The following is a 57019-nucleotide window of genomic DNA, read 5'->3' on the forward strand; positions in this document are numbered from 1 at the left end:
CTTGAATCAGATTTAGTTGCCGACCTTCTCGGGCAGGATGCTTTCCACTTCGGAATGCACGCGGGCAATGATGTGCGCGGCCACCAGACCGTCACCCACACGCTCGCAGGAATCGGCACCGGCACGCACGGCCGCGTTCACCGCACCCGTCTCGCCCCGAACCAGAACCGTCACGTAACCGCCGCCCACGAACTGACGGCCGATCAGACGCACCTCGGAGGCCTTGGTCATCGCGTCCGCCGCTTCAATCGCCGGAACCAGACCACGGGTCTCGATCATGCCCAGGGCCACACCAAAGTTTTCACTCGCCATTGCTATTTTCTCCCGGAGTTACGGTTACTTCGAAAAATTCGACGCTCAAGCGGCCCTGCGTCCGCCATCCGAGCGCCCGGTATCGGTCTGGTCCTGCCCAGCCTTGTCCTTCCCGGACGACGACGTGTCATCACTGCCGTCGTCCCAGTAGTCGATGATCCCGCCGATTGTCAGATCGGTCAGAATCGAATGGTCATCGAGCGCGAGGCGCGCCGCCGAACCGCTGATCGTGAACACCCAGTTGCCCGGGTACGCGCCCACCGGATCGACCGCGACCGCGCGACCGCCCTTCGCATCCACCAGCACGCGCAGGGACGCCGTTTTCAGGCCATCGACCCGACGGGTCACCGTCAGCTCGTCCTCCACGCGCATGATGTCCATGTCTTACTGCTCCTCCCAGTGATCGATGATCCCGACGATCGTCGCGTCACTGGGATAGGACTTGTCACCGGCCGCTTCGCGCGCCGCCGACGAGCCCACCACGATCACCCAGTCACCCGGAACGCAACCGACGGCGTCCACCGCCACGGTACGCGGCCCGCCGACCTTTTCCTGCACCACGAGCAGCGGCCGATGCCCCAGGTCGCGAATGCGGTTGGTCGATACCAGCGTTTTTTCTACCTTGCAGATTTTCATCTCGTTCCCGTTGGCCTCAGGCCTCCAGCGGCTCCAGTTGCGAACCACTGCGCTTGTCCCGAATCACCATGTGGCAGCCGATCAGCCCCTTTTCGGACAAATCGCGGTAGCGCTTCATGATCTCGTCGCGTACCCGCCGGCAGCGGGCCTCCACCCGCTCGCGCGAGCCGGGCACCTTGCGGTCGTAGCGGAAGTGCACCACTACCGGCACCGGCAGCCCGCGTTCCACGTTCAGTTTGCGGAACACCTTGTTCACGCCGACGTCCATGCTTTCGGCGCCTTCTTCCATGGTGTCCAGATGGGCGATGTATGCGAAGTTGCGCACCTGCATCTCTTCCACTTCCTGGCCCACAATGATCATCCGTTCGCGATGCCCCACGTCGGCGTAATGGCCACCGTGATACCGCGCCACGTAATCGAGCTGCGACAGGTTGTTCATCAGCAGCCGCGAAATAAACCTCAGCATGCCCTCGTGCGGCGCCCCGTTTCCGGTGCCCCACCCCTGCTGGTGGACCGTGTCCTGAATCGCGCGATACACCGCCAGGGAGGCATCTTGTTCGTTCATGCCCTGCGTTTCTCGATACAGCGCGGCACTGTCCACAAACCGATACAGACTCATGCGCGTCTCGCCATCGGGCACATGGACCTTGATGGCGTCGGTGTCAGTGTCCACCCCGATCAGCAGGGTATCGACCGAAGCACCGCAACAATAGGTGTTCTCCACCGCCTGCCGGAACGCCCGGAGCTGGCGCAGGGCCGCATCCGCCGCCTCCCGTTCACAGGAAGCGTGGGCCGTACAGCCCTGATGGTTCGGGTCCGCACTGCTGTAGTGATACGCCGCCACCTTCAGGTACCGGCTCGGCACATCCGCGGTCGTCGGCCTTCCTTCACGAAAACGCAGAAGCTCGCGTTTCGTCCAGTGCCGAACGTCCTCTTCGATATCGAACAGGGCACCCGCGTAGCTCTTCACGCGGACCGCCATATCCGGCAGACGCAGAATGAAGCGCCGCAGACCCAGCAACCGTCCGTCCGAGCAAGGCGAGATATCCACTTCGTGGAAGTCGCAATCGAGGAACCACGCGATCGCCGATTCCGCCTCGGCCGCCAGATCATCCCGGCCCGACCAGTATTCGTTCACCAGCCGGTCGAACAGCCGAAAACTGCCTTCCAGGTACAGACGCCGGGTGTCCAGATGGTTGATCCACGCATCCTCAAGCACCTGTTCGGGAAGCCGGATACCGAGTTGTCGTTCCGCGAGGGACTGTGCCCGTTCCGAAAAACCCTTCTCATGCTGCAGCGAATGGATTTCGCGCAGGACCGGCACCAACTCCGAGAAGCGGTCACGAAAACCCTGTTCGAAGGCATGCAGCCGTTCGTTGCCCCGCTCGTCCGCCAGCGGATGCCCCGGCCGCACACCACCCCCCGTATCCACGGGGGCGTAACGGCCGACTTCACCCAGTGCCGGGGCCACCGACGAATCCGGCCCGACCGCCGGCGTGTGGTCGCTCCGCGGTGCCGAGGCACCCGGGCGACCGGTCACGCTCCCCCGCGGGCGCAGCGGACTCGTCTTGCGGCGACGACGTACGACCATGAGGTCCGTTCTCCCCGGATCAGCCGCGAGCGCCGCCGGACAGGGTCACCAACGACCCCGCATCGGTGCTGCCCGATGAGCCCGTGATCCGGCTCGGCGGTACTTCCTTGCGCTCCAGCTCGCGGTTACCCCAGGCACTGCTGCCCTCGCCCCGCGGATTGCCGCGCATGCTGACATTGCGGCGCGTGGAAAAACCTTCCGTGCCGGTCACCGAATCGCCGCGCTGCCAGTCATCACCGGTGATCGCCACGCCACCCCCGGCACCGTTAACGGTTACGCGTTCGGCACCCTGGCGTTCTTCTACCGCCGCCTGGGCCGCCTCGATCTCGGACCTCGCTGCCTTGGCCTGTGCCATGGCCATGGGGGCACCGGCGCGAGCGTGCGCCTGTCCATAACGGAAATCCTCGGTGCCGGACACCAGGCCCATCGCCTTGTTCACCGAACCGGTAATCGAACCGCTTGAACCATAAGCAGTCCCTGTCACGCGCCTTTCACGAGCTTCCCGGGCCGGCGACGGAACGCTGAAGTCACGCCCCGGCACTTCCGCGGCGGGCGTCGCCGCCTGGATGGCCGTGGCCGGATTACTGTCGAATCCCTCCGGACGCAAGCGAGGATGCAGGTCCCCGGCGACATTCGGGCAGGCCGATGCAAATTCATCCGCACCGACATAGGCCGAGCCGGAGATATCCTGGCAAGCGCCTCGTTCGGTACCCGTGACCCGCTCGTCATGGCCCGGCTGACTTCCGGAGATCGCGTGGCCCGGGGTGGAATGCCGTTCGGCGACCCGCACCTGGGCGGAACGGGATTCCTCGGGCGAACAGTACTGCTGGTACTGGTCCGGGCTGACATAGGACGTCCCGCTGATCGGCATGCAGGCGCCGTATTCATCGCCGGTCACCCGGGACGAGGGACCCATCGCCGGTCCCGACACCCCCTGCTGATTCCAGGTCCGGCTTGTCGTGACCTTTTCCGGCCCGGCTTCGGGCGTCGCACCGCACAGCGTTTCGTAATGATCGGATCCCACGTATTCCGTCCCGGTAATGGGCTTGCAGCCCCCGTATTCGTCACCGGTGACACGGCTGGACGAGTCCAACCGTGTCCCCGACACTTCGCCGCCGTGCAGGGTGTGCATCACGCCTACCTTGTGGACACCCCCGGCGGCCGGCTTGTCGCACAGCTCCTCGAAATCCGCCCGGTTATAGTACGGCGTACCCGTCAGCGACGCGCAGGAACCGGTCTCGTCGCCGGTAACCCGAGGGCTTCGATCCACCGACACCCCCGTAACCGAACGACCGTGCGCGGAGTGCATCTCGCTGACGCGCGAAGCCGCCGGTTCCCCGCGGGTCCCGCAACGCTGAAAATCCTCGCTGCCCAGATACTCCGTACCCGTCACGGGCTTGCAGTCCCCGTGTTCAACACCCGTCACTGAAGAGGAGCGCCCGACGTCGGTGCCGGTCAGTTCACGACCCCGCAGGGTGTGCATCACACCGGCCCGGGCCGGCGCTCCGTCAGGCTTTCCCGTGCAGGGAACCTCACTGTCGCGGGTATTCAGATACTCGGTCCCGGTCACGCTGCGGCAGGAACCCGACTCATCACCCGTTACCTTCGGACTGCGACCGACCGTTGTGCCGGAGACATCCTCGCCGCGACCGGTGTGCATCACGCCGGTGCGCAGAGTACCGGGGGCCGGACGGGTGCCGCAGAAGCCCTCGTACTGTTCCGTACTGAGATACTCGGTGCCGGTGATCGCCTCGCAACTGCCGCGCTCGTCGCCGGTGACGTGGCGGGACCGCCCCACCTCGGTTCCACTGACTTCCTGCCCGTGGCTCGTATGCGAATGGCCGACCTTGGGCGAATGGGCCTCGGGGAGGGTCCCGCAGTAGCGATCGAAATGTTCCGCGCCCAAGTATTCGGTCCCGGTCACGTCGTAGCAGCTGCCGGCTTCGCCACCGGTCACGGCATAAGTGCTCTCGACCTGGGTGCCGCTCACGTGCCCGCCGGAAAGGGTGGTCCCTTCCTCCACCTTGGCCGGCGCATCATCCTGCCCGGCCTGCCGCGGACGGCCGCAGGGCCGGCCCGGCTCGGACGAACCGCGGCCAATGCTGCACAGTTCCTGGCGCCGCTGACGCGCGATCTCCCGGGTGGTCATGCCCTTGCGCTGGGCCGCCTTCCACGAGCCCTCGCGCGGCAGATCGGAAGGCCGTTTGGTACCGGCCTGATAACGCCGGCGCAGCGCCTTCTTGCCCTGGCTCGCCATCGCGTCCCGACGCGCCATGCAGATGGCCCGCACGTCGGAGATCATCGGCTTGATCTCGCGATCGTTCTCGTCCTGACGCTGCTCCACCTGCTCGCACAGGCGGTCCAGCCCCTGCTCAAGCGCCTCTTCCGCACGTTCGGCGGATTCATCGGCCACCGGGGATTCCGGCTGCCGCGCGGCCTCCCGCGGCGGACGCGTCGGGCGCGGCGGTTCCGGGTCGCGTTCACGGCCACGCAGGCGATCCTCGCGCCGCGGTTCGGTCGCCATCGCCTTCTTGCCGTTCTGCGCCAGCGCCTGACGGCGCAGGCGGCAGATCTCGCGGCCGCTCATATTCTCGCAGTCAACGTCCTGGCTCTGGGCAAGGACTTCGAGCTGACGCGAGCGTTCGGAGCCGGCCCGGGCAAATCCGCCCGAACCGCGCGTGTTGCCCCGCCCCAGGGCCTTTTTGCCCTGACGTGCCATCTTCTGCCGACGCTCGAGCGCGGCCTGGCGCCCGTTGGAGGCACCCTGGTGGGCGCCCGGTGGCGGCGCGTCGGACCCATCGGTCTGCCGCTCCGCCCGCGGCTCGGTGAACCGGGGCTCGGGCTGCGCGGGCGCGTCGGATTCACGCGCCGATTCCGGAGCCGAGGGAGCCGGCTCGGGCGCAGGCGCCGCGGGCGCGGGGTTCTGACGAACCACCTGGGACCGCGAGACGCCCTGGTTCGAGCCCTTCACGGCGGCCTTGCCATTGCGGGACATGGCCTTGCGCCGTTCGCGGGCCAGCTCGCGACCGGAGAGGCCTGCAGACGCGGATGTCGGATTACTCATGGCACTTCCTTACAGTTGGCGACGGCAACAGTAAAACCCTGTATGGAATGGCCGGGCCGGCGACAGCCGACCCGGCCGCAGCCGGATCAACGGCCGCGATCGACCACGAAGGCCATGCCCAGGCTCTGGGCGTAGTTATCGTACGCGACGAAGCGCACCATCATGCCGGGGTTGCTGCGACGGCACTCTTCGATCTCCTGCAGCACGGCTTCCACCGACTGCTCACCGAAGAAGGGCAGCTTCCACATGTACCAGTAGGGGGACATGGCGTGCTCCTTCTCGGAGTACTCCACGGAGGGGTTCCAGCCCTGCGCGAGGCAGTATTCGATCTGCTTGCGCACCTGGTCGGCGTTCATCTCCGGCAGGTAGGAGAAGGTTTCGTACTTCTGCACCGGCTTGAAGTTCTGAATATCGGACATGTCGGTCATCCTGTGTCTGGTTCGTTCAGGGTGCGGACGGCGCCGCCAGCGGCCGTCCGCACTCGGGCGATCACTTGTGCTGGGAATCGAGCTTGTCGACGGTGTCGAACTCGAACTTGATCTCCTTCCAGGTTTCCATCGCAATCTTCAGCTCGGGGCTGTGCTGCGCGGCCTGGGTGAGGATCTCCTTGCCTTCGCGCTCGACGTCGCGGCCTTCGTTACGCGCCTGGACGCAGGCTTCCAGCGCCACGCGGTTGGCCGTCGCACCCGGGGCGTTGCCCCACGGATGGCCCAGCGTACCGCCGCCGAACTGCAGCACGGAGTCGTCGCCGAAGATGGTGACCAGCGACGGCATGTGCCAGACGTGGATACCACCGGAGGCCACGGCGAACACGCCCGGCAGGGAGCCCCAGTCCTGATCAAAGAAGATACCGCGGGAGCGATCTTCCGGGACGAAGGATTCGCGCAGCATGTCGATCCAGCCGAGGGTCGCGGCACGGTCGCCTTCCAGCTTCCCGACCACGGTACCGGTGTGCAGGTGATCACCGCCGGACAGGCGCAGGATCTTCGCCAGCACGCGGAAGTGGATACCGTGCTTCGGATGACGGTCGAGCACGGCGTGCATCGCACGGTGGATGTGCAGCAGCATGCCGTTGTCGCGGCACCAGTTGGCCAGACCGGTGTTGGCGCAGAAACCGCCGGTGATGTAGTCGTGCATGATGATCGGCGCGCCGATCTCCTTGGCGAACTCGGCACGCTTGTACATCTCTTCCGGGGTCGGCGCGGTCACGTTCAGGTAGTGACCCTTGCGCTCGCCGGTTTCGGCTTCGGCCTTCTCGGTCGCTTCCTGGACGAACTCGAAACGCTCGCGCCAGCGCATGAACGGCTGCGAGTTGATGTTTTCGTCGTCCTTGGTGAAGTCGAGGCCGCCACGCAGGCACTCGTACACGGCACGGCCGTAGTTCTTGGCCGACAGACCCAGCTTGGGCTTGATGGTGCAACCCAGCAGCGGCCGGCCGTACTTGTTCAGCTTGTCACGCTCGACCTGGATGCCGGCGGGCGGGCCACCGCAGGTCTTCACGTAGGCGATCGGGAAGCGCACGTCTTCCAGACGCAGGGCACGGATGGCCTTGAAACCGAACACGTTGCCCACCAGGGAGGTGAACACGTTGACCATCGAACCTTCTTCGAACAGGTCGATCGGATAGGCGATGAACGCGTAGAAGGACTCGTCGTCACCCGGCACGTCCTCGATGGAGTAGGCGCGGCCCTTGTAGTAGTCCATGTCGGTGAGGAGGTCGGTCCACACCGTGGTCCAGGTCCCGGTGGAGGACTCGGCGGCCACGGCGGCTGCGGCTTCTTCGCGGTCGATGCCCGGCTGCGGGGTGATCTTGAAACATGCCAGGAGGTCGGTATCCAGCGGCATGTATTCCGGCATCCAGTAGGTTTCGCGGTAATCCTTGACACCCGCGGAGTACTTCTTGGCGGCCATGTGGCTTTCTCCTACGCGTTGGTTAATCGTGACGGTCGCCTAGGTTAGGAAGGTTAACCACTAATAACAAATAAATAATCTAGATACGACCGATTGACGTTCATCTATGGTTTCCCGGGAGCCGTCGTTTACAGGTTCCCGGAGATGGGGGGCACGCGACCTTTCCCGCACGCTCCCGCTGATGAGCCGCCCGCGATTCTAGCCGAAAACCCCGGACGGTGCATGCCAATGACGACCCGGTTTCCCTGAACCCGGCCGGCAGGCAGGCACACGCAGGACGCCGGCCTCGGCGGCGGCGAGGAAAAGAAACGGGGTAACACGAAGCGGAGCCGCCCGGGACGCCGGGCGACTCCGGGGAAGGGCAGAGGAGGATCAGGTGCCGCGCAGCAGCCGCACCATGGCGTCAGCGACCGCACGCGCCGACTGTGGGTTCTGTCCGGTCACCAGGCGGCCATCGACCACCACGTGTTCCGCCCAGTCGTCGGCCGTGTCGACCTCGCCTCCCTGAGCCTGCAACCGGTCCTGCAGCATGAACGGCACCGTCGCCTCCAGCCCCACGCCCTTTTCTTCGCTGTTGGTGAACGCGGCGACCCGACGGCCGGAAACCGCCGGGGTCCCGTCCTGCAGCATCGCGCCGACCAGGCATGCAGGGCCATGGCAGACCGCACCCAGCACCTTGTCATTCGCCAGGAATTCACCCACCAGTCGCTGGACATGCGGATTGTCCGGCAGGTCGAACATCGTGCCGTGACCGCCCGGGAAGAAGACAGCCGCATACTGGTCGTGCCGGACCGACTCGCTCAGGGGGATGGTGTCGTCCAGGGCCTGCTGGGCCGAGGCGGACGCGGGATCCGGATGGGCGGCGTCCAGGCTCCGCGGGTCCAGCGGAACCGGGCCACCGCGGGGACTGACCACCTTGATTTCGTACCCGGCCTCGCGGAACCGCTGATAGGGTACCGCGAATTCGTCAAACCACAGTCCGGTCGCTTGCCCCGGGGCGAGCTCGTCGTGGCTGGTGGTCACGATGAGAATGGTCTGCATCATGATGCCGCCTCCTTTCCGTGCTTGTTGCCGGTGGACAGCCGGCGGGGCGACCACGTTCCCGCGGAAGGCTCAGCCGGTTCCGTCCTCATGGTCCGGCAGGGTGATGTTGAGCTCCAGGACCTCGCAGTCCCCCTCGCGATCAACGTTCATCTGCACCGCGTCGTCGTCCACCTCGACGTACTTGCGGATCACCTGCAGCAGCTCCTGCTGCATTGCGGGGAGATAATCCGGCCCGGAGCGTGCGGCGCGCTCGCGCGCTACGATGATCTGCAACCGCTCCTTCGCGACGTTGGCACTTTTCTGCCGTGGCTGCCGAAAATAGTCGAAGATGCCCATGGACTCAGCCTCCGAACAAGCGGCCGAAGAAGCCCCGCTTCGGCACGTCCACGAAACGCAGCGGACGGTCCTCGCCCAGGAAGCGGCCGACGGCGTCGTCGTACGCCTGCCCGGCGTCCGACTCCGCGTCGAGGATGACCGGCTGCCCCGCGTTGGAGGCATTCAGCACCGCCTGGGATTCCGGAATCACGCCCAGCAGGTCGATCGCCAGGATCTCCCCCACGTCCTCGATGCTGAGCATCTCGCCGCGCTCCACCCGCTCGGGGGAATAACGGGTCAGCAGCAGGCGCCCGGGCATCGGATCGCCGCCCTGTTCCACCTTGCGGGTCTTGGAGGCGAGAATCCCCAGGATCCGGTCCGAGTCACGCACGCTGGACACCTCGGGATTGGTGACCACCACCGCCTCGTCGGCGTGATAGGCAGCCATCAGGGCACCCCGCTCGATGCCGGCCGGGCTGTCGCAGATGATGTAATCGAACTCTTCCGCCATCTCGCCGAGCACGCGCTCTACGCCATCCTCGGTCAGCGCTTCCTTGTCGCGAGTCTGCGATGCGGGAAGGATGTGCAGATTCTCGACCCGCTTGTCGCGGATCAGCGCCTGTTTCAGGTTCGCGTCACCGTTGATCACGTTGACGAAGTCATAAACCACGCGCCGCTCGCAGCCCATGATCAGGTCGAGATTGCGCAGACCGACATCGAAATCGATCACTGCGGTCCTGTGGCCCCGCTGGGCCAGGCCGGTCGCGATCGCGGCCGAGGTCGTGGTCTTGCCCACGCCCCCCTTGCCGGAAGTCACCACTACGATACGTGCCATGTTGGCTGCGTCTCCTTGAGAATCGAGGGAAGCGGAATCCGCTCAGGACTCCGTGATGTTGAGGCTTTCGCCCGCCAGTGTCACCAGCCGGTTGTCGCCGCGCTCGGCTTCCGTGATGTCTTCGGCAATCCGGTAGTGTCCACCGATCGACAGCAGCTCGGCCTCCAGGCGGCGACAGAAGATCCGCGCGCTCACCAGCCCGCGCACGCCGGCCAGGGCGCGGCCTCGCAATGGGCCCAGTACGGTGATGTGGCCGTCCGCCAGCAGCTCCGCACCGGCGGAGACCGGAGCCGTCACCAGCAGATCCCCGCCGCGTGCGTAGACCTGCTGCCCCGAGCGCACCGGCTGATCCACCACGCGTGTCGCGCTGTGCACCGCCACCGGCGCCACCGGCGCCCCCGACGCCGCGGAATCGCGTTCCTCCGGGGCCCCCGCGGATGGATCCTCCCGCCGCGCACGGCCCTCGCTCAGGGCCACCTCGCCGGAACCGCCGCGGCCACCCATGGCCAGACGCGGCGGCAGTCCGGCGGCATCCGCCGCTTCAAGCGCCTGCGCCGCCTCGCCGTCCTGCAGCCCGATCAGGCGAAAGCCCGCGGCCCGCACCTGCTGCACAACCGCGCGCAGTGCGGCATCCCCGGCATCCGCCACCGGCTGCAGATCCAGCACAATGGGCATGTCGCGCATCAGATCGGGCGCCTCGTCGCGTCGCGCGGCGAGCATGTTGCCCAGGTTGTGCGGCTCGGCGTCGTGCACCCGCAGCACCGAGACCAGCAGCATGCGGCCCTTGAGTTCCATGGCCTGGACGGAGCTGGGGGAAGCGCTCATGCTCGGTTCCACGTTCGGAGGATGGTCGGATCGGCGTCGCCCCGGACGGGGCGGAATCGCGCATTTATAGCGTGCCGGCCCCGGGTCCGGCAAGCCGGTGCGCCGTTCACCGCCGGCGCGGGCGCCCCGGGATCAGCGCCGGGGTCCGTGCAACGTAGTCGGCATAACCCGGGCGGGTCTCGTGCAGGTGTGATTCGAGGAGCGTTACTCCGGATACCCGCAGGATCAGAACGATCATCAGAACCGCCGACGGGATACCCCACCAGCCGCCGGCCGCCAGCGCCAGCAGGCCATAGCCCACCCACACCACGATTTCGCCGAAGTAGTTGGGATGCCGGCTGTAGCGCCACAGCCCCCGGTCCATGACCTCGCCGCGCCGCTGCGGATCGGCGCGGAAGCGGGCCATCTGCAGATCGGCCGCGGTCTCGAAGACGAAACCGAAGGCCCACACCGCGAGACCCGCCGCCAGCAGCAGCGGCTGCATCGACTGCGCACTGACCCCCGCCAGAACCGGGAGGCCGATCACCGCCACCAGCGCACCCTGCAGACCGAAGATCGTAACCAGGCTGCGGCGCGCGAAGGCCGCATCGCTCAGCTCTCCGCGCATCGCGGTGTACCGCGCGTCCTCGCCATGGCCCCAGTTGCGCCAGGTGATGTAGGCCGACAGGCGCAGACCCCACAGGACCACCGGCACCAGCGTCCACAGTCCCGCTGCCGGGAACCCGGCCATCCCCCACCACAGGACGCCGACGACGATGAAGCCGATACCCCAGAAACGATCCACCAGGCTGGCGTCGCGGCGACGCATCGCCGCGCCCCAGACCAGGGTCATCAGACCCAGCGCCGCCAGCAGCCCCCAAAGAAAAGCGACCGAAAGGCTCATTGCACGGCCTCCCGCAGCGGGCGTTCCAGCAGGGTATGCGAGACGAACCACTCACCCCCGCCGTCCCGGGCGAACAGCTCGTCGCAGGCCATGTAGAACATCCGCCAGCGCTGGAAGACCCGCGCCGCCTCCGCCGCATCCTGCGTGCGGGAGAACAGTGACAGCAGCCGCTCGCGGGCGGCATCCTGGCGTTCCAGCCAGGCGTTCAGGCTGCGCGCGTAATGTTCGCCGCCCACCCGCCACTGGCGACGCACCCGCAGGTCGTCCTGGAACTGATAGACGAGATCCTCGGACGGCATCAGCCCGTCGCGAAAGAAGTGCCGGGCCATCCAGTCCGCGTCACCGTCGGTCTCGAAGAAATAGGCACGGTCGCGATGCGCGAACACGTGCATGAAAAAGCGCCCGCCCGGACGCAGCCAGTCATGGATCCGGCGGAACAGCTCCGGCCAGTTGCGCATGTGTTCGAACATCTCCACCGACACCACCCGGTCGAAGCCGGTCTGCGCGGGCCGGAAGTCGTTCATGTCGGCGGTCACCACCTCCAGGTTGGTCAGGCCGAGGGCATCGCGCCGGTGCTCGATCGCCGCGCGCTGGGTCGCCGAATTGGACACCGCCAGGATCGAGGCCCGCGGGAACTGTTCCGCCATCCACAGCGAGAGCGAACCCCATCCGCAGCCCAGTTCCAGGATCCGCTGGCCATCCGCCAGCTCGGCGCGCTCGGTGGTCAGCTGCAGCATCGCCGCCTCGGCCCCGGCCAGATCCTCGACCCCCTCCGGCCACCAGCCGGAGGAATACTTCATCCACGGCCCCAGGCACGCCTCGAAATACTCGGTCGGCAGCTCGTAATGCTGTTCGTTGGCGGTATCGGTGGACAGCGCGACGGGCGCCTCCCGCATCGCCCGCACCAGCGCCTCGCGCCGTGCACGGAGGGTCTCCGGCGACCCGCCACTCTCGCGCAACCGCCGCCGCAGCAGATGCCGGATCCCGGCACGGATGGCCGCATCCGGCAACCAGCCGCGCTCGGCCCAGTCAATCAGTCGCTCCATCGTCCCCTCCATCTGCCGGTGCCCGGGCCGAAGGCCCCGGTCCGCAACACCATGGACCGACTGCAGCCCAACCCGGTTCCGCGCGACCCGCCGATCATAACCCCGCCCAAAATTGGGTTTGACGTGACCCCGGTCACCTCTCGCCCCCCGACAGCGGTGATAGAGTGAGACCCAACGCTCAATTTCCACGTGATCATGGCCCAGACCTACCGAATCCCGCCCCGGCTGCTGCAGCGCGTCTGGACCCCGTTCATGGATGCGCTCGAGGAAAAGAACCGGGCCTTCATGAACGAGCTCGACGACCGTCTGATGGACTCGGCCGAGAAGGCGATCGATTCCCAGCGCGCGCAGCAGAACATGATGCTGTCGCGGCAGATTCGCATGGCGGCTCAATCCGTACTCGTTCAGTTCCGCAGCGGACTGGCGGAACGACTGACCCCGGCACAGCCGCCCTCGGGCACGAACCCCGGCGCCGACGATGTCGGCCTCGAGCTGAGCGTGATGGACCAGGAGGCCACCGAACGCGAAGTCGCCCTGCGCAAGGTAGTCGCCGGGGCGCGCTCGGTGATGTCGGAAGAGATCGACGCCCTGGAGCAGCTCACGCGGGATTACCGGCTCGCAGCATCCCCGGAGGCGGCCCCCTGGCATCCGCATGCCCTCGGGGATGCCTTCCTTCAGGCCGTCGAAGCCGTCCCCCTGCCCCCCGAAGACTGTCTGATGCTGCTGCACTGGTTCGACCGCGACGTGGTCCGCGACCTGCAGCCGGAGATGCAGGCGCTGCTCCGTGCCTTCGGCGAAGCGGGGCTGGCTGTCCCCGAAACGGGTCCCGTGGCGCGCACGCGGAGCACCGGCGGCGGAGCCACCCGGGCCGGGACAGAAGAGCCGCCAGCGCACGCCGGCCCGGCGACCACCGCGACGGCCCGGCACGAGCCGGGACCGGCCGCCCCCGCCGGTCACTGGGGCCAGTTCGGCTACGTGGTGCCGGCCGGGGAGCGCGGCATGGGCCCCGCCGAGGGCGGCGCCATGCCGCAGGGCGTGCCGGGCACGCTGGCCGTGGCCACCATGGTCCAGAATGCCCCCAGCCGCGAGTCGCTGGAGCCGTTCATCATGGACCTGCTACAGGGGCTGTTCGACCTGATCCTCAAGCGCGACGACCTCAACCCGGCCCTGCGCGAACCCCTGGCCGACCTCCAGCTCCCGCTGGTGCGCATCGCCATGCGCGACAGCAGCTTCTTCCGCGACAAGCAGCATCCGGCACGCCAGATGACGGGTCAGCTGCTCAATATCGCCCTGCGCGTGGACCCCGACCTGGACCTGAAAGATGCCCGCGAACTGCCACTGGCACGGCTGGTCGCGGAACACGTCGAGCGTCTTCGGGGTGCCGGTCTCGACAGTGCCGACGCCTATCAGAGCGCGCTGCAGGCCCTGCGCGAAGACCTCGAGCAGGTCGAATCCGAGATCGAAACCGAGGTGGCCGAGGAACGTCGGGAGGCGGAACAGGAGGAGACCCGGATCGAGGTCTCCTGGCAGATGGAGACCACCGTCCACCAGACCGTGGAAACCGCCGGACGCGGCCTGCCCGACCAGGCCCGCCAGCAGCTGATGGACGCCTGGGTCCCGCTGCTCACCGCGGAGGAGACCGCCCGCGTGGCGACAGCCCCCGAATCGCAGGGCAGTACGGACGCCGCCACCGCGGCGGCCCCTGTGCAGGACGGCGGTCCGGGATCCTCTCGGGCGTCCGACGTCCCGGCCGGCGCCGCGGAAACGGGCACCACGGACGGGACCGACGACGAGACCCCGGCCGCCATCCCCGGCGAACAGCCTGCGGACACCGCCGCATCCGCCGCCGATGACAGCCAGGAAGCAGACGACGGCCGGGAGTCCCCCGCCGGTCTGGCTCTGCTGGAGGAACTGCTGCAGCTGATGCGCGAGGCCCCGGACTTCAAGTCCTCGGCGCCGCTGCTGGCCCGTATCCGCGCCTATCTCGACCGGGCTCCGCTGTCGGCGGAGGAACGTGCCCGCATCAAGTCGGACCTGGTCAGCGCCCACCTGATGGCCGCCGGGCGCAAGCCAAGCCATACCGAAGAGGCGAAACCGGCGGCAGAAGAGGAACCGGCGACTGGCTCAGCCCCCGCAACGGACGGTACCCACGCCACGGACACCACGAGCCACCGCGGCCAGGCCTCCGACAAGGGCAACGAAGAGCGCTCGCGCGAACGCAGCCGGCGCAGCGAGGGCCGCTCGGCGGCCAGCCCGTTCGCCACCGCAGCGCGCCTCCCGGACGACGACCCGTCACTGATGCGCGACCACGACGACGAGCACGTGGACACCGCCGACAGCCTGGAATCGGGCACCTGGATCCAGTTCACCTCGCCCGCCGGCACCCGGGTCACGCGCATGAAGCTGGTCTGGCGCGGCACCCACTCCGGACGCTTCCTGTTCACCGATGCCGCCGGCCGCAGCAAGCGCCAGCACAGCCTCCAGGGGCTGGCCCAGGAGTTCCGCACCGGGCGCGCGCAGATCATCCCGGAAGAGTCCCTGTTCGATCATCTGATGGAGCAGAAGCTGGGCACGGGGGAATCGGCCGGCGCCACCGGCTGACGCCTCGCGCGGGCCGCCCCGCCGAACGACCGGCTCTAGTCGGTCTGCGGGGTCCCGTATCCCCCGCCGCCCGGCGTATGGATCTCCACCGCATCGCCCGCTTCCAGCGCACGCCGATCGCAGCCCTGCAGGCGCTCGCGGCGCCCGTCCGCGCGGATCAGCCAGTCCTCGCCGGGTTCCGCATCGCCACCGCCGCACAGGCCGAACGGCGCCACGCGGCGGCGATTGGCCAGCAGGGTCAGTTCCATCGGTTCGTCGAAACCCAGACGGCGGATAACCCCGTCGCCGCCCCGCCAGCCCCCCGTGCCGCCCGAGCCCGTGCGCAGCGCAAAGCGCTCCACCCGCACCGGAAAACGGCTCTCGAGCACTTCCGGGTCGGTCAGGCGCGAGTTGGTCATGTGGGTCTGCACCGCACTGGCGCCGTGGTGGCCGGGGCCTGCGCCGGCACCCCCGGCGATGGTCTCGTAGTACTGGTAACGGTCGTTGCCGAAAGTCAGGTTGTTCATCGTCCCCTGCGCGGCCGCCTGCGCCCCGAGGGCACCCAACAGGGCGTCGGTCACCGCCTGCGAGGTCTCCACGTTCCCGGCCACCACCGCGGCCGGCGGCACCGGATTGAGCATGCAGCCCTCCGGCACCCGCAGCTCCACCGGATCCAGGCAGCCATCGTTCAGCGGCACCGGGTCGTCCAGCAGGCAGCGCAGCACGTACAGCACCGCCGCGCGCACGATGGACACCGGCGCGTTGAAGTTATCGGCACGCTGGGCCGAGGTCCCGTCGAAATCGATCACCAGCCGTGCATCCTCCGCCGATCCGGGGCGGTCCGGGGTCACCGACACCACGATCTCCGCCCCGTTGTCCAGGGCACAGCGAAAGTGGCCGGGTTCCAGTTCGGGGATGAGCCGGCGCACTGCCGCGGCCGCGTTCTCCTGCACGTGCCGCATGCTGGCGGTCACCATTGCCGGCCCGCTTTCGGCCAGCAGGCGATCCAGTTCCTCCAGACCGCGCCGATTGGCCGCCACCTGTGCCTCCAGGTCGGCGCGGTTCTGCGCCGGATTGCGCGCCGGCCACGGACCGGACGTCAGCAGCGTCTGGAGGATCTCGCCATCGAACTGGCCATCGCGCACCAGCCGCACCGGCGGGATGCGCACGCCTTCCTCCTCCGGAGCTGAAGAGAACGCCGGCATCGACCCCGGCGTGATCCCGCCCACATCGGCGTGATGCCCGCGCGAGGCCACGAAGTAGCGCAGTACCGCCGGGGTCGCCGGGTCACTCGTGACACCGCCCGCGGCGTCCAGGAAGACCGGCGTCACCACCGTGATGTCCGGCAGGTGGGTCCCCCCGTTGAACGGATCGTTGAGCATGTACGCGTCACCCGGACGCAGGTCGTCGCCGAAGGCCGCCACGATCGCGCGCACGCTGGCGCCCATGGAGCCCAGATGCACCGGCATGTGCGGCGCGTTCGCCACCAGCCGGCCGGCCCCGTCAAACAGGGCACAGGAAAAATCCAGGCGCTCCTTGATGTTCACCGAATGGGCGGTGTTCTGCAGGGTGAAGCCCATCTGGTCGGCAATCGCCATGAAGCGGTTGTTGAAGACCTCCAGCCGCACCGGGTCGCGGCGCTGCGGGTCATCGCGCCGCTTGCGATCATGCGCCGCCGCGGCAGGGTGGTGCTCCAGCACCAGCGTGCCGTCCGCGGCCATGTGGCCCCGCCAGTCCGGCTCCAGGATCACCGTGCCAGTGGCCTCGATCACGATCGCCGGCCCGTCCAGACGCATGCCGGGGCTCAGGGCCTCGCGGCGGTACAGCGGCACCTCGCGCCACTGCCCGGCGGTGAACATCGCCACCCGCTCGCCGGCATCCGCCGGAGTCCCGGCCGGGTCAGCCCCGGTTTCCGCGCCGCCACCGTCCGCGGGATTCTCCGCCCCCGGGCCGATCGCCTCCACCGTGGCCACCGCCACCACCAGGCGACGATCCGGCGGCGCAAAGCCGTAGCGCTGGCGCCAGGCCTGCGCAAACGCGTGCAGCATGGCCTCGGCCGACCCGGCATCCACCTCCAGCGTGGAGTCCGATCCCTCCACCCGCAGGTGCACGCGCCGGCGCAGCTGCAACTGCGCAGGATCCACCCCCTGCGCGGTGAGTTCGTCGCGGGCCGCGGCCTCCAGTTCGCCCAGCGCGGCCTCCAGGCCGGCCACGCCGTCGCCTTCCAGCGGCAGTTCCAGGCTCGCCTCGTGCAGCGCGCGCAGTTCCGCCAGCCCCATGCCGAAGGCCGACAGCACCCCGCCCAGGGAATGCAGCAGCACGTGCCGCATGCCCAGGCGTTCGGCCACCCGGCAGGCATGCTGCCCGCCGGCCCCGCCGAAGCAGACCAGCGCATAACCACCGACATCGTGCCCGCGCTGCACCGAAATCGTCTTGATCGCGCGCGCCATGTGTTCCACCGCGATCTGCAGCAGACCTTCCGCCAGCGCCTCGGGCGACGGGGTCTCGCCCTGGGTCGCGCCCACCTCGGCCGCCAGCACGGCAAAGCCCTCGGCCACGGCCCCGGCATCCAGCGGCCGGTCGCGATCCGGCCCGAACACCGCCGGGAAATACTCGGGCCGCAGGCGTCCCAGCTGCAGATTGCAGTCGGTGACCGTCAGCGGACCGCCCTGACCGTACGCCGCCGGACCCGGCTGCGCCCCGGCCGACTCCGGCCCCACGCGCAGGCGCATGCCGTCAAAACGGCAGATGGACCCGCCGCCGGCCGCCACGGTGTGAATGTCCAGCATCGGTACGCGCAGGCGGCCCCCGGCCACCTCGCTCTCCTGACGCCGCTCCAGCTCGCCCGCCAGGTGCGCGACGTCGGTGGAGGTCCCGCCCATGTCGAAGGTGATCAGGCGCTCGAAGCCCAGCGGGCCCGCGGTGCGCAGCGCACCGACGATGCCCCCGGCCGGGCCGGACAGCACCGCATCGCGCCCGCGGAAGCGTTCGCCATCCACCAGTCCGCCGGAGGACTGCATGAAGCGCAGCGGTACCGTCCCCAGCTCGGCGGTCACCTGACGCACGTAGCGTCGCAGCACCGGCGACAGGAAGGCGTCCACCACCGCAGTCTCGCCGCGCGGCACCAGTTTGATCAGGCCGCTGACCTCGTGGCTGGCGACCACCTCCTGGAAACCCAGCTCGCGCGCCAGCGCGGCCACCGCCTGCTCGTGCGCCGGGAAGCGATAGCCGTGGACGCAGGCCACCGCCAGCGCGCGATACCCCTGCGCCCGCGCCGTCTGCAGGCGCGGGCGCAGGTCCTCCAGATCGGGCGCGCGCAGCACCCGTCCGGCGGCATCCACGCGCTCGTCCACCGGTTCCACCCGGTCGTACACCGGGGCCGGCAGGTGGATGTCGCGGGCGAACAGCTCCGGCCGCGCCTGATGCCCGATGCGCAGCGCATCCTCCAGACCCGCGGTGATCACCAGCACCACCGGCTCGCCCTTGCCTTCCAGCAGGGCGTTGGTGGCCACCGTGGTGCCCATGCGCACCTCATGAATGCGCGACTGCGGGACCGGCTTGCCCGGCCTGAGCCCGAGGAGATCGCGGATGCCCTGCACCGCCGCGTCGGCGTAGGCCTCGGGGTGCTCCGACAGCAGCTTGTGCGAATGCAGCCGCCCGTCCGGATCGCGCGCCACGATGTCGGTGAAGGTGCCACCGCGGTCGATCCAGAAATCCCAGGCCCGCGTATCCGCGTGCCGGCCGCGGGCTTGTGCGTGATCGTCGCCGCCCGCCATCATTGCGCCCCGACCCCACCCACGCATCGCAGGGAAACGCAGACCCCCATGGATCCCGTCACCCACGCCAGTCTCGGTGCCGCCATCGGCGGCCTCGTCCTCGGTTCACGGCTGGGCCGCAAGGCCCTGGTACTCGGCGCGCTGGTCGCCCTGATTCCGGATCTCGACATCCTCATAGCTTACGGTGATGCGGTCTCCGATTTCACCCTGCACCGGGGTTTCAGCCATTCGATCCCGGTGCTGCTGTTATTCTCGGCGGCGGCCGCCGGGGTGCTGTCGCGGACCCCGACAACGCGCGACATCGGCTTTGCCCGCTGGTGGTGGTTCTTCGCCCTGGTGCTGATCACGCATGTCCTGCTCGATGCCCTGACCACCTACGGCACGCAGATCCTGTGGCCGCTGCCGGTGGGCCCGGTGGGGACCGCCTCGATCTTCGTCATCGACCCGCTGTACACCCTGCCGCTGCTGATCGGGGTGATCGTCGCGGCCTTCTGGCGCTTCGCGCCCCGGGCGCTGGTGGCCGGGCTGGTGCTTTCCACCGCCTACGCCGGCAGCGGCCTGGCCCTGCAGGCGTGGCTGGACCGTCACATCCAGCCCGCGCTGGCCCAGGCCGGACTGGAGGAACAGCCCCGGCTGATCCAGCCCACCCCGTTCAACATGCTGGTCTGGCGGGTCACCGTCATCAACGGCGACCACTTCCACGAGGCCTGGGTCGGGATCTTCGACCAGCCGATCCGGCCCGATTTCGAGACCTTCCGGCGCGATCCGCACGGACTCGAGGAAACCGCGATGGACCTGGAAGACGGCCGGCGCCTGCGCGAATTCAGCGGCCCGTTCCTGCGCTTTCACGCGCAGTACGACGAGGACCGTCCGCCGCGCCTGGTCGCCACCGACATCCGCCTGGGCGGCCCCGGCTACTTCCCCTTCGGCTTCGCCATCGCCGAACGCGAAAACGGTGAATGGCAGCCGATCAGCAGCGAACGGGTGCGCGAGGAAGGGCCGCTGGACGACGCCCTGCACGCGCTGGCGCGGCGCGCCTTCCAGCCCGATCGCATTGGCTGCATGGGCGATCTGGCCGGGCCGGAGTACTTCGTGACCAATCCTCCACCGCGCTGCCGCATGCGCATGGGTCTCCCCGGCGCCCACCCCGGCGATCCGATCCGGCCGCGCCTGTAGAGAAACGCCGATCCATGTGCCCACCCGGAGACCGCCATGGTGGACACTCGCCCGGGACGCCCCCGGAGGCCCCGGCCAGCGGGATCTGCGAGCTGTGCGGGCGACACGAAGGCCTGACCCGGCACCACCTGATCCCACGCAAGCAGCACCGGCGTCGGCGCATCCGCCGCCGGTTCCCGCGCGCCGAACGCGAGGGCCGCCTGCTGCAGGTCTGCCGCCCGTGCCACGATCACATCCACCGCCAGTTCGACGAACAGACCCTGGCCGAGCGTCTGAACACTCGCGAGGCCCTGCTGGCCGAGCCTGTCATCCGGCGCTTCGTGGAATGGATCGCCGAACGTCCGCCGGGTTTCCGACCCCGCCGCTGACCCCTGCCCCCGACACCGGCTCTTGAGCCCGGCGCCGCCACGGGGTAGCGTCCGGGTCATGCTGTTCTCCGAACTCACCTCCGATGGCCTCACCTATCGCATCACCGGGCATGCCCCCGGGGCGATCGGGATCAATGATGTCGCCTATCACGCCAGCCTGATCGTGCGGCCGCGCTCGCTGCATGCGGACTGGCCGGTGCGCGCGGCCGGCGAGCTGGATCTCGCGGCCCTGGAGCCGGTTCTGGAAGAGCCCCCGGAGGTCCTGCTGATCGGCACCGGCGAGGTCAGCCGCTTTCCGCCGCGCGAACTGCGGCGCGAACTGCAGCGGCGCGAGCTGGGGGTGGAGATCATGGACACCGCGGCGGCCTGCCGCACCTACAACCTGATCATGGCCGAGGGCCGCGACGTGGCCGCGGCCCTGATCGTGGAACCGGCAGAAGCCTCCGCCGACGACTGAGTCGCTGCCGAACCGGACTCAGGACCCGGGCAGCACCTCGTCGCCCTTCATTCCGCGCGATTCCAGAAGCCGCCGCAAGCGCTTGAGCGCATCCATCTGGATCTGGCGCACGCGTTCGCGCGTGACCCCGATCTCCGCGCCCACCTTCTCCAGCGTGGAGCGCTCGAAGCCGTGCAGACCGAAGCGGCGCACCAGCACCTCGCGCTGCTTCTCGTCGAGCAGGCCCAGCCATTCCTCCACCAGATCCTGGATATCCTGATCCTCGAGGATGGACGAGGGTTCCACCGCATTCACGTCGGCGAGGATATCGGTCAGCGAGCGATCGCCCTCCGGCCCCGGCGGCAGGTCCATGGAGGTCGAGGGTTCGGACATCGCCCGCAGTCTCTGGATCTCGGCCACCGGCTTTTCCAGGCGCGCGGCCAGTTCCTCTTCGCTGGGATCGCGCCCCAGCTCCTGGGTCAGCTCGCGGGCCACCCGCGCATGCATGCGCAGTTCCTTGGAGACATGCACCGGAATGCGGATCGTGCGTCCCTGATTCATCAGGGCGCGTTCGATCGTCTGGCGGATCCACCAGGTCGCATAGGTGGAAAAGCGAAAGCCGCGCTCGGGATCGAACTTCTCCACCGCATGCATCAGCCCGAGGTTGCCCTCCTCGATCAGATCCAGCAACGCCAACCCCCGGTTAAGATAGCGCCGGGAGATCTTCACGACCAGACGCAGATTGCATTCGATCATGCGCCGCCGGCCGGCCTCGTCGCCCTGTCGCGCGAGGCGCGCATAGTGGCGTTCTTCTTCCGGAGTCAGCAGGGGACGGAATTCGATGTCGCGCAGGTAGAGCTGGATGGCATCCAGCTCCGCGGGGCGGGCGTCACGCAGGGTACGGGGCCGCACCGGCACCTCGTCCTCGGCCACCCCGGATTCGACGGGGTCGGGGGCTTCTTCTTCCAGGGCGAACCCGCCACCCTCGTCCCGCTCTTCTTCCGCCGGTTCGTGCAATGCCGGCTCTTCCAGCGGAGATTCCGGATCCTCGCCTTCAGCGCCGTCGAGATCGACCGGGTTCCGGGGCTCTTTCATGCGTGATCCTGTAATTTGACTGCTTCGATTCATCGATCCGGAAGGTAGCTCGCCGGGTCAACCGGGGAACCGTCCACGCGGATCTCGAAATGTAGCATCGGCAGATCCGTCCCCGATGCGCCCAGGCGCGCAATTTCGTCGCCGCCTTCCACCGTGTCGCCTTCTTCCACCAGCAGCCGGTCGTTGTGGCCGTAAGCCGACAGGAAACGCTCGTCATGGCGAACGATGATCATCCGACCATACCCCACCAGACCGCCGCCTGCATAGACGATCTCGCCACTACGCGCGGCGCGCACCGGATCCCCGACCTCGCCACCGATTCCGAGTCCCTGTCGGGTGCTCGCGCTGTCGGAAAACCCCCTGACCACCTCGCCGTCGGCCGGCCACACCCACTGGCCGTCGCCACGCGGTGCAGGCGGCGGATCGGGTTCCGGCTCGGGATCGGGTGCGGGCGCCGAAGACGCCCCGCCGCCGTTTCCGGACGCTTTTCCGCCGGAAGAAGACGATCTCGAGCTCCCCGCCGTCTCGCGCGTGGGTGCCGGCGGTGGCGAGGAACGGGCCGGACCGGTCAACCGCAGACGCTGGCCGGGATGGATCGTGTAGGGCGCGCCGATCGCATTGCGCCGCGCCACCGCCCGCCACTCCAGGCCGTACCGACTGGCAATGCTGTACAGGGTTTCGCCACGCGACACGGTATGGGTATCGGGGATCCGGGACTCTCCCGGTGTACGCAGGGCACAGCCATTCATGGCCGCGACCAGCAGGGCCGCCAGCAACAGGGGGATCAGGCCGCGCAGCAACCCACTGTGCATGCTCACTCCAGGGCCAGGTACACCGCGATGGCCGCCGCGAGGACCCCGATTCCGGCCCAGCCGATGCGTTCCATGTAGGGTCGCAGGTGCCGTTCGGCACGGGGCCCCGCCCAGGCCATGAACAGGGCCACAAGGAAGAAACGGGCGCCCCGGCCCAGCAGCGACGCGAGCACGAACGGCAGCCACGCCATGGCCAGGGCCCCGGCGGTGATGGTGAAGAGTTTGTATGGCAGTGGCGAAAACCCGGCGATGAGGACCACCCATACCCCCCAGGTCCCGAACCAGTCCTCGGCCTGCGCGAGTTCGGCGGCATACCCGATGTCCCGGAGCCACGGTCCCAGCCACTCGAACGCCAGCCAGCCCGCCAGATAGCCCAGCACCCCTCCGACCACCGAGGCGACCGTTGTCAGCGCGGCCAGGTACCAGGCACGTGCCGGCGATGCGGCCGCCATCGGCGCGAGCATGACATCGGGGGGCGGAAACGGAAGGACGAAGGACTCGAACAGCGAGAGTCCGGCAAGGTAGCGCGGCGCGTAGCGATGCCGCGACCAGCCCATCACGCGATCATAGACCGGTTCGAAGAACTTCATCGCAACGCGACTCCGGGCACGTCGTTACTGCTCCGCGCCCGGCAGCATCGGGACGAACATCACCGCGTCGAGAACGTCCCGCACGAACGCCTCCTCGGTACGGGTGTAGCGCACCAGCTGCTGACGTCCGTCGGGGCCCTCCACCGGGGCCACCAGACGCCCGCCGGGGGCCAGCTGGGTCAGCAGGGTCTCCGGCACCTCGCGCGGGGCCGCGGTCAGGATAATGCCATCATAGGGTGTCTTCTCGGGCCAGCCCTCGGCCCCGTCCCCGTGGCGCAGATTCACGTTGTTGATGCCCAGCCGGCTGAGCAGCTCGCGCGCGCTGCGGGTCAGCGCCTGAATGCGCTCGATCGAGTACACCCGGTCGACGATCTGCGCCAGCACCGCCGCCTGATAACCGGACCCCGTGCCAATCTCGAGCACAGTGCTCACCGGCCCGCCCTCCAGCAGGGCCTCGGTCATCCGGGCGACGATGAACGGCTGGGAGATCGTCTGGCGGTGCCCGATGGGCAGCGCGATGTTCTCGTAGGCGCGGTGACTCAGCGCCTCTTCCACGAACAGGTGCCGGGGCACGCTGCGGATGGCCTCCAGCACCCGCGGATCGCGGATACCCTGCTGCTCGAGGATCCGGACCAGGCGGTCGCGCGCCCGTCCCGAGGTCAGCCCGGCACCCGAGGCGTCGCTCACCATGGTGTACCTCCCTGGTGGTGACCCCCTGGCGCAACGCCCTCCAGCCAGCGCCCCACGGTGTCGATGGCATCGTAACGAGTGAGATCCACCTGGATGGGCGTAATCGAGACGTAGCCCTCGCGCACCGCATGGAAATCGGTCCCGGGACCGGCGTCCTGCTCCGGACCCGCGGGACCCACCCAGTAGATCTCCCGCCCGCGCGGATCCTGGTCGGCGACCATCGGCTCGGCGCGATGGCGGTTCCCCAGGCGGGTGGTCTGCACGCCCTGGATCGATTCGAACGGGATATCCGGGACGTTCACGTTGAGGATGGTGGCCGCCGGCAGCGGGACCTGCCGCAGCCGATCCAGCAGGTCCAGCACCACGCGCGCCGCGGTGTCGTAATGCCGCAGATCGGTCCCCACCAGCGACACCGCGATCGACGGCAGACCGAGGAAGCGGCCCTCCATGGCCGCGGCCACGGTACCGGAGTACAGCACGTCGTCGCCCATGTTGGCCCCGGCATTGATGCCGGAGATCACCAGATCCGGTTCGTCCTCCAGCAGCCCCGTCAGCGCCAGATGCACGCAGTCGGTAGGCGTGCCATCCACTTGCACACCGGCGTCGCCCACCGATCGGGCGTGCAGCGGCCGCACCAGCGTCAGACTGTTGCTGGCGCCGCTGCGGTCGCGGTCCGGTGCCACTACCCGGACCTCGGCCACCGTTCGCAGGTGGTCGGCCAGGCACTGGATGCCGGGGGCATGGATTCCATCGTCGTTACTGACCAGAATGCGCATTCGGGAGCCGGAGGCTTTGAAAGGGTCTTCAATATACTGGAAACGGCTTCGGGACATGCAGTTTCCTGCCTGTGCCGGAGCCTCGGAAAGCGAGTATCCTGCCATGAATTCCGGGGACGGTCCCAGCGATTTCGACGAGTTTCTGCGTGCGGTGGGCCCGGTACGCCGGATTCACAGCGACCGCGCGGAGAAGGATACGCCGCGCCCGCCCGCCCGCGCGGCCCAGCGCGACCGTGACGAGGAACAGGCCCGGCTCGACTGGATGAGCGACCCGCTGGAATTCGGCGACCTCCAGCCCGGCGACGAGCTGCGTTTCAGCCGCGCGGGCATCAGCCAGCGGGTGTTCCGCAAGCTGCGCGGCGGCCATTACCGGATTCAGGACGAACTGGACCTGCACGGCCTGTTCGCCGACGAGGCCCGCCAGGCGGTGGCCGGCTTCATCGACGAGGCGCGCGCGGATGACCGCCTGTGCGTGCGCATCATCCACGGCAAGGGCCAGCGCTCGAGCCCCCGGGGCCCGGTCCTCAAGGGGCTGACCGACCACTGGCTGCGCCAGCGCGACGACGTGCTCGCGTTCTGTTCGGCACGTCCGGCCGACGGTGGGACCGGCGCCGTATACGTCCTGCTCAAGAAACGCCGGGATCCGTCCTGAGTGACGCCGCTATCGCCGCGGAACATTAGCACTGGACGGCATGTTGATTTAGATCAAGTCCAGAGTTACCTTGACCGTTATCAGCGGATTGCCGCAGCCTCATGCCGCCCGGGTTGCAATCCCGCACGGGCTGCGAGACCATCCTGTACAAGCCTTGTACAATGAATGCATCCAAAGGCAACGGAAACTGCGACGAAGAGGTCCTGCTCATGAATCACTGGAAACTTGCCCCCATCGCCCTCGGCATCGCGGCCCTCGCCGCAGGCTGCTCCAACAACGAGGCAACCACGACCGCCGAAGAACCGGCAGCCACCGAGGTCAGCGAAGAGGAAATCGAACAGCGCGCCATGGAGAGCCGTGAGGCCATCCAGCAATTCGCCAGCACTCTGCAGGGCGAACTGATGAGCGCGATGGAAACCGGCGGCCCCACCGAGGCCATCCAGGTCTGCAACGAGGTGGCCCCGGAGATCGCCGCGGACATCTCCGCCGACACCGGCTGGGATGTCGGGCGTACCAGCCTCAAGCTGCGCAACCCCGACAACGCCCCGGACGAGTGGGAGCGCGCGGTGCTGGAAAGCTTTGACGCCGAAGTCGCCGCCGGCACGCCGGCCGACGAAGTCGCCCCGTCGCACGAAGTGATCCAGACCGAGGATGGCGCGCGGTTCCGGTTCATGGCGGCGATCCCGACCGGCGGTCAGTGCCTTGCCTGCCACGGCGAGGACATCGACTCCGACATCAAGCACGCGCTGGAACGTCTCTATCCGGAAGACGAGGCCACCGGCTACCAGGCCGGGCAGGTGCGCGGGGCATTCACCATCACCCAGGAGATGTAACGCTCTCCGGGAATGGGCTCTCCGGGAATGGCGATACGAGAAGGGCCGCATCAGCGATGATGCGGCCCTTTCTTTTTGCGCCCCGCCCCCAGAACAAACCGAATTTCGGCAGGGACAAAGGGACAGACAAGCGGCTTTATGACAATCTGTAAAGTTGACGGATGGAACCTATAGAATCGAAGACATGACGCGAACCATTGATGCCGAGCTGCTCGCCCTCGCGGTCGACGCCTCCAACGACGGAGTGGTGATCGCCGAGCGCGAAGGCCACGACAATATCCTGATCTACGTCAACCGCGCGTTCGAGGAGCTCACCGGGTATCGTTCCGAGGAGATCCTCTACCGCGATTGCCGTTTTCTGCAGAACGACGACAACGACCAGGATGCCGTGCGCGAAATCCGCGCCGCGCTGGACGAGGATCGCCCCTGCCGCGTGACCCTGCGCAACTATCGCAAGGACGGCTCGCTGTTCTGGAACGAGCTGTCGCTGACGCCCATCTTCAACGACGAAGACCGGCTGACCTACTACATCGGGATCCAGAAGGACATCACCGCGCGCGTCGAGGCCGAAGAACGCGCCGAACGTGCGGAGCGTCAGCTGGCCCGCTCCGGCTGACACCCCCCGGCAACCCCGGAGTGACCCGGGGGGTCAGTCCCCGGCCGACGTGCGCATCAGGGCCTCCGCCACACTCGTGGCATATTCTCCCGGGCCCAGCTCCAGCTGCAGACGCAGCACCCGCGACGTCTCCCATTCCCACTCCATGGATCGCGGCACCAGACGCAGCGCCCGGCGCGCGGCCTTCAGACCCTCGGCCTCCAGGCCACGGACCAGCACCTCGTGCTGCGCGGCCACCGCATCTTCCAGCTCGCGCACCTCGCCCCCGGTGCCCGGATCCCCGCGCCCCCACAGCGGCCCGGTGGGATGCACGTCGAGCCGCGCGGCGCGCGCCTCCAGCTCCGCATCCACCGACTCCGCGGTGAACACGCTGCCGGTGCCATCCAGGTTGACCCGCTCGCCCGGCAGGATGCGGTCCCAGTCGCCACGGCGCACGCGCTCGGCCAGTACCGCGTTGAACAGTTCCGCCCGCGCCGCGGACAGCAGCAGGCTGCGCTGATTGCGCCCGCGCGGACGCCGACCGCCGCCCAGCCAGTCGTACGCCCGCTCGCGGTTGGCATGCCCGAAGCGCTGTTCGCCGAAATACGCCGGCACGCCGCCGGCGCGGATCCGTTCCAGGACCTGCACGGCCATGTCGCCATCGGCCTCCAGCTCGCGCAGGCGCAGGGTGAAGCGATTGCCCGCCAGGTGCCCGGTGCGCAGCTTGCGCGCATGCCGGTCGTGGCGGCAGATGCGCAGCCAGGCGTCCGCGGCGATCGCCTCGCCGGGTTCCGGCACCGTCCATGACCCCGGATCGACTTCCGGCGCGCAGGCCACGCTGAACCACTGCCGGGTCACGGCATGACGATCCTTGCGCCCGGCGTAGCTGACCGCGCCGCGTCCCACGCCCGCGGACCGCGCGATCCACACGGCCACGTCCTCGGTGTTCAGGCCGCGCTTCTCGATCTCCAGCCACAGATGCTCGCCCGCACCGTCCGGCAGGGTCGCCGGAAGCTCCTCCACCCGGAAATCCTCCGGGCTCGCCTTAAGCCGGCCTTGCAGCGGGGCCTCCCAGGGCCACACCGGGGCATTCCCGGGCGCGGTCACGGGCTCGCCGCCGGTCGTGCCACGTCATCGCGCAGATAGACCGGCTGCGCATCCGCCGGATCCACCGCCTCGCCGCGCTCCCAGGCATCCACCGCCAGCAACGCCAGGTCAAAGGCGTCCGGCAGGGCATCGGGATCCACCCGTTCGTCGGCCAGCCCGCATTGCCCGGCGAGTTCGGGGAAGGCACGAAAGCCGGTCCCCAGCCCCAGCCGCTCCCCCGCCGGCCATTGCGCAGCCACCGCCTCCGGCGGCGCCACGGCCTCCGGTGCCGGCAGGACCCGCTCCCCGGCCACCGGGCACAGGCTCCAGTAGACCTCGCCCATGCGCGCGTCCAGCGCGGCCAGCACCGCCGCCGGGGCCGGCTCCGGCGCCAGCCGCAGGCCCTGCTGGGCCAGCACCTGCAGCGACGACACCGGGACCACCGGGCAATCCAGGGCGAACGCCAGGCCCTGCGCCACGCCCAGCCCCAGCCGCACCCCGGTGAAGGCCCCCGGACCGCGTCCCACCGCCACCGCATCCAGCGAATGGCGGTCGACCCCGGCCTCCGCCAGCAGGGTCTCGACCTGCCCCAGGATCAGGTCACCGTGACGCTGCGGTGCCCGCTCCGACAGCGAGTACAGTTCGCCGTCCACCCACAGGGCGGCGGAACAGCGTTCGGTGGCGGTGTCGATGGCGATCAGGCGCATGCGTGGCGCTCCCGGGCCTGTTGCAGAAAGTCCAGCGCCGCCCGCGGGCGGGTCGCCTCGTGGAATGGCGGCAGACTGTTGAGAAAGCGCTTGCCGTAGGGCTTGCCGTCGATGCGTGGGTCGCACAGCGCGAGGATGCCGGTGTCCGAGCCGTCGCGGATCAGACGGCCGGCGCCCTGCTTCAGCGCCAGCACCGCCTGCGGCAGACTGAACTCCATGAACGGGTGCCGACCCTCGGCTTCCAGCGCTGCGGCGCGGGCCTGCAGCACGGGATCGTTGGGCGCGGCGAACGGCAGGCGGTCGATCACCACCACCGACAGCCCGGTCCCGCGGATGTCGACGCCTTCCCAGAAGCTGTGCGCGCCCAGCAGCCAGGGCCGTTCGGCCGCGCGGAAACGCTCCAGCAGCTCGCCACGCGACTGCTCCCCCTGCACCAGCAGTTCACGGTCCTCCGGCAGATGCTCGCGCAGCAGGGTCGCGGCCTCCTGCAACGCGCGATGGCTGGTGAACAGGAAAAATCCGCCGCCCGGTCCGTCCTTCAACAGCGGCCAGGCCCAGCGCAGGCAGGCGCGGGTGTAATCCGGCGCGTTGGGGTCCGGCAGCGGCGGATCCGGGCGCAGCAGACAGGCCTGACGGGCAAAGTCGAACGGGCTGTCCAGACGCGCGGTAGCGACGTCTCCGGGCAGCCCCAGGCGGCGCGCCGCGTGGGTAAAGTCCTCGCCCACCGCCAGGGTCGCCGAGGTGAAGACCCAGGCGGCCGGGCGCGCCGCGCGGCGCTGCGCCAGGGGTCGCGCGGCATCCAGCGGGGTGCGATGCAGGGTCAGGCTCTGACGGAAACGCTCCAGCCAGGCGACCGTGTCTTCGGTATCCTCGCGCCACGCCGACAGTCGCTCGCGCAGCAGCTCGCAGCGCGCACGCAGCTGTTCCAGCCCGGGCGCCCGCGGCGCCGCGACCTGGAGGGCATCGTGCAGCCAGCGCAGCGCGTCGTCCAGGGCGTCCAGCTTCGGCCCCAGCGCCCCGTCGGGGTCGGCATCCTCCAGACCGGCGCGCCCTTCGTGCCCCTCGGTCACCTCGAGCAGACCGCCGGCCGCGGCCTCCACCTCGCCCACGCGCTGGCGCATGTCGGTCATCTCCGGGGCATGCTGCTCCTGCTCGCGGCGCGTGTCGCGCGCCAGTTCGCGCAGGGCCCGCGTGCTGAGGGCCACGCCGAAGAACGCCCCGGCGATCTCCGGCAGCTGATGCGCCTCGTCCACGATCACCGCGTCGACCTCCGGCAGCAGCTCGGCGAAGCCCTCTTCCTTCAGTGCCATGTCGGCCAGCAGCAGGTGATGGTTGACCACGATGACATCCGCCTCCTGCGCCCGGCGCCGCGCGCGCACCACGAAGCAGTCGTCCAGATGCGGGCATTCATTGCCCAGGCAGTTGTCCACCGTCGAGGTCACCTGCGGCCATAGCGGCGAATCCTCGGCCAGCAGGCCGGACTGGCTGAGATCCCCGCTGTCGTCGGTGCGCGCCATGGCCTGCAGCTCCTGCAGGGTATGCAGACGCTCGACCCGCGCGCCGGCGCCGGTGGCTCCGGCGGCATCCGCTTCCGCGACCTCCAGCCGGTAGTGGCACAGGTAGTTCGAGCGCCCCTTGAGCAGCGCGGTCTTTGGCTGATACCCCAGCGCTCCGCAGACCACCGGAAGGTCCCGATGGTAGAGCTGGTCCTGCAGGGTTTTGGTGCCGGTGGAGATCAGCGCCCGCTTGCGCCGCTGCAGGACCGGGACCAGATAGGCATAGGTCTTGCCGACCCCGGTGGCGGCCTCCACCAGCAGGGCCGATGGCGCGGTGGCCACGCCTTCCTCCACCGCCGCGGCCATCGCCTGCTGGGGTTCGCGCGGCCGGAACCCGGGGACCGCCTCGGCAATATCGCCGCCCGGGCTCAGGGCCCGCACGGCCGGCGAAGCGGCGGACTCAGACACGTTCGCCCCCGAGCGCGCGCAGGGCTTCGCGCGCCTCGCGCGCGCCCTCCGTATCGTCCCGGCCCTCGCGGGCCTGCAGGATCACGGTCCAGTTCTCCCGTTGCAGGTCACGGTCGTTCCCGGCCATGCCCAGCGAACGCTGCGCCAGCCGCTCGGCCTGATCGAAGTTACGCTGTTCCAGTCGCACCACAGCCAGGCGCTGCCACAGCCGGGCATCCCGCGGCGCGATGCGCAGGGCCCGCTCCAGCAACTGGCCGGCGCGCGCCAGCTCGGCATCCGCGCGCGCCTGTTCGGCGCGCTGCGCCAGACCCGATGCTGCGCTGTCCACCCCGGCGGCCAGCTCCGGATCCTCGGCCGCCCCGGGCTCGACCTCCAGGACCTCGGGCTCGGGCACATCGGTCGCGGGTTCCTCCGGCGCGGGACGCGGCTCCGGGGTCGCGCAGCCGGCCAGGATCGCGAGCACGGCACAGCCGGCCAGCAGCCGCACGGCGCGCGGGGTGCGGTGCACGGAATGTTCGCCTTGTCGCAGCTTCATCATCATCGGATATACCCGCTCAATCCTGATTGCGGAACATGCGACCGAACCAGCCGGCGGCGTCGCCGTCCGCCTCGCCCTCGCACTCGGCCACCGCCTCCGGGGCCGAATTCTGCCAGAACGGCAGCCGCCTGACGCGTTCGCAGGCGTGATCTTCGTCCACGATCCGTGCCCCGGAGTCGAGGTCGATCTCGTGATATTCGATGGAAGGATGCCGACCCTCCTCGATCGATCCACCCGGCAGCTCCCCCATGATGCCGGCCCATACCGGAGCCGCCCCGGAACCACCGGTCAGGCCGGTCGCCCGATTGTCGTCCATGCCCAGCCAGACCACACCCACATGGCGATCGTCGTATCCGGCAAACCAGGCATCGCGAAAATCATTGGTGGTCCCGGTCTTGCCCGCCAGGCGGCGCTGCGGCAGGCGCTGACCAATCACCCGACCGGTGCCGTCCACCGTCACGTCATGCAGGGCCTCGCCGAGCAGACGAATGGCCCCGTCCGGCACCGCGCCGCGCAGTTCCAGCCCGTAGTGCGACAGGACCTCGTCGTCGGCATCCAGGACGTCGCGGATGGCGCGCGTGCCCGTGGCGTAACCGCCGCTGGCCAGCCCCTGATAAAGCCCCGCCACCTGCAGCGGGGACAGCTCCAGTGCGCCCAGCGCCAGCGACGGGTTGGGGGCCGGGGTGGCCTGCAGCCCGAAGGTCTGCAGAATTTCCACCAGCTGGGAGACTCCCATGCGATCGGCCAGGCGCACCGTGGGCACGTTGTAGGACTGTACCAGGGCCTCCCAGGCCGTGACCTCGCCACGGTGTTCGCGGTCGAAATTGCGCGGGGTCCAGGGTTCCCCGTGCGCCAGCTGCAGGGTCACCGGCCGGTCCTCCAGCAGGCTCGCCAGGGTATAGCGCCGGGGGTTGGTCAGCGCCGCGAGGTAGACGAACGGCTTGACCAGCGAACCGATCTGGCGGCGCGCCTCCACCGCGCGGTTGAACCCCGGATACGCCGGGTTGCGGTCCCCGACCAGCGCCAGCACCTCGCCGGAGCGCGCGTCGGTCACCACCGCGGCGGCCTGCAGCTCCTCCGCATGTTCGCCCGCCCGCGGGGCCACCGCCGCCACCTCTTCGCGCACGCGCTCCTCCACCGCCAGCTGGATCACCGGATCCAGCGAGGTAAAGATGCGCAGCCCGTCGGAGCGCAGGTCTTCGTCAGCGTATTCGGCGCGCAGCTCGCGGCGCACCAGATCGAGGAATGCGGGGAAGCGGCTGCCGCCGGGCATCGCCGGCGAGACATCCAGCGGCATGCCGCGGGCCGTCGCCACGGTGTCCGCGTCCGCCAGCCCCGTCTCGTGCATCGCGTTCAGCACGCGGTCGCGCCGCGCCCGGGCCCGCTCCGGATGGCGGCGCGGGTCGTAGTAGCTGGCTCCGCGCGCCAGCCCCACCAGCAGGGCGAGCTGGTCCAGGCGCAGTTCGTTCAGCGGACGCTGGTAATAGAACCGGGCCGCCTGCCCGAAACCATGGATGGCACGTTCGCCGGCCTGCCCAAGAAACACCTCGTTGATATAAGCTTCGAGGATGGCTTCCTTGGAGTAGCGATGCTCCAGGATCAGGGCCATCACCGCCTCGTTCAGCTTGCGCGACAGGGTCTGTTCGCGGGTGAGGTAGAAGTTCTTGACCAGCTGCTGGGTCAGCGTACTGCCTCCCTGCACCGTGCGGCCGGCGCGCAGATTGGCCCAGGCCGCCCGGGCGATACCGGCCGGGTCCACCCCGCGATGTGACATGAAACGCCGGTCCTCGATCGCGATCAGGGCACCGATCAGCGCCGGCGGGACCTCGTCAAGATCCACCACCACGCGGTCTTCACCGTGCGTCGGGTAAATGCTGCCGATCAGCAGCGGCTCCACCCGCATCAGGTCGACCGCCGCGCCCGTGTCGCGATCCGTGATCGAGCGTACATGGCCACGGTCCATCTGCACCCGCACCGAACGCGCCGGCTCGGGCCCGTCGCCAAAAGTGAACGGGCGCGTGGTCAGGCCCACCGTGCCGTCGTTGACCTCGTATTCCCCGGCCCGGGCGCCCTGGCCGCTGCGCTGATAATTCAGCGCCTCCAGCTCCGTCACCAGGCGCTCACGGTCCAGGCGCCGACCGGGATACAGCTCCAGCGGCCGTGCATACACCCGCGCCGGCAGGGCCCAGCGCTGACCTTCGAACTGGGCGCGGATCTCGCGATCCAGGTTCTGCACATACAGCACACCCACGCCGGCACCGGCCAGCAGCAGACCGAGCAGGGTCCAGGTGCCGGCACGCAGCACGCGACGCAGCCGGCCGCCGGCGGGGCGGCGCTTGCGCGAAGATCGGGAGCGGGAGGAACGCGGCATGGCTCTCGCGGTCTGCAACAGGGACGGGTGAACACGGGCATCTCGCCCGCAACTCGCGCAATGATAACCTGACCCGGGGCAACATTGATGGAGGCCGCATGACCGCGCTGGACGAGCAGCACCGCATTCTCACCCGACTGATCGAGAGCGGGGCGTTCCCCGATGGCGGTCCGGCCGAACGGATCCGGCGCATCGAAACGCACATCTCCACGGTGATCCTGGCCGGGGACTGGGCGTGGAAATTCAAGAAGCCGCTGGACCTGGGCTTCCTCGACTTTTCCACCCTGCAGGCGCGCCGCCATTTCTGCGAGACGGAGCTCGAGATCAACCGCCGGCTGGCGCCGGAGATCTACCACGAGGTCGTCAGCATCAATGGCGATCCCGAACACCCGGTGATCAACGGGACCGGCGAAATACAGGAATACGCGGTACGCATGCGCCGCTTCGACCGCGACCGCCAGCTCGACCGGCTGCTGGAGCGCGGCGCCCTGCCACCCGAGGCGATGGACGAGCTGGGCCGCTACATCGCCCGCTTCCACGAGAGCGTGGAACGCACCGGCCCGGAATCCGCCCACGGCACCCCCGAGGCCGAGGCCGCGCCGATGCGCGAAAACTTCCCCAGTCTGTTCGAATCCGCCCAGCAGCCCAGTGAACGCGAGCGGCTGCAGCGCCTGCAGACCTGGACCGAAAAGGAGCTGGACCGCCTGCGCCCGCTAATGCAGGCGCGCCATGACGGCGGCCACGTCCGCCACTGCCACGGCGATCTGCATCTGGGCAACATGGTCTACATCAAAGCCGGGGACGAAGCCGGCGGCGAGCGCCCGGTGGCCTTCGATGCGATCGAGTTCGACCCGGAGCTGCGCTGGATCGATGTCATTTCCGAAATCGCCTTCACCACCATGGACCTGCTGGCCCGCGAGCACCCGGCGCATGCCTGGCGGCTGCTGAACGCCTGGCTGGAAGAACGCGAGGATTTCGACGGACTGGCCCTGCTGCCGCTGTACCAGGTCTACCGTGCGCTGGTGCGGGCCAAGGTCCAGGGCATCCATGCCGCCGAACCCAGCCTGCCCTCGGACGAGAAGGCCGCCCACCAGGCCGAGATGGGGCGTTACCTGGCGCTGGCGGAACGCCTGACCGAACCGCAGCAGCCCCGCCTGGTCCTGATGCACGGAGTGTCAGGGTCGGGCAAGACCGTGATCAGCACCCGCGTCCTCCAGGCCCTGGGCGCGGTGCGCCTGCGCAGCGACGTCGAACGCAAACGCATGACCGATGCCGTCTCCTACAGCGAAGATGCCCGCGCGCGGATCTACGACCACCTGCTGGAACGTGCCGGGGAACTGCTGGAGCTGGAACATACCGTCATAGTCGACGCGACCTTTCTCGAACGCGGCCAGCGCGAGCCGTTCCGCGAGCTCGCCGCGCGCATGGAGGCCGGCTTTGCGGTCGTCGCCTGCCACGCCGACGAAAACCTGCTGCGCGAACGCCTGGAGGCCCGCGCCGCGCAGGGCCGCGATGCGTCGGACGCCGACGTGGAGGTCATGCAGCAGCAGCGCCCGCGCCAGGAATGGCCCGGCGCCGACGAGCATGCCGTGGAAGCAGGCCCCGCGCAGCCCCTGGATGTCGAGCTCCTGGCAAAGCGGCTGGAACGACCGGCGTGACGGCAGTCAGGTCATTTGACGTACAATGGCGGGACCATCGGTCATCCGCGAGCCACACAGGAGCCACCTCATGTCCGGATTCCGCAACAAGACCCGCCAGGCTGCCCGCCGTGTCACCGCCGGATTGCCCGCGCTGGCCATGACGGCCGCGCTGGCCTTCCCCCTGCCCGCCCTGGCCTACGAGGTCGTCGAGGAGAGCGACGAGCGCGTGATCTACAGCGTCGAAGGGGACTTCGACCACTACTTCGAGATGGTCGAGTTCGCCATCGAAACGGAGGGGCTGGTGATCAACAACGTCGGCCACATCGCCGACATGCTGGACCGCACCGCCGGCCAGGAATCGGGCGAGGGCATCTACCTGAACGGCCGCTCGGTGGATTTCTGCTCGGCCACCTATTCGCGCGCGACCATGGAAGCAGACCCGCACAACATCACGTTCTGCCCCTACGTCATCGCCATCTACGAACTGTCCGCGGAACCGGGCACGATCTACATGAGCTATCAGCGCGTGCCGCAGATCGGCGACGAGGCCTCGCAGGAGTCCCTCGGCGACGTCAACGAACTGGTGGACCGGATCGTTACCGAAGCCCTGATGTTCTGAGCCGGCCGGATCAGCCCGGCCGGACGGAGGCCAGTGCCGCCACCCGGCCGGGCGCCCGCAGCCAGGCTTCGGCCCGGTCCACGGGCAGCCCCGGGCTGTACAGGAACCCCTGGCCGATATCACAGCCGTGGGCGTTCAGCCACGCCGCCTGGGCCGCCGTCTCGACGCCCTCGGCGATCACCTCCAGATGCAGATTGCGCGCCATCGCTATGATGGTCGCAGCAATCCAGCGCCCCCGACCCTCGCGGTCCACCTGATCCACGAAACTCCGGTCGATCTTGAGCACGTCCAGCGGGAAGTCCTGCAGGGCCGCCAGAGACGAATAGCCGGTGCCGAAGTCGTCGATCGCCAGGCGCACGCCCAGCGACTTCAATCCCTTGAGCCGGGAAACGGCCCGATCACCCTGGCTCATGATGGCGGTTTCGGTCACCTCCAGTTCCAGCTGTTCCGCCGGGAAACCCGTCTCCGCCAGGATCTCGCCGACCCGGCGCACGAGCCGGGTACTGCGCAGCTGCACGGGCGACAGGTTCACCGCCACCACCAGGTCGCCGCGCACCTCCCGCAGCAGCCGCACGCCCTGTCTGCAGGCCTCGCGCAGCACCTGTTCACCCAGGGGAACGATCAGGCCCGTCGCCTCGGCGACCGGGATGAAGCGATCGGGCGTGATGCTCTCGCCCTGCAGGGTCTCCCAGCGCGCCAGGCACTCCACGCCGGTGGGCACGCCGTCGCTCAGCCGCACCTGCGGTTGAAAATGCACCTGCAGCTCCCCGGTCCCGCTCGACAGCGCCCCGCGCAAGTGGCTTTCCAGTTCCAGCCGCTCACTGGCCGCCCGCGTCAGCTCCGCCTCGTAGAAGCTCCAGGTCTCGCGTCCGTTTTCCTTGGAATGGAACATGGCCGCGTCGGCGTGCTGGATCAGCGTGGTGGCCGTATCGCCATCCTCGGGGAAACGCGCAATACCGATGGAGGCGTTGAGATGCACGCTGCGCCCGCTGTCCAGCAGCACCGGCGTATCCAGAGCCGCCAGCAACTCGCGCGCCACTTCGCCCAGCGATCCGCTATCCCCGGCACGCTGACTGACCACCATGAATTCATCGCCACCCAGCCGGCCAAGGATATCGGGCGGGCGCACCGACTCTGCCAGACGGCGGGCGATGTCCACCAGCACCTCGTCACCGGCCGGATGGCCCAGGCTGTCGTTCACGTCCTTGAAGCGATCCAGGTCCAGGCTCAGCACGCCCAGCCCGCGGCTCTCCGCGCGCGCCTCTTCCACCGCGTGCGACAGCAGCGAATGCAGCCGCGTCCGGTTGGGCAGGTCGGTCAGCGGATCGTGTTCGGCCAGATAGTTGAGCTCGCTCTCGGAGCGCTTCAGCTCGGTCATGTCGGTGATGGTGCCGGCGTAGCAGATAGGCTGCCCGCTCTCGTCGACGACCACCGAGAGACTCAGCCATTCGGGATACACCGTGCCGTTCCGGCGGCGGTTCCACAGCTCGCCGGACCAGTAACCGGTACGCTCCAGCTCCTGCCACATGGCGCGATAGAAATCGGCGTCGTGGTAGCCCGACTGCAGGATGCGCGGATTCTGTCCCAGCACCTCGGACTCGGGATAGCCGGTGATCTCGGTGAACGCCGGATTCACCGCGATGATGCGCGAGGACAGGTCGGTGATGACGACGCCGTCCCGGGTGCTGCGAAACACCGCCTCCAGCCGGCGCAGGCCCACCACGGTCTCGCGCCGCGCCAGCGCGGCCCCCAGGCTGCTGGCAAAGATGCGCGCCACGCTCACGTCGGTGGCGCTCCAGTTGCGTGCGCGCACCACCGCGTCCACTCCCACGAACCCGCGATACTCCCCTTCCAGGAACACCGGGGCCAGCAGCAGCGACTGCAGCCCCTGATTCTGCAGCAGCTCCTGTTCCTCCACGGGGAACTCCGCCTGGGTGCCGGCGACCACTTCGCCGTCCTGCAGGTACTCGGACCAGCGCGCGGGCAGACTGTCCAGCGAAAGGTTGCGCAGGGCGGGCGGTCGCACCGGCGCGGCCGGGTCGCCGCGCAACCAGTAATGGCGGTGCGTCTCGCGATTCGCCCGGCCCGGCCCCTCCGCAGCCATGACCACGACCCAGGCGCGGTCCGCAGCGAGGGTCTCGCCCAGCCGGCCCAGGAGGGAATTCATGACCCGATCCGGGGACTCCGCCTGCAGCAACGCCAGCGTCATGCGCGCCGAACTCTGCAGGGCCCGATCGCGCTGATCCAGTGCCTGCGCCGCGTGCAGCTTCTGCACCGCCAGACCGGCCAGCTGGGTGAACTCGTCGATCAGCCCCCGTTCTTCGTCGCGCGGCTCGCGCGCCTCGTTCAGGTAGGTTGCCAGCGTGCCAAGCACGTGCCCGTCGTCATCAAAGAACGGAAACGACCAGCAGGCCTGCAGCCCCGCGGACTCCATCGGTGCCTGCAGCCCGTCCCACCAGGGATGGGCGGCGACCTCCGCCACCACCACCGGCTCGCCACGAAAGGCCGCGGTGCCACAGGAGCCGACACCCTCCCCCGCAGGCACGGGGCTGTGCAGCCAGGGCAGCGATCCCGGCAGGGACGGAGCCGCCACGCACTCCAGCATGCCGGTTTCGCGGTCGTGCAGCATGATGGAGGCCGAGAGCTCCGGCAGCAGCAGCTCCAGCTCCTGGATCACGTCGGCCAGGAAGCCCGGATCCCGCGTCCCGGTGGCCAGACGGTCCAGCACCCGCGCCCGCACCGCCGCCAGACGCTGGTCCCGCACGCGCCGGGTCACGTCCACCAGACTGCCGGAAAACCCCGCAGGACGGCCCTCGGCATCGGTCTCGGAACGCCCCTGCAGCTCCATCCAGTGCAGACCGCCCCAACGGGTCACAACCCCGATCGTCGCCTCCTCCCCGGTGCTTGCGGCCGCAAACTCCCCCCGCAGCAAGGCCGCCACCGCCTCCCGGTCCCCGGTATCGACAAACTCGGTCAGCGGACGTCCCAGGGCGTCCTCCACCGAGCGACCGGTCATCCGGGTCCAGGCGGGATTGAGAAACGTAAGGCAGCCTCCGGCATCGGTCTGGAAGATGATGTCACCGGCGCTGTCGATCACCTGCCGGTAGCGATGCTCGCTCGCGGCCAGGGCCGCCTGTTCGCGCCGCAGCCGCCCGCGGGCCACCACCTGATCGACCAGCACCGGCAGCCCCTTGAGATAACCCCCGCTCTTGAGCACGTAGTCGTCGACCCCGAGGCGCAGGGCCTGCGCGGCCAGTTCCTCGGTCCCCTGCCCGGTCACCAGGATCACGGGGATATCGAGACCCCGCTCCGCGCGTATGCGGCGCGCCAGCTCCAGACCATCCATCCCCGGAAGGCGATAATCCAGCAACAGGATGTCGGGGTACGATGCGTCGCCATCGAACCCCTCTTCCAGCCGCGAGAGGACCTCGTCCGCGGAGTCCACCACCTCCAGGCGCAGATGCGGCGCCGCACGGGCGAATTCCCGCCGCGTCAGGCTGACATCGAAGCCGTTGTGCTCGGCGTAGAGCACGTGCACCGTTTCCAGCTCCTCCGGCCGCCGGTGGCGACGCCCGAGGGCGTCCCGCACACGCGCCGGCAGGTGCTCCAGGTAGGTGTCGTTCTTCGGCAGATAGTCGTCGGCCCCGACGCGGAAGGCGGTCACCACGGTTTCCTGTTCGCCGTGGCCGGTCATCACGATGATCGCCTCCTCGCGCCCGGCCTCGCGCAGACGCGGGATCAGGTCCATGCCGTTGCCGTCCGGCAGCCGCAGGTCGAGCAGCACGCAATCGAAACGTGCCTCCTCCAGCGCAGCCCAGGCCTCGGCGAGCGACACGGCGGTCCGGATGTCCACCGGTTCTTCCCCCCGGCTCAAGGCCCGGCGCTGGAGATCGGCATCCGCCGGACTGTCTTCAACGAGCAGAATCTTCATGTCACGGGGACCTCCCTGGCCAACGGTTCAGGCCGGTGGCTGGTTCAACACGCACCAGTAGAGTTCAATCTGTTCGGCTACGTCCATGAATTTGTCGAAATCCACCGGTTTGACGATATAGGAATTCGCGCCGCATTCATAAGCGGTCCGGATGTCGACGTCGTCGGACGACGAGGTCAGCATCACCACCGGGATGTGCCCGCAGTCCGGATGCGCGCGCAGTGCCCGCAACACCTCCAGACCACTGATCCGCGGCAGCCGGATGTCCAGCAGGACCACCGCCGGCACCGGTTCCTCGCCCCGCGCCCAGCGTTCCAGCCCCGCCAGGGCCTCCTCCCCGTCGCGCGCCACCGTCAGCGGATTGGCCAGGCGGCGGCGACGGAAGGCATGGCGCAGCAGGTCCAGGTCAACCGGGCTGTCCTCGACCACGCAGATGGGCGGTGGCGAGCCCGGGTCACTCATTGGGACGCTCATTGCGGCAGCTCCACACGAAAGGTCGCGCCCTCGCCGGGGCGGCCCTCGGCCTCGACCCGGGCGTCCAGCCGGCGGGCCGCGCGACGCACCAGGGCCAGGCCCACGCCAGTGCCGGGGTAGTCCTCGGCGCGGTTGAGACGCTGGAAGATCTCGAACATGCGCTCCCGGAACGCCTCGTCGAAGCCGATCCCGTTGTCCTCCACCTCCAGACGCACCACCGACGTCCGCCGCTGAGCGGCGACCCGGACCCGGGGTTCGTCGCGACCGGCACTGAACTTGAAAGCGTTCTCCAGCAGGTTGCGCAGGATCAATCCCAGACCGTCGGGATCGGTCTCGACCTCCAGTTCTTCCGGCACGTCGATCGCGGTCGTCGCCGCCGCCGGGTATTCCGGCTCCAGGGCGCGCAGAGTCTCCGCCACCAGGTCACGCAGCCGGATCCGGCGCTGTTCCAGCGGTCGCCGCTCCATGCGCGAGTACGTCAGCAGGTCGCCGATCAGTTCGTTCATCTGCGCCACGCCCTGGCGGATATTGCGCACGAATTCGCGCCCCTCGTCGTCCAGACGCCCGGCATGTTCCGCCTCCAGCAGCTGGCTGTAGCCCTCGATCCCGCGCAGCGGCGCCTTGAGATCATGGGAAACCGCGTAGGAAAAGGATTCGAGCTCCTGGTTGGCGACCTGCAGTTCCGCCGTGCGCCGCTCGACCCGGCGTTCCAGATCGGCGTTGAACGCACGCAACTCCAGCTCGGCCTGGTGCAGTTCGGTGATGTCCAGCACCGTACCCTGCACCCGCCACGCGCCACCGGGGCTTTCACCCGGAAACGACGACGCGCGCTGAATGCCGAACCGCAGCCAGGTCTCCGGCCCGCGCCCCGGGTGTCGGCGTACGTGCAGGTACTGGCTTTGCGGGGAGGTACCGGCGGCCATGCCCCGCAAGGTCGCAGCCAGGCGTGGCCCGTCGGCGGACTCGGTGTCGAGGTCACGCTCCAGCAGCGTGGCCACGTCCGGTTCGGGGCCGTCGGGCGGGCGCCCCAGCAACCGGAAAAGCTGGTCCGACCACCAGAACCCGTTCACCGGATCGTATTCCCAGCTGCCCAGGCCCGCGTCGCGTTCGGCCCGTTCCAGCCGTTCCATCTGCTGCTGACGCTCCAGCTCCAGCCGCCGGCGTTCGGTGACGTCCAGCAGCACCCCGTGGATGCGCGTCACCCGGCCATCCGTGTCCCGGCTGAGCCAGGTCCGGTCCTCCACCCAGACCGTACCCAGCACGGGCAGCACCAGGCGGTAGAGCTGGGTATAGCGATCGGGGCCGTGTGCGAGGTGCATTTGCACCTCCTCGACGATGGACGGCAGATCATCGGGGTGAATCAGGCTGGCGTAATCCGGATCGCCCGCCAGCAGGGCCTCGCGATCCAGCCCCCAGTCCGCGGCATTGGGCGAGACGTAGGTGACCGGCCAGCCGTCACGGGCCTCCCATTCGATCGCCAGCACCGGCGAGTGATCGATGATGCGCGCGGCCCGACCCGCCTCCGCGGCCGCCCGGTCGCGGGCGGCCAGCGCGCGATGGATCAGCACGAACAGCAGCCCGGCGGTCACCACCACATAGGCCCAGCCCTTACCGGTCTGCAGCCGGGACAGCAGTGCCACGTCGTCCACCAGCGCCAGCAGCGCCCGGTCGGAAAACCCGATCCACATCAGGCCGAGCACCAGATAGATCAGGGTGATGCCCAGCGCCGTGATTGCGGCACCGCGGCGGATCCCGGGACTCGCGTCGCGTGTCATGCCCCCTCCTTTCTACGCGGTGCTTCCTTCCCCCAAGAATCCGCCGGACGGCCACAAGACGCAAGATCCGGCCGCGCCGCGGCGCGGAATGTTATTCTCTGACGTTTGCGAACAAGCCGAACGACACGCCATGTTCAAGAACCTGGAAAAAGCCCCGGCCGGCCGCCGCGAGCCGCTCGCCGACGTCCTCGACCGCGTCCGCTTCAACGCCGACGGGCTGGTGCCCGCCATCGCCCAGCAGACCGACAGCGGCGAGGTCCTGATGATGGCCTGGATGAACCGCGAGGCGCTGGAGGAGACCCTGCGCACCGGCCGGGTCTGCTACTGGTCGCGCTCGCGCGGGGCGCTGTGGCGCAAGGGCGAGTCCTCCGGTCAGGTCCAGCAGCTGCATTCCCTGCATCTGGACTGCGACGGCGACACCGTGCTGGCGAAGGTCGATCAGACCGGCCCCGCCTGCCACACCGGGCGGCGCAGCTGTTTCTATCTGCAGGTCGAAGGCGACGAGGTCGCCGTGACCAGCGACCCGCAGATCGACCCCGAAACCCTCTACGGCGCCTCCTGAAACCGCGACAAGGAACACCGACCATGGCCGACGCCAGCGCACCGCAGCTCGTCATCCACAACACCCTCGGGGGACAGCGCGAGCCCTTCGTTCCCGCCGACCCGCGACGGGTGACGATGTATGTCTGCGGTCCGACCGTGTACAACCGCGTGCACGTGGGCAACGGCCGCCCGGTGGTGGTGTTCGACGTGCTGTTCCGCGTGCTGCGCGCACTCTACGGCCCGGAGCACGTGGTCTACGCCCGCAACATCACCGACGTGGACGACAAGATCAACCAGGCCGCGCGCGAGAACGACGAACCCATCGCCGCGCTGACCGAACGCTTCACCCGGGCCTTCCACGAGGACATCGCGCGGCTCGGCACCCTGGAGCCGACCCTCGAGCCCCGTGCCACCGATCACGTGACCGAGATGATCGCCCTGATCGAGGACCTGCTCGCGCGCGGCCACGCCTACGCGGCGGACGGCCACGTGCTGTTCGACGTGACCTCTTACCCTGCCTACGGCGCCCTGTCCGGGCGCACCCTGGAGGCGATGCAGGCCGGGGCCCGGGTAGAGGTCGCCGATTACAAGCGCCATCCCGGCGACTTCGTGCTGTGGAAGCCCGCCGGCGCGGACGAACCCGGCTGGGACAGCCCCTGGGGCAACGGGCGCCCGGGCTGGCACCTGGAGTGCACCGCGATGATCCGCACCCATCTGGGCCGCAGCATCGACCTCCACGGCGGCGGCCACGATCTGGTGTTTCCGCACCACGAGAACGAGATCGCCCAGGGCTGCGCGGCCGAAGGCTGCGACGAACACGGCGGCCATTACGCGCGCTACTGGATGCACAACGGGCACGTGACCATCGAAGGCGAGAAGATGTCCAAGTCGCTGGGCAACTTCCGCCTGCTGCACGACCTGCTGCAGGTCTGGCCCGGCGAGGTCCTGCGCCTGGCGCTGCTGTCGCGCCATTATCGCGCGCCGCTGAACTTCTCCGAGGACACCCTGGAACAGAGCCGCAACGCGCTGGACGGCTTCTACCGTCTGCTGCGCGAACATGCCGGGGTCGTGGCCACCCCCGCCGATGCGGCGGACACCCCGGTCTTCACCGCATTGCTGGACGATCTCGACACCGCCGGGGCGCTCGCCGCCCTGCACCGCATTGCGGATGCCCTGCAGGCCGCCGACAGCGAGGACGAACGCGCCCGCCGCAAGGGCGAGCTGCTGGCCGCGGGCGAACTCCTGGGCCTGCTGCAGCAGGACCCGGAGGCCTGGTTCCGCGGCGACGTCGCCGATGATGCCGAGCTCGCCGCATGGGTGGAGGAACGCATCGCCGCGCGTGCCGAGGCGCGGCGCGCGCGGGATTTCGCCACCGCCGATGCGATCCGCGACGAGCTGACCGCCAGCGGCATCGAACTGGAGGACACGCCGGATGGCACCCGCTGGCAGCGCGCCTGAGCGGGCTGTCCGCAGCGCCACCCGGGCACGCGCCCGGCTGGCGCTGGTTCTCCTGATCGCGGTGGCCGCCGGTCTGCCCGCGATGGCCACCGCCCACCCGCATGCCTGGATCGACCTGCGTGTCACCCTCAACTTCGACGGCGACGGCCGGCTGGCCTCGATGCACCAGCTGTGGGTCATCGACCCGACCTACAGCCACATGCTGCTGGAGGAGATGACCCGCGACATGGACGGCGACGCCGGTATCGACTCGGTGCTGAAAAAGGTCGGCCCGCGCATGCTCGACAACCTCGCGGAATACGACCACTTCACCGAGTTCGAGGCGGGCGGCGAAACGCTGGACACCCCGCCCGCCGAGTCCCCCGAACTGCGTCTGGAGGACCGGCGCCTGCACCTGGGCTTCGAGATCCCGCTGGACCGGCACGACATCGGCGCCGAAGAGGATTTCACCTACCGCGTCTATGATCCCACCTACTGGATCGAGATCCGCCATGACCCCGGTGACGTGATCCAGGTGAACCGCGGCGACGGCTGCCGGGTCGAACTCGAGGAACCGCGCCCCGATCCACAACTGGTGCGTTATGCCGCCACCCTGGAACGCGAATCCCGCAGCCCGATCGAAGATCTCGGACGCCATTTCGCCGAGATTGCGCGCCTGGAATGTGAATGACATCGGGTTCTTCGCGCCATTGGAGCGTTATACAATAACGATATGATCCGACACGCCCTCTCTCGCAACCGCCGCCCGGGACGGCCCGCAGCGGTTCTGCTGCTCCTGCTCGGCATCCTGCTGCCCGCGCTCGCGCTGGCCGGCCACCCCCTCGGCGGCGGCCCGGAGCCCGACGCGGATGCCGATGCCACGGAACAGCCACCGCCCGCCGAAACGACGGGACCCGCCGATGCCCCGGACGCTCTTGCCGACGCCGGGCTCCCGGGAGGGAATGACGCCGGACCGCTGGAACGGCTGGTCGGCTGGGTCCTGCATACCCAGCGCCAGCTGCACCGCGAACTGACCCGGGGACTGCACGGGCTGCGCGACGCGCCATCGGCGCAGGCGGGCGCCCTGCTGATCCTCGTGAGCTTTCTCTACGGGGTCTTCCACGCCGCAGGACCCGGGCACGGCAAGGCGGTGATCACCACCTACCTGCTGACCCAGCCACAGAACCTGCGCCGCGGCATCGCCCTGTCGGCGGCGTCATCGCTCGCCCAGGGCGTCACGGCCATCCTGCTGGTCGGGCTGCTGGTCGGCCTGCTCGGCTGGCTGACACGCGAGACCCTGGGACAGGTCCGCCACCTGGAGATCGCCAGCTTCGCCCTGGTGGGACTGCTGGGCGTCTGGCTGATGGGGCGCGCCCTGCGGCAGGCCTGGCGGCGCCGGGCAGCCGCCGCGCACGGGCACGACCACGGACATGACCACGGGCATGACCACGAACATGACTGCGGCTGCGGCACCCCCCACCACGTCGACCCCGATCACAAGGGCACCTGGTGGGGCACCGTGCTGGCCGTGGGCATCCGCCCCTGCTCCGGCGCCGTGCTGATCATGGCAGTATCCGCGGCAGTCGGTCTGGTCTGGGCCGGCGTGGCGGCCGTGCTCGCGATGTCCGCGGGTACCGCCATCACGGTCTCCGTGCTGGCCATGCTCGCGGTCTACGCTCGCGACTGGACCCGGCGGCGTTTCACCGGCACCCGCGCCGCGCGCCTGGCCTGGATCGGGCCGGCCTTCGGCCTGACCGGCGGCGCGATCATCGCGGTGCTGGGCTTCAGCCTGGTGCTGGGGGCGGTGGCCGCGGGTCCGGCGATGCATCCGCTCGGCATGTAGGGCTCCCGCCCCGCGCTTGCCCCTGCCCCGCGCCGTCCTCTACTTTGCAGGGCAAGACCAGTCCAGCGAGACCGCGCATGTCCAACCCCCGGGTCCACCCCGCGACCATCCGTCCGGAAGACGCCCCCACCCTGCCGGCGCTGTTCCGCGCCCGCGTGGCCGCGACCCCCGATGCCCCGGCCTACCGCCAGTTCGACCCCGAACGCGAAGACTGGAGCTCCAGCAGCTGGGGCGAGATGGGCCGCACGGTCGACCGCTGGCAGGCTGCGCTGGCCACCGAGGGCCTGCGGCCGGGCGACCGCGTCGCCATCATGGTCGGCAACTCGCGCGAGTGGATCGCGGCCGACCTCTCCGCCATGGAGATGGGCCTGGTCACGGTCCCGCTGTACACCGATGACCGTCCCGAAAATGTCGGTTACATCATCGGCCAGACCCAGGCGCGCGCCCTGCTCATCGGCGACACGGTGCATGGCCGCCGCCTGCTGGAGCATCTGGAGAAGATGCCGTCGCTCAAGCGCGTGGTGCGCCTGAGCGACAGCGCGGGCACCTCGGGCGATCCGCGGGTCCTGCCACTGGAAGACTGGCTGCAGGGTGGCGACCCGGCCGCGATCCGCTATCCGGAACTGGACCCCGACGCCCTGGCGACCATCGTCTACACCTCCGGCACCACCGGACGTCCGAAGGGCGTGATGCTCTCGCACCGCAACATCCTGGAGAACGCCTGGGCCTCGTCCCTCACGGGCCCGCTCGGGCCGTCGGACCGGTTCCTGTCGTTCCTGCCGCTGTCGCACATGATGGAACGCACCGCCGGCTGTTACATGCCGATGATGGTTGGAGCCGAGGTGGCTTTCGCCCGCTCCATTCAGCTCCTCGGCGAAGACCTGCAGACCATCCGGCCGACGGTGCTGATCTCGGTGCCACGGATCTACGAACGCGTGCGCGGGCGGATCCGGGCCGGTCTCAGGCAGAAGTCGGCGCTCGGCCGCTGGCTGTTCGAGAAGACTGCCGCCGTGGGCTGGCGCCGGTTCGAACACCAGCAGGGCCGGGGTCGCTGGTCCCCCGCCTTCCTGCTGTGGCCACTGCTCGAGCGCGTGGTCGCGTGCAAGGTGCTGGACCGCCTCGGCGGCCAGGTCCGGTTCGCCGTCTGCGGCGGGGCACCGCTGCCGCCTCCGGTGGCGCAACTGTTCATCGGCCTGGGGCTGCCGGTGCTGCAGGGCTACGGCATGACCGAGGCCGGCCCGGTGGTCACGGTGAACACCCCGGATGACAACCTGCCGGCCTCCATCGGCAAGCCGCTGAAGGACGTCGAGGTACGCATCGGTGACAACCACGAGCTGCAGACCCGCTCGAACTGCGTGATGCTGGGCTACTGGAAGAACGAAGAGGCCACGCGCGAGACCATCGACGCCGACGGCTGGCTGCGCACCGGCGACCAGGCGCGCATCGACGACTCCGGCCATGTCTACATCACCGGCCGCATCAAGGACATCCTGGTACTGACCAACGGCGAGAAAGTACCGCCGGCGGACATGGAGATGGCCATCGGCCTCGACGGCCTGTTCGACCAGATCATGGTGGTGGGCGACGGGCAGCCGTTCCTCACCGCCCTGATGGTCCCCGAACCGGACGCCTGGCAGACCTTCGCCTCCGACCAGGGGATCGACCCGGCGACCGCGGGAGAACCACCGCGCAAGGTCGAGCGCGCCATCCTCGACCGCATCCACCACCAGCTGGAGGACTTCCCCGGCTACGCGCGCATCCGCCACGTGTACGTGATCCACGAACCGTGGAGCGTGGAGAACGGCATGATGACCCCGACCATGAAACTCAAGCGGCCGGTGATCCGGGAGCACTACCGCGAGGCGATCGAGACCATGTACAACGGCCGCGACCGCTGAAGGAAACGCTGATCAGGACGGTTCCCGGGATTCGCCGGCTTCCGCTGCGTCCCCCTCCCCGTCGCCGTCATCGTCGGCCTCGTCGGTCGCCAGTGACAGCCCGGCGTCGGTGGCCACGTCGGCCAGATCGCGGATCTCGTCCAGCGGCGGTAGCTGGTCCAGGGCCTGCAGTCCGAGGTCGTCGAGGAAGCTGCGGGTGGTGCCGTACAGCGCCGGCCGCCCCGGCAGCTCCTTGTGCCCCACCACGTAGATCCATTCCCGTTCCTGCAGCCCGCGCATGATCCCTGAACTGACCGCCACCCCGCGCACCGATTCGATCTCGGCGCGGGTGACCGGCTGGCGATAGGCGATGATCGCGAGGGTCTCCAGCAGCGCGCGCGACAGCCGCTGCGGGCGTTCCGGCCGCGCCGCGCGCACGCTGCCCGAGTACTGCGGCCGGACGCGGAAACGGTACCCGCCGGCCGAACGCACCAGTTCGATCGCGCGGTCGGCATAGCGCGTCTCCAGATGCGCCAGCGCCGCCTCCACCGACGCGCGGTCGACCTCGCCCGATTCCGCGCAGGCGGCGCGCAGATCGCGCAGGGATACGGGCTCGGTGGCGGCAAAAAGAACCGCCTCCAGGGTCAGCTCCAGCGCGTCGGGTGCCGGCGGCTCCGCCGCAGGCCCGGCGTGGTCGGGAACATCGTTGCTGGACATCGGCCCTCCCGGGCATGCCTGGACGAACCGCCGATTATAACGGTCGCGGCGCGCCCCGCATGCGCCGGAAGCGCAAATCGCGAAGCACTCTCCCCGTCATCGCGAGGGCCAAAGCCCTTATCCCGTCATTGCGAGGAGCCGAAGCTCTTACCCCGTCATTGCGAGGAGCCGAAGCTCTTACCCCGTCATTGCGAGGAGCCGAAGGCGACGCGGCAATCGCTCGAAATGGCCTGCACGCAGGAACAGGTGGCTGCGGATGGAGATCGCCACGTCGCTGCGCGACTCGCGATGACGAGGGGAGAGAGCTTCGCGACGCGCGGCTCACCGGGGCCTCACTGCGGCGGGCAGACACCGTCGCGACAGCGGGAACGCCAGCGCGAACGGGCGAACACGTTGTACACCCGGTCCATCAGCCAGACCACCGGCGGCAGCCGATGCAGCACCGCCCCCGCCACGCGGTAGTACGGCAGGTGCCGCCAGGTGGCGACGAAGGCGTAAGCCCCGCTCACCACCCGGCCGTGTTCATCCACCGCATGCATGCGCCGCATGGCGTCCTCCCACGCGATGCCGCGGGCTTCCAGCGCCGCGGCGTCCGCATGGATGTCCCGCCAGTCGATCCGGCCGGCCGTGTCCAGGCGCCGGTAGTGGCCGATCTCGCGGCGGCACAGCGGGCAACCGCCGTCAAAGAACACCACGGGCCGTTCGCGCGTGTCAGGCATGGCCGACGGGCCCGGTCATTTCATGGCGCGCCTCGGGCAGCGCCCGGAGTGCACGCTCCACCACATCGCGCGCGAGACCGCGGGTCATCTCGCCGTCGGCGGGGATCATTTCCGTGCGCACCGCCAGCGCCATCGCCAGCGCCTGCAACAGATCACCGTTGCAGGTGTCACCCAGCACCGCCACTTCGTGATCCACGGTGGTCAGCACGCGATCCAGCAACTGCTGCACGCGCACGGCCGAATCGGTCTCGGGATGCAGCGCGAACTCGAAGGTCAGCTGCTCCCCGCTTCCGCTGGTGTAGCGATACGGCAGGTATTCCATGGCTCGCCTCCTTGTTGTCTCTGATGGGCCGGAACGCGTCCGGCCGGCCTGTCGCGTGATCCGCGGCGAATGGCGATCTCCGTGATCCTTGGGCCGCGCGGAGGTCGCGGAGTTCGCCACAGCCGGACCTGTCCTGCGCTATTCTTGCTTCCGATGAAACGGTACTCCGGGTACAACCACCACGAAACCCCGATGGCGGAGGGGCGCCCGCGATGATGCTCCTGGGTCGACGTCGCCGCGCCCGGCCACCGGGGCCGCTGCACTACCTCTTGTGGCTGCTCGTCGCCCTGCTGGGGCTGGTGCTGGCCGCGGTGGTCGCGGTGCTGCTGTATTTCGCCCGGGTCGATCCACCTTACGGCATGGCGATGGTCACGGCCACCGACCGCGCGACCGCCTCCCGGCACCGCCCCCAGTGGCGCTCGCTGGACGAACTGCCGGACGCCGTGCTGCTGGCGGTGATCGCGTCCGAGGACCAGCGCTTCCCGCGGCACCGCGGATTCGACTGGTCGTCGGTGCGCCAGGCCCTGACCGACCACGCGCGCGGCGGACGCCTGCGCGGAGCCTCGACCATCACCCAGCAGACCGCCAAGAACCTGTTTCTCTGGCATGAGCGTTCCTGGCTGCGCAAGGCCCTGGAGGCGGGTCTGACCGTGGGCATGGAGGTGCTGTGGTCCAAGGAACGCATCCTGGAAGTCTATCTCAACCTGGCCCAGTGGGGAGCCGGCATCTACGGCATCGAAGCCGCCGCGCAGCACTATTTCGACGTCCCCGCCAGCGAACTGACGCCGCAGCAGGCCGCACGCCTGGCGGCCATCCTGCCGTCACCGGGAAGGCTCGACCCGGTCACTCCGGGCGAAGGTCTGGAGCGCCGCATCGCCTGGATCGAGGAACAGATGCGGGTGCTGGGCCCCGGCTGGCTGCGGCCCGTGCGCGAGCCCGGGCTTTAGCGGGACGCGCTGTAACCTTTACACTCGCAGGCCTTTCCTCCAACCCGTCCGAGGTTCCGCGTGCCCGCACGACTTCCCGTCCCGCATCGCCTCCTGGCCGTTCTCGTCTTCCTGCTGACCGCACTGACCCTGCTGGTCTCGGGCTCGGCGGTCGCGGACGAGACGCCGTCCTCCGCCGAAACACACGCCGCGCTGATCGAACTGCTGGAGGATCCCGAGGCACGCGACCGGCTGCTGGAAACCCTGCGGGCCAGCGACACCCCTGGGGATGAAGGCGCCGCGGACGCTGCACCGGAGAACGCCGACGAGGAAGCCGTGGCCCTGCCGCGGCGCATCGCCCGCATGACCCAGGGACTGGCCGAGGGGGCCGTCGCCGAGATCCGTACTCTGGGGACGGTCGTCGAGGACACCGCCGCACAGCTGCGGGCGATCGAACCGATAGCCTTCGGCATGGCAGTGACGGACCTCGCGCTCGTGATGGTTTTCACGCTGATCGTTTACTGGGTACTGCGCCGCGCCGTCTCGCCGATGTTCGGGGGGCTGAACCGCTGGGTCCTCAATGCCGCAGAACGGTACCGGCTGCTGCGCACCCTTCCCGGAGTCGGGCTGGCCGCGGTCATCGATTTCGTCGCCGTGGTTCTGGCCTGGATCGCGGGTTACGCGCTGGCGCTGTTCGTACTCGGCGAAACCGGCGCCATGGAGACCCGGCATTCGCTGTTCCTCAATGCGTTCCTGCTCATCGAGCTGGCGCGCGCCGCGCTGCGGCTGATCTTCGCGACCCGTTACCAGGGCCTGCGCCTGCTCCCCATGGAGGGCGAGGAAGCGGCCTACTGGAACGCCTGGCTGGCCCGCATCGTTTCCTATATCGGCTACGGCCTGCTGCTCCTGGTCCCGCTGACCAGCCTGCACATCTCGCTGGAGGCCGGACGCTCGCTGGGACTGCTGGTGATGCTGACCGCCTTCCTGTACGCCGCGACCATCATCCTGCAGAACCGCCAGCGGGTGCACGGCCGCCTGATGGTCCTGGCGAACCGTTCGTATTTCTCCTTCACCCGCATCACCACCGGCCTGCTGGCCCGTTTCTGGCACGTCCTGGCGCTGCTGTACTTCCTCGCCCTGACGGTGGTCAGCGTCGTGCGGCCCGAAGACGCACTGCCGTTCATGGCCACGGCCACCCTGCAGACTCTGATCGCCGCGTTCGTCGGCTTCTTCGTGGCGACCCTTCTGACCCAGATCATCGGGCGCAGAATCGCCCTTCCCGAAGAAACGCGGGAAAAGTTCCCGCTGCTGGAAACGCGCCTGAATGCCTACGTACCGAAGGCACTCAAGACCATGCGCCTGGTGATCCTGCTGATCGTGCTCGCGGTCATCGCCGACGGCTGGGGCGCCTTCAACCTGTTCGACTGGGTGCGTTCGGGTGCGGGCACGCTGATCCTGGGCACCGCCATCTCCGTCGCCCTGATCCTGCTCGGTGCGGCACTGGTGTGGCTGGTGTTCGCCAGCTGGATCGAGCACCGCCTCAACCCCAATACCGGCAACGGCGAACCCACGGCGCGCGAGCAGACGCTGCTGACCATCTTCCGCAATGCGGTCGCCATCGCGCTGCTGGTGTTCACGCTGATGATCGTCCTCGCCGAGCTCGGCATGAACATCGGCCCGCTGCTGGCCGGCGCCGGCGTGCTCGGCCTGGCGATCGGCTTCGGCGCGCAAAAGCTGGTACAGGACATCATCACCGGGGTGTTCATCCAGCTGGAGAACGCCATCAACGTGGGCGACGTGATCACCGTCACCGGCATCACCGGCACGGTGGAGAAGCTCACCATCCGCTCCCTCGGGATGCGCGATCTTGCCGGAACCTACCACCTGATCCCGTTTTCCTCGGTGGATGCGGTCTCCAACTACATGCGCGAATACGCCTACCACGTGGGCGAGTACGGGGTGGCCTATCGCGAGGACATCGACGAGGTCATCGTCCGCCTGCGCGAGGCCTTCGAGGAGCTCAAGCAGGACCCGGAACAGGGCCCCAACGTACTCGACGAGATGGAGGTGCACGGAGTCACCGCGCTGGACGATTCCTCGGTCAACATCCGTATCCGGATCATGACCGCGCCCGGCACCCAGTTCGGCCTGGGGCGCGCGTTCAACCGCCTGGTCAAGCGCCACTTCGACGCCGCCGGCATCGAGATCCCGTTCCCGCACACCACGCTGTACTTCGGCGAGGACAAGGACGGCTCGGCGCCGGCCGCCAACCTTCGGGTACTGGAATCGCGGCGCGTGCCCGAAGCGGATACCGACGATACCGATTACTCGCGGGACCGCCGGGCACGCCCCAATCCGAAGCACAAGGGCGACTACGACGAGGTCGACGAGTGACCGGCCAGTAACCCGCCGGACAGTGTACGCCCCGCAGGCCGCCGGGGGTTCTTGGACCGGCGGGCCGCTCCGGCGAAGATCATGGCATGCGTCTGCTGATCCTGGTCATACCGCTGCTGCTGCTCGTCGCCTGGCTGCCCGGGTGGTGGGTCCGACGCACGATGGAGAAATATCACCGCCCGGAGGACCGCTACCGCTACAGCGGCGCGGCCATGGCGCGCGATCTGCTGCACCGCCACGGTCTGACCCATGTGGACGTGGAGACCACGAAAGACGGCGACCACTACGATCCCGGCGACCGCACGGTGCGGCTGTCGCAGGAGAACTATCACGGCCATTCGCTGACCGCGGTCACCGTGGCGGCCCACGAGGTCGGCCATGCGGTGCAGCACGCACGGGGCTACCGCCCGCTGCAGCTGCGCGGCACCCTGGTGGCCGCCACCCGTCACGCCCAGCGGCTGGGCGCGATCCTGATGATCGGCATCCCGATCATCACCCTGATCACCCGCCACCCGGCGCCGGGCATCCTGTTCTTCCTGGCCGGCGTGCTGTCGATGGGCATGGCGGCGCTGGTCCATTTCGTGACCCTGCCCACGGAACTGGACGCGAGTTTCCGTCGGGCGATGCCGATGCTGCGCGAGGGCGGCTACCTGCACGAACCGGATTACCGCCACGCAGAGCGTATCCTGCGCGCGGCCGCGTATACCTATCTCGCCCAGTCACTCGCCAGTCTGCTGAACATCGCCTCGTGGTTCCGCTACCTGCGGCGCTGATCGGGCGAGTCGCCCGCCAATGGAACGCAAGGGCCTCCTGCGCGGTCTCTCCACCACCGCCACAGCCGGCATCATGCCCCGTTGGCGGGCCGACACCCGGCCCTCGAGGCTGTTAAGCTGTGGTTCATCACTCGCCTTCAGAGTGGCAAGAGACATCCTTTCAGGAGAGCAGTACGATGCAGAAACATTCCCGGTCGATCATCGGCCTGACCGCCGCCGCGGTCCTCGCACTGGCCAGCGGCATGGCCCACGCCCAGGGCATGGGCCAGGGCATGGGCGGCCAGCAACAGCAGGGCGGCCCCCAGGTGGAGATGCAGGAACTCCAGCAGACCCTCGCGCAGACCCAGCAGCAGGCCATCGAAAACAACCCCGAGCTGGAGCGCAAGGGCGAGGAACTGGAAGAGCTGGTTCTCGACAAGATGGAAGCCGCCGGTTTTGAACCGCGTTCCGATCTGGACACCCTGGAATCCGCCGAGGAAGGCCTGCGTGATCCCGACCTGAGCGCGGAAGAACGCCAGCAGCTGATCCAGTCCGAAGACGTTCAGCAGGCGCAGCGCAACCTGCAGGAAGCCCAGCAGGCCGTGGCCGAGGATCCGGAGATCCTGGACGCCCAGGAATCCCTGCGGGAAGACCTGATGAGCGCCATGCGTGCGGAAAACGCCGACATTGACGATGTCATCGAGCGCATGGAAGCCCTGCAGCAGGAAATGATGCAGCAACAGCAGCCCGGGGGTGGCGGTGGCGCGCCCGGCATGGCGCCCCAGCAGTAGGAGCCTGCTCGCAGGCGAACTCGCAGGCAGCCAGCAAGGCCCGGTCCTCTCAGGACCGGGCCTTTTTCATTGCGGCCCGTGGGATTCCCCGCGGGGACCGCGAGCTCAGGAGTCGGGCGGAAGGCGCCCGTGCGCCTCGGCCAGTGCCCGCATCTCGCCGGCACGTTCCCCGGGCACCCACTCCCAGTCAAAACGCCAGTCCCAGTTACCCTCCACCGTCCCGGGCCGGTTCATCCGGTGCCCGGCATCCAGTTCCAGCACGTCCTGCATCGGCAGGATCGCGATACGCGCCGGCGAGGCGTACGCCGTGCGGATCAGTGGCCAGGGCATGGTATCGGCCGCATCTTCCGGCTCCCCCAGGACATTCAGCACGTGCAGCTGCATGGGTTCATCCAGTGACGCGAACCAGCCCACGGTGGTGTCGTTGTCATGCGTGCCGGTATACACGGCGCTCATCTCGTCATGATTCGCCGGCAGGTACGGGTTGGCCTCGCCGCCCTCGAACGCGAACTGCAGGATCCGCATACCCGGGAAGTCGAACCGTTCACGCAGCGCGGTGACCTCCGGCGTGATCACCCCCAGATCCTCGGCCAGCACCGGCAGGTACCCGAGTTCGTCGCCCAGCGCCTCGAAGAATGCCGCGCCCGGCCCCTCGAACCAGTAGCCCCGGATGGCATCCGGCTCCTCGGCCGGGATCGCCCAGCTCGACTCGAAACCACGGAAATGGTCGATGCGCAGGGCATCCACCGTCTCCAGCGCACGCCGAACGCGGCGAATCCACCAGGCATAGCCGGTCTCGGCCAGACGGTCCCAGCGGTATTGCGGATTGCCCCAGCGCTGTCCGGTCTCGGAGAAGTAATCCGGCGGGACCCCGGCGACCGTGCGCGGCTGCCCGCGCTCATCCAGATCGAACAGATCCCGGTGGCTCCAGACGTCCGCGGAGTCATGGGCGACGAAGATCGGCATATCCCCCAGCAGCAGCAGTCCACAGTCGTTCGCGTGGCGGTGCAGTGCGCGCCACTGATCGGCGAACGCGAACTGCACGAAGCGGACCTGCTCCAGCGCCTGCGCTTCTTCGCGGGCCACCCGCGCCAGGGCCTCCGGCTGGCGATCGCGCAGTTCCGGATCCCATTCCCACCAGGGGCGATCGTCGTGGCGCGCACGGATCACGCAGAACAGCGCGAAATCGTCCAGCCAGACCGGCCCCTGCTCCTCCAGAAAGACGCGGTACGCCGCATGCAGGGCATGCTCTTCCCGCGCCACCGCGGCACCGGCCCGTTCCAGGAGTTCCTCGACCGCCCGCCCGTCATCGACGATCCCGGTCGCCTCCGCCAGCCGCGCCGGATCGATCATCCGCGGATCACCGGCAAAGGCCGAGATGCTGGCGTAGGGAGAGCCGTCGCTCTGCACCGGGTGCAGCGGCAGGACCTGCCACAGGGTGAAACCCGCCGAGGCCGCCCAGTTGACGAACCGGAACGCCTCGTCGCCCAGGGTCCCCACCGAATGCGGGCCCGGCAGCGAGGTCGGGTGCAGCAGCACGCCGGCACGCCGGCGCTGCAGCAGCGGATTGGAATGCTGCGTTTCTTCCATCAATCAGTCCTGCCCTTTCCGCATGGTCCCTCCGGCAGCCGGATCGCCGCCGCCCACCGACAGCACCTCGTCCAGGGCCTCGGGCACCGCCAGTCCGGCCAGCTGGTACAGCCGCGCCAGGTGGCGCCGATAGAGCTGTTCGAAATCGCTCACCGAACCCGCCGGGTTGTAGGCCCCGAACCACCAGCACCAGTCGGACCCCTCGCAGATCGCGAGCTGTTCGCGCAGCTCCGGGGTATCCAGCGAAGGATCCGCCGCCACGGCAGCATCCACCGCGTTCCGGGCCTCGATCAGCCGGTCCCAGCCGCGGTTCTTGTCGGGATCGCCGATCCAGGTGGAAAACGTCCCGTAGACCCAGGAACCGGCAACCAAGGACGGGAGCTCGACAGGCGCCGCACCCCCGGAAGTCGTCGCATGGGCGCACACGTCGTCGAAGGTGCACAGGTTGAGCCGCTCGTGCTGCGCCAGGGCCTGGTACAACCCGCTGAGGAAATAGAAGCCGTTCTCGGGGTAGTACTCCCATGCGTTCTCGCCATCGAGGACCACCGAAACGACGCTGCCGGCCGGAGCAACCTCGGCGATGTTCCCGAGGTGATGCACGAAATCGGCCACCGCATCGTCAGCGTGCCAGTCCGCATAGCGAAAACCGATCGCGTCGGACAGCCCGTCATCGCGGAAATACAGGGCGATGTCGGTATCGCGCAGGCGGTACCCGCGATGCAGCCAGCCCTGCAGGTCGCGGGGCCCGTCTTCCTCGCCCTCGCCCTCCCCGTTGCCGTTGTCCTCCGCGTCCGGTGCGCTGCCGGCGGCTTCCAGGCTGTTGCCCAGCACACCCTGGCCGCTGGCCGTCCATCGCAGGCCGTATTCGTCCAGCAGGCGGATGGTGGCCTCGCTCAGGCTGCCCTCGGACGGCCAGCAGCCGGTCGGGCGCATGCCGAAGTGCTGCTCGAACACCTCCAGGCCCCGCTCGATGTGCCAGCGCACCCGGGCTTCCCCGTCCGGATACGCCGGTGCCTCCGGCAGTTCGGCCTCGGGCATGGCCTCACGGGCCGATGTCAGATCCTGCAGCAGCGGCATGATCGGATGCGCGTAAGGGGTGAACGACAGCTCCACCCGCCCCTGCTCGGCGAGCTTGCGATAGCGCGGGATGACGTTGTGCAGC

General features: G+C 68.9%; 50 protein-coding genes (1 of these 50 cut by a window edge). 18 read left to right on the forward strand and 32 right to left on the reverse strand.

What is annotated here, in order from left to right; translation table 11 throughout:
- Positions 1 to 12: 12 nt before the first annotated feature.
- The 13 genes from G020_RS0107330 to G020_RS0107390 all read right to left on the reverse strand — a co-directional run bounded on the left by G020_RS0107330 (position 13) and on the right by G020_RS0107390 (position 12462).
- The gene (locus G020_RS0107330) at positions 13 to 312 is read right to left on the reverse strand and encodes a BMC domain-containing protein (protein WP_019022379.1); all 300 of its coding nucleotides are present in this window, start codon (positions 310 to 312) and stop codon (positions 13 to 15) included.
- Positions 313 to 357: 45 nt separating this feature from the next.
- Positions 358 to 693, reverse strand: coding sequence for a carboxysome peptide B (locus G020_RS0107335; protein WP_018947712.1), 336 nt, complete (start codon positions 691 to 693; stop codon positions 358 to 360).
- Between the two features lie 3 nt (positions 694 to 696).
- Positions 697 to 948, reverse strand: coding sequence for a carboxysome peptide A (locus tag G020_RS0107340; RefSeq protein WP_018870589.1), 252 nt, complete (start codon positions 946 to 948; stop codon positions 697 to 699).
- 16 nt (positions 949 to 964) lie between these two features.
- Complete coding sequence (locus tag G020_RS0107345; RefSeq protein ID WP_018947711.1) at positions 965 to 2539, reverse strand: carboxysome shell carbonic anhydrase; 1575 nt, start codon at positions 2537 to 2539, stop codon at positions 965 to 967.
- Between the two features lie 19 nt (positions 2540 to 2558).
- The gene (locus G020_RS0107350; RefSeq protein WP_081647398.1) at positions 2559 to 5603 is read right to left on the reverse strand and encodes a CsoS2 family carboxysome shell protein; all 3045 of its coding nucleotides are present in this window, start codon (positions 5601 to 5603) and stop codon (positions 2559 to 2561) included.
- Positions 5604 to 5689: 86 nt separating this feature from the next.
- A complete protein-coding gene (locus tag G020_RS0107355; protein WP_019022376.1) occupies positions 5690 to 6022 on the reverse strand; it encodes a ribulose bisphosphate carboxylase small subunit in 333 nt (110 codons plus the stop codon).
- Positions 6023 to 6092: 70 nt separating this feature from the next.
- A complete protein-coding gene (locus tag G020_RS0107360) occupies positions 6093 to 7514 on the reverse strand; it encodes a form I ribulose bisphosphate carboxylase large subunit (RefSeq protein WP_018947709.1) in 1422 nt (473 codons plus the stop codon).
- A gap of 372 nt (positions 7515 to 7886) precedes the next feature.
- Positions 7887 to 8558 (reverse strand): type 1 glutamine amidotransferase domain-containing protein, encoded by a 672-nt coding sequence (locus G020_RS0107365; protein WP_024329137.1) that lies wholly within the window; start codon positions 8556 to 8558, stop codon positions 7887 to 7889.
- A gap of 69 nt (positions 8559 to 8627) precedes the next feature.
- Entirely contained in the window at positions 8628 to 8894 is a 267-nt protein-coding gene (gene minE / locus G020_RS0107370) for a cell division topological specificity factor MinE (RefSeq protein WP_018947707.1), read from the reverse strand.
- 4 nt (positions 8895 to 8898) lie between these two features.
- Entirely contained in the window at positions 8899 to 9708 is an 810-nt protein-coding gene (gene minD, locus G020_RS0107375) for a septum site-determining protein MinD (protein ID WP_024329138.1), read from the reverse strand.
- 42 nt (positions 9709 to 9750) lie between these two features.
- Positions 9751 to 10533 (reverse strand): septum site-determining protein MinC, encoded by a 783-nt coding sequence (minC, locus tag G020_RS0107380; protein WP_051130327.1) that lies wholly within the window; start codon positions 10531 to 10533, stop codon positions 9751 to 9753.
- Positions 10534 to 10639: 106 nt separating this feature from the next.
- Positions 10640 to 11416, reverse strand: a complete 777-nt coding sequence (locus G020_RS0107385; protein WP_018947704.1) for a DUF1295 domain-containing protein — start codon at positions 11414 to 11416, stop codon at positions 10640 to 10642.
- Positions 11413 to 12462 (reverse strand): cyclopropane-fatty-acyl-phospholipid synthase family protein, encoded by a 1050-nt coding sequence (locus tag G020_RS0107390; protein WP_018947703.1) that lies wholly within the window; start codon positions 12460 to 12462, stop codon positions 11413 to 11415. Before G020_RS0107390 ends, G020_RS0107385 begins: the two co-directional genes overlap by 4 nt.
- 195 nt (positions 12463 to 12657) lie before the next feature.
- Between G020_RS0107390 and G020_RS0107395 the strand changes: the two genes are divergently transcribed.
- Entirely contained in the window at positions 12658 to 15063 is a 2406-nt protein-coding gene (locus G020_RS0107395; RefSeq protein WP_024329140.1) for a DUF1631 family protein, read from the forward strand.
- A 35-nt stretch (positions 15064 to 15098) separates the two neighbouring features.
- On the opposite strand, the gene G020_RS0107400 is transcribed toward G020_RS0107395, so the two are convergent.
- Complete coding sequence (locus G020_RS0107400) at positions 15099 to 18821, reverse strand: hydantoinase B/oxoprolinase family protein (protein WP_024329141.1); 3723 nt, start codon at positions 18819 to 18821, stop codon at positions 15099 to 15101.
- Positions 18822 to 18866: 45 nt separating this feature from the next.
- Here G020_RS0107400 and G020_RS0107405 point away from each other — a divergent pair, with 45 nt between their 5' ends.
- The 3 genes from G020_RS0107405 to G020_RS0107415 are packed head-to-tail and all read left to right on the forward strand — an operon-like array spanning position 18867 to position 20819.
- Entirely contained in the window at positions 18867 to 19994 is a 1128-nt protein-coding gene (locus G020_RS0107405) for a metal-dependent hydrolase (RefSeq protein WP_024329142.1), read from the forward strand.
- A 14-nt stretch (positions 19995 to 20008) separates the two neighbouring features.
- On the forward strand, positions 20009 to 20362 hold the full coding sequence (locus G020_RS0107410; protein ID WP_018947699.1) for a hypothetical protein: 354 nt from the start codon (positions 20009 to 20011) through the stop codon (positions 20360 to 20362).
- 58 nt (positions 20363 to 20420) lie between these two features.
- Positions 20421 to 20819 carry an Mth938-like domain-containing protein gene (locus tag G020_RS0107415; protein WP_024329143.1) on the forward strand — a complete coding sequence of 133 codons (399 nt, stop codon included), beginning with the start codon at positions 20421 to 20423 and terminating at the stop codon, positions 20817 to 20819.
- A gap of 18 nt (positions 20820 to 20837) precedes the next feature.
- Here the strand turns inward: G020_RS0107415 and rpoS are convergent, their stop codons facing one another.
- Genes rpoS through surE form a run of 5 tightly spaced genes read right to left on the reverse strand, consistent with a single transcriptional unit; the run spans position 20838 to position 24761 of the window.
- Positions 20838 to 21893, reverse strand: coding sequence for an RNA polymerase sigma factor RpoS (gene rpoS / locus G020_RS0107420; protein WP_024329144.1), 1056 nt, complete (start codon positions 21891 to 21893; stop codon positions 20838 to 20840).
- A gap of 29 nt (positions 21894 to 21922) precedes the next feature.
- On the reverse strand, positions 21923 to 22705 hold the full coding sequence (locus tag G020_RS0107425; protein ID WP_024329145.1) for a peptidoglycan DD-metalloendopeptidase family protein: 783 nt from the start codon (positions 22703 to 22705) through the stop codon (positions 21923 to 21925).
- Positions 22706 to 22707: 2 nt separating this feature from the next.
- Positions 22708 to 23295 carry a YqaA family protein gene (locus G020_RS0107430; protein ID WP_024329146.1) on the reverse strand — a complete coding sequence of 196 codons (588 nt, stop codon included), beginning with the start codon at positions 23293 to 23295 and terminating at the stop codon, positions 22708 to 22710.
- Positions 23296 to 23319: 24 nt separating this feature from the next.
- Positions 23320 to 23985, reverse strand: a complete 666-nt coding sequence (locus G020_RS0107435) for a protein-L-isoaspartate(D-aspartate) O-methyltransferase (protein WP_024329147.1) — start codon at positions 23983 to 23985, stop codon at positions 23320 to 23322.
- The gene (surE, locus tag G020_RS0107440) at positions 23979 to 24761 is read right to left on the reverse strand and encodes a 5'/3'-nucleotidase SurE (RefSeq protein ID WP_024329148.1); all 783 of its coding nucleotides are present in this window, start codon (positions 24759 to 24761) and stop codon (positions 23979 to 23981) included. Before surE ends, G020_RS0107435 begins: the two co-directional genes overlap by 7 nt.
- Positions 24762 to 24864: 103 nt before the next feature.
- Between surE and G020_RS0107445 the strand changes: the two genes are divergently transcribed.
- The 3 genes from G020_RS0107445 to G020_RS0107455 all read left to right on the forward strand — a co-directional run bounded on the left by G020_RS0107445 (position 24865) and on the right by G020_RS0107455 (position 26862).
- The gene (locus G020_RS0107445) at positions 24865 to 25413 is read left to right on the forward strand and encodes a Smr/MutS family protein (protein WP_024329149.1); all 549 of its coding nucleotides are present in this window, start codon (positions 24865 to 24867) and stop codon (positions 25411 to 25413) included.
- 209 nt (positions 25414 to 25622) lie between these two features.
- The gene (locus G020_RS0107450) at positions 25623 to 26246 is read left to right on the forward strand and encodes a DUF3365 domain-containing protein (RefSeq protein WP_024329150.1); all 624 of its coding nucleotides are present in this window, start codon (positions 25623 to 25625) and stop codon (positions 26244 to 26246) included.
- Between the two features lie 184 nt (positions 26247 to 26430).
- Positions 26431 to 26862: a PAS sensor domain-containing protein gene (locus G020_RS0107455; RefSeq protein ID WP_024329151.1), complete on the forward strand. Its 432-nt coding sequence runs from the start codon at positions 26431 to 26433 to the stop codon at positions 26860 to 26862.
- A gap of 33 nt (positions 26863 to 26895) precedes the next feature.
- Here the strand turns inward: G020_RS0107455 and truD are convergent, their stop codons facing one another.
- The 5 genes from truD to mrcB are packed head-to-tail and all read right to left on the reverse strand — an operon-like array spanning position 26896 to position 33507.
- Positions 26896 to 27924: a tRNA pseudouridine(13) synthase TruD gene (gene truD / locus G020_RS0107460; RefSeq protein ID WP_024329152.1), complete on the reverse strand. Its 1029-nt coding sequence runs from the start codon at positions 27922 to 27924 to the stop codon at positions 26896 to 26898.
- A gap of 20 nt (positions 27925 to 27944) precedes the next feature.
- Entirely contained in the window at positions 27945 to 28634 is a 690-nt protein-coding gene (tsaB, locus tag G020_RS0107465) for a tRNA (adenosine(37)-N6)-threonylcarbamoyltransferase complex dimerization subunit type 1 TsaB (protein WP_024329153.1), read from the reverse strand.
- On the reverse strand, positions 28625 to 30598 hold the full coding sequence (locus G020_RS0107470; protein WP_024329154.1) for an ATP-dependent DNA helicase: 1974 nt from the start codon (positions 30596 to 30598) through the stop codon (positions 28625 to 28627). The genes tsaB and G020_RS0107470 overlap by 10 nt, the downstream gene beginning before the upstream one ends.
- Entirely contained in the window at positions 30591 to 31139 is a 549-nt protein-coding gene (locus G020_RS0107475; RefSeq protein ID WP_018947686.1) for a tetratricopeptide repeat protein, read from the reverse strand. Before G020_RS0107475 ends, G020_RS0107470 begins: the two co-directional genes overlap by 8 nt.
- 13 nt (positions 31140 to 31152) lie before the next feature.
- Complete coding sequence (gene mrcB, locus G020_RS0107480) at positions 31153 to 33507, reverse strand: penicillin-binding protein 1B (protein ID WP_024329155.1); 2355 nt, start codon at positions 33505 to 33507, stop codon at positions 31153 to 31155.
- Positions 33508 to 33605: 98 nt separating this feature from the next.
- Between mrcB and G020_RS0107485 the strand changes: the two genes are divergently transcribed.
- Together G020_RS0107485 and G020_RS0107490 are read left to right on the forward strand one after the other, a co-directional pair.
- Positions 33606 to 35165, forward strand: coding sequence for a bifunctional aminoglycoside phosphotransferase/ATP-binding protein (locus G020_RS0107485; RefSeq protein ID WP_024329156.1), 1560 nt, complete (start codon positions 33606 to 33608; stop codon positions 35163 to 35165).
- Between the two features lie 70 nt (positions 35166 to 35235).
- Complete coding sequence (locus tag G020_RS0107490; RefSeq protein ID WP_024329157.1) at positions 35236 to 35766, forward strand: hypothetical protein; 531 nt, start codon at positions 35236 to 35238, stop codon at positions 35764 to 35766.
- Positions 35767 to 35776: 10 nt separating this feature from the next.
- Here G020_RS0107490 and G020_RS0107495 read toward each other — a convergent pair whose 3' ends face one another.
- From G020_RS0107495 to G020_RS0107505, 3 genes are read right to left on the reverse strand one after another with little or no spacing between them, the layout of a single operon-like run.
- On the reverse strand, positions 35777 to 39697 hold the full coding sequence (locus G020_RS0107495) for an EAL domain-containing protein (RefSeq protein WP_024329158.1): 3921 nt from the start codon (positions 39695 to 39697) through the stop codon (positions 35777 to 35779).
- A gap of 27 nt (positions 39698 to 39724) precedes the next feature.
- Complete coding sequence (locus G020_RS0107500) at positions 39725 to 40159, reverse strand: response regulator (protein ID WP_024329159.1); 435 nt, start codon at positions 40157 to 40159, stop codon at positions 39725 to 39727.
- An 8-nt stretch (positions 40160 to 40167) separates the two neighbouring features.
- The gene (locus G020_RS0107505) at positions 40168 to 41946 is read right to left on the reverse strand and encodes an ATP-binding protein (RefSeq protein ID WP_024329160.1); all 1779 of its coding nucleotides are present in this window, start codon (positions 41944 to 41946) and stop codon (positions 40168 to 40170) included.
- A gap of 130 nt (positions 41947 to 42076) precedes the next feature.
- Between G020_RS0107505 and hisI the strand changes: the two genes are divergently transcribed.
- The 5 genes from hisI to G020_RS0107530 all read left to right on the forward strand — a co-directional run bounded on the left by hisI (position 42077) and on the right by G020_RS0107530 (position 47667).
- Complete coding sequence (gene hisI, locus G020_RS0107510; protein ID WP_024329161.1) at positions 42077 to 42508, forward strand: phosphoribosyl-AMP cyclohydrolase; 432 nt, start codon at positions 42077 to 42079, stop codon at positions 42506 to 42508.
- A gap of 23 nt (positions 42509 to 42531) precedes the next feature.
- Positions 42532 to 43947, forward strand: a complete 1416-nt coding sequence (gene cysS, locus G020_RS0107515; RefSeq protein ID WP_024329162.1) for a cysteine--tRNA ligase — start codon at positions 42532 to 42534, stop codon at positions 43945 to 43947.
- Positions 43922 to 44617 carry a DUF1007 family protein gene (locus tag G020_RS0107520; RefSeq protein ID WP_024329163.1) on the forward strand — a complete coding sequence of 232 codons (696 nt, stop codon included), beginning with the start codon at positions 43922 to 43924 and terminating at the stop codon, positions 44615 to 44617. The genes cysS and G020_RS0107520 overlap by 26 nt, the downstream gene beginning before the upstream one ends.
- A 42-nt stretch (positions 44618 to 44659) precedes the next feature.
- Positions 44660 to 45769, forward strand: a complete 1110-nt coding sequence (locus G020_RS0107525; RefSeq protein ID WP_024329164.1) for a nickel/cobalt transporter — start codon at positions 44660 to 44662, stop codon at positions 45767 to 45769.
- Positions 45770 to 45846: 77 nt separating this feature from the next.
- Positions 45847 to 47667: a long-chain fatty acid--CoA ligase gene (locus G020_RS0107530; RefSeq protein ID WP_024329165.1), complete on the forward strand. Its 1821-nt coding sequence runs from the start codon at positions 45847 to 45849 to the stop codon at positions 47665 to 47667.
- Between the two features lie 12 nt (positions 47668 to 47679).
- Here the strand turns inward: G020_RS0107530 and scpB are convergent, their stop codons facing one another.
- From scpB to G020_RS0107545, 3 genes are all read right to left on the reverse strand, one after another.
- On the reverse strand, positions 47680 to 48363 hold the full coding sequence (scpB, locus tag G020_RS0107535; protein WP_024329166.1) for an SMC-Scp complex subunit ScpB: 684 nt from the start codon (positions 48361 to 48363) through the stop codon (positions 47680 to 47682).
- Positions 48364 to 48695: 332 nt separating this feature from the next.
- Entirely contained in the window at positions 48696 to 49082 is a 387-nt protein-coding gene (locus tag G020_RS0107540) for a thiol-disulfide oxidoreductase DCC family protein (RefSeq protein ID WP_024329167.1), read from the reverse strand.
- Complete coding sequence (locus G020_RS0107545) at positions 49075 to 49404, reverse strand: hypothetical protein (protein ID WP_018947672.1); 330 nt, start codon at positions 49402 to 49404, stop codon at positions 49075 to 49077. The genes G020_RS0107540 and G020_RS0107545 overlap by 8 nt, the downstream gene beginning before the upstream one ends.
- Before the next feature lie 212 nt (positions 49405 to 49616).
- On the opposite strand from G020_RS0107545, the gene mtgA reads away from it, so the two are divergent.
- The 4 genes from mtgA (at position 49617) to G020_RS0107565 (ending at position 54267) form a co-directional block, all read left to right on the forward strand.
- The gene (mtgA, locus tag G020_RS0107550) at positions 49617 to 50351 is read left to right on the forward strand and encodes a monofunctional biosynthetic peptidoglycan transglycosylase (protein WP_029681238.1); all 735 of its coding nucleotides are present in this window, start codon (positions 49617 to 49619) and stop codon (positions 50349 to 50351) included.
- Between the two features lie 60 nt (positions 50352 to 50411).
- Entirely contained in the window at positions 50412 to 52724 is a 2313-nt protein-coding gene (locus tag G020_RS0107555) for a mechanosensitive ion channel domain-containing protein (RefSeq protein WP_024329169.1), read from the forward strand.
- Positions 52725 to 52810: 86 nt separating this feature from the next.
- A complete protein-coding gene (locus G020_RS0107560) occupies positions 52811 to 53497 on the forward strand; it encodes a zinc metallopeptidase (RefSeq protein ID WP_024329170.1) in 687 nt (228 codons plus the stop codon).
- 176 nt (positions 53498 to 53673) lie between these two features.
- The gene (locus G020_RS0107565) at positions 53674 to 54267 is read left to right on the forward strand and encodes a hypothetical protein (RefSeq protein WP_018947668.1); all 594 of its coding nucleotides are present in this window, start codon (positions 53674 to 53676) and stop codon (positions 54265 to 54267) included.
- Between the two features lie 105 nt (positions 54268 to 54372).
- Here the strand turns inward: G020_RS0107565 and malQ are convergent, their stop codons facing one another.
- A complete protein-coding gene (gene malQ, locus G020_RS0107570; protein ID WP_024329171.1) occupies positions 54373 to 55857 on the reverse strand; it encodes a 4-alpha-glucanotransferase in 1485 nt (494 codons plus the stop codon).
- A 3-nt stretch (positions 55858 to 55860) separates the two neighbouring features.
- On the reverse strand, positions 55861 to 57019 hold the 3' portion of the coding sequence (locus G020_RS0107575) for a glycoside hydrolase (protein ID WP_024329172.1). 629 nt of this gene lie beyond the right edge of the window; 1159 of the gene's 1788 nt are visible here — the last part of the coding sequence; its start codon lies beyond the right edge, outside the window; the stop codon is at positions 55861 to 55863.

The sequence above is a fragment of the Thioalkalivibrio sp. ALR17-21 genome, from assembly GCF_000420185.1.
Classification (GTDB): Bacteria; Pseudomonadota; Gammaproteobacteria; order Ectothiorhodospirales; family Ectothiorhodospiraceae; genus Thioalkalivibrio; species Thioalkalivibrio halophilus.

What these genes read in the sequence shown, in the direction of transcription:
- G020_RS0107330 (WP_019022379.1), bottom strand. Translation starts at nt 312, where the DNA reads ATGGCGAGTGAAAACTTTGGTGTGGCCCTGGGCATGATCGAGACCCGT.
- G020_RS0107335 (WP_018947712.1), bottom strand. Translation starts at nt 693, where the DNA reads ATGGACATCATGCGCGTGGAGGACGAGCTGACGGTGACCCGTCGGGTC.
- G020_RS0107340 (WP_018870589.1), bottom strand. Translation starts at nt 948, where the DNA reads ATGAAAATCTGCAAGGTAGAAAAAACGCTGGTATCGACCAACCGCATT.
- G020_RS0107345 (WP_018947711.1), bottom strand. Translation starts at nt 2,539, where the DNA reads ATGGTCGTACGTCGTCGCCGCAAGACGAGTCCGCTGCGCCCGCGGGGG.
- G020_RS0107350 (WP_081647398.1), bottom strand. Translation starts at nt 5,603, where the DNA reads ATGAGTAATCCGACATCCGCGTCTGCAGGCCTCTCCGGTCGCGAGCTG.
- G020_RS0107355 (WP_019022376.1), bottom strand. Translation starts at nt 6,022, where the DNA reads ATGTCCGATATTCAGAACTTCAAGCCGGTGCAGAAGTACGAAACCTTC.
- G020_RS0107360 (WP_018947709.1), bottom strand. Translation starts at nt 7,514, where the DNA reads ATGGCCGCCAAGAAGTACTCCGCGGGTGTCAAGGATTACCGCGAAACC.
- G020_RS0107365 (WP_024329137.1), bottom strand. Translation starts at nt 8,558, where the DNA reads ATGATGCAGACCATTCTCATCGTGACCACCAGCCACGACGAGCTCGCC.
- minE (WP_018947707.1), bottom strand. Translation starts at nt 8,894, where the DNA reads ATGGGCATCTTCGACTATTTTCGGCAGCCACGGCAGAAAAGTGCCAAC.
- minD (WP_024329138.1), bottom strand. Translation starts at nt 9,708, where the DNA reads ATGGCACGTATCGTAGTGGTGACTTCCGGCAAGGGGGGCGTGGGCAAG.
- minC (WP_051130327.1), bottom strand. Translation starts at nt 10,533, where the DNA reads ATGAGCGCTTCCCCCAGCTCCGTCCAGGCCATGGAACTCAAGGGCCGC.
- G020_RS0107385 (WP_018947704.1), bottom strand. Translation starts at nt 11,416, where the DNA reads ATGAGCCTTTCGGTCGCTTTTCTTTGGGGGCTGCTGGCGGCGCTGGGT.
- G020_RS0107390 (WP_018947703.1), bottom strand. Translation starts at nt 12,462, where the DNA reads ATGGAGCGACTGATTGACTGGGCCGAGCGCGGCTGGTTGCCGGATGCG.
- G020_RS0107395 (WP_024329140.1), top strand. Translation starts at nt 12,658, where the DNA reads ATGGCCCAGACCTACCGAATCCCGCCCCGGCTGCTGCAGCGCGTCTGG.
- G020_RS0107400 (WP_024329141.1), bottom strand. Translation starts at nt 18,821, where the DNA reads ATGATGGCGGGCGGCGACGATCACGCACAAGCCCGCGGCCGGCACGCG.
- G020_RS0107405 (WP_024329142.1), top strand. Translation starts at nt 18,867, where the DNA reads ATGGATCCCGTCACCCACGCCAGTCTCGGTGCCGCCATCGGCGGCCTC.
- G020_RS0107410 (WP_018947699.1), top strand. Translation starts at nt 20,009, where the DNA reads ATGTGCCCACCCGGAGACCGCCATGGTGGACACTCGCCCGGGACGCCC.
- G020_RS0107415 (WP_024329143.1), top strand. Translation starts at nt 20,421, where the DNA reads ATGCTGTTCTCCGAACTCACCTCCGATGGCCTCACCTATCGCATCACC.
- rpoS (WP_024329144.1), bottom strand. Translation starts at nt 21,893, where the DNA reads ATGAAAGAGCCCCGGAACCCGGTCGATCTCGACGGCGCTGAAGGCGAG.
- G020_RS0107425 (WP_024329145.1), bottom strand. Translation starts at nt 22,705, where the DNA reads ATGCACAGTGGGTTGCTGCGCGGCCTGATCCCCCTGTTGCTGGCGGCC.
- G020_RS0107430 (WP_024329146.1), bottom strand. Translation starts at nt 23,295, where the DNA reads ATGAAGTTCTTCGAACCGGTCTATGATCGCGTGATGGGCTGGTCGCGG.
- G020_RS0107435 (WP_024329147.1), bottom strand. Translation starts at nt 23,985, where the DNA reads ATGGTGAGCGACGCCTCGGGTGCCGGGCTGACCTCGGGACGGGCGCGC.
- surE (WP_024329148.1), bottom strand. Translation starts at nt 24,761, where the DNA reads ATGCGCATTCTGGTCAGTAACGACGATGGAATCCATGCCCCCGGCATC.
- G020_RS0107445 (WP_024329149.1), top strand. Translation starts at nt 24,865, where the DNA reads ATGAATTCCGGGGACGGTCCCAGCGATTTCGACGAGTTTCTGCGTGCG.
- G020_RS0107450 (WP_024329150.1), top strand. Translation starts at nt 25,623, where the DNA reads ATGAATCACTGGAAACTTGCCCCCATCGCCCTCGGCATCGCGGCCCTC.
- G020_RS0107455 (WP_024329151.1), top strand. Translation starts at nt 26,431, where the DNA reads ATGACGCGAACCATTGATGCCGAGCTGCTCGCCCTCGCGGTCGACGCC.
- tsaB (WP_024329153.1), bottom strand. Translation starts at nt 28,634, where the DNA reads ATGCGCCTGATCGCCATCGACACCGCCACCGAACGCTGTTCCGCCGCC.
- G020_RS0107475 (WP_018947686.1), bottom strand. Translation starts at nt 31,139, where the DNA reads ATGATGATGAAGCTGCGACAAGGCGAACATTCCGTGCACCGCACCCCG.
- mrcB (WP_024329155.1), bottom strand. Translation starts at nt 33,507, where the DNA reads ATGCCGCGTTCCTCCCGCTCCCGATCTTCGCGCAAGCGCCGCCCCGCC.
- G020_RS0107485 (WP_024329156.1), top strand. Translation starts at nt 33,606, where the DNA reads ATGACCGCGCTGGACGAGCAGCACCGCATTCTCACCCGACTGATCGAG.
- G020_RS0107490 (WP_024329157.1), top strand. Translation starts at nt 35,236, where the DNA reads ATGTCCGGATTCCGCAACAAGACCCGCCAGGCTGCCCGCCGTGTCACC.
- G020_RS0107495 (WP_024329158.1), bottom strand. Translation starts at nt 39,697, where the DNA reads ATGAAGATTCTGCTCGTTGAAGACAGTCCGGCGGATGCCGATCTCCAG.
- G020_RS0107500 (WP_024329159.1), bottom strand. Translation starts at nt 40,159, where the DNA reads ATGAGTGACCCGGGCTCGCCACCGCCCATCTGCGTGGTCGAGGACAGC.
- G020_RS0107505 (WP_024329160.1), bottom strand. Translation starts at nt 41,946, where the DNA reads ATGACACGCGACGCGAGTCCCGGGATCCGCCGCGGTGCCGCAATCACG.
- hisI (WP_024329161.1), top strand. Translation starts at nt 42,077, where the DNA reads ATGTTCAAGAACCTGGAAAAAGCCCCGGCCGGCCGCCGCGAGCCGCTC.
- cysS (WP_024329162.1), top strand. Translation starts at nt 42,532, where the DNA reads ATGGCCGACGCCAGCGCACCGCAGCTCGTCATCCACAACACCCTCGGG.
- G020_RS0107520 (WP_024329163.1), top strand. Translation starts at nt 43,922, where the DNA reads ATGGCACCCGCTGGCAGCGCGCCTGAGCGGGCTGTCCGCAGCGCCACC.
- G020_RS0107525 (WP_024329164.1), top strand. Translation starts at nt 44,660, where the DNA reads ATGATCCGACACGCCCTCTCTCGCAACCGCCGCCCGGGACGGCCCGCA.
- G020_RS0107530 (WP_024329165.1), top strand. Translation starts at nt 45,847, where the DNA reads ATGTCCAACCCCCGGGTCCACCCCGCGACCATCCGTCCGGAAGACGCC.
- scpB (WP_024329166.1), bottom strand. Translation starts at nt 48,363, where the DNA reads ATGTCCAGCAACGATGTTCCCGACCACGCCGGGCCTGCGGCGGAGCCG.
- G020_RS0107540 (WP_024329167.1), bottom strand. Translation starts at nt 49,082, where the DNA reads ATGCCTGACACGCGCGAACGGCCCGTGGTGTTCTTTGACGGCGGTTGC.
- G020_RS0107545 (WP_018947672.1), bottom strand. Translation starts at nt 49,404, where the DNA reads ATGGAATACCTGCCGTATCGCTACACCAGCGGAAGCGGGGAGCAGCTG.
- mtgA (WP_029681238.1), top strand. Translation starts at nt 49,617, where the DNA reads ATGATGCTCCTGGGTCGACGTCGCCGCGCCCGGCCACCGGGGCCGCTG.
- G020_RS0107560 (WP_024329170.1), top strand. Translation starts at nt 52,811, where the DNA reads ATGCGTCTGCTGATCCTGGTCATACCGCTGCTGCTGCTCGTCGCCTGG.
- G020_RS0107565 (WP_018947668.1), top strand. Translation starts at nt 53,674, where the DNA reads ATGCAGAAACATTCCCGGTCGATCATCGGCCTGACCGCCGCCGCGGTC.
- malQ (WP_024329171.1), bottom strand. Translation starts at nt 55,857, where the DNA reads ATGGAAGAAACGCAGCATTCCAATCCGCTGCTGCAGCGCCGGCGTGCC.